The sequence below is a fragment of the Carnobacterium jeotgali MS3 genome (assembly GCF_000745125.1).
Classification (GTDB): domain Bacteria; phylum Bacillota; class Bacilli; order Lactobacillales; family Carnobacteriaceae; genus Carnobacterium_B; species Carnobacterium_B jeotgali.
This window is the reverse complement of record NZ_JQNF01000003.1, coordinates 57672-115342: the sequence shown is the minus strand read 5'-3', so window position 1 is coordinate 115342 and position 57671 is coordinate 57672. Positions and strand designations below refer to the sequence as shown.

At 35.1% G+C, this 57671-nt stretch carries 59 protein-coding genes, 1 tRNA gene, 1 pseudogene and 1 other annotated feature (2 of these 62 cut by a window edge); of the genes and pseudogenes, 51 read left to right on the top strand and 10 right to left on the bottom strand.

What is annotated here, in order from left to right:
• Together BP18_RS00735 and BP18_RS00730 are read left to right on the top strand one after the other, a co-directional pair.
• On the top strand, positions 1 to 1114 hold the 3' portion of the coding sequence (locus BP18_RS00735) for an aminotransferase class I/II-fold pyridoxal phosphate-dependent enzyme (RefSeq protein ID WP_007724208.1). The gene continues 146 nt to the left of window position 1, outside the view; 1114 of the gene's 1260 nt are visible here — the last part of the coding sequence; its start codon lies off the left edge, out of view; it ends in the stop codon at positions 1112 to 1114.
• 144 nt (positions 1115 to 1258) lie between these two features.
• The gene (locus tag BP18_RS00730) at positions 1259 to 1768 is read left to right on the top strand and encodes a YtxH domain-containing protein (protein WP_007724207.1); all 510 of its coding nucleotides are present in this window, start codon (positions 1259 to 1261) and stop codon (positions 1766 to 1768) included.
• 149 nt (positions 1769 to 1917) lie between these two features.
• On the opposite strand, the gene BP18_RS00725 is transcribed toward BP18_RS00730, so the two are convergent.
• Positions 1918 to 2352, bottom strand: a complete 435-nt coding sequence (locus BP18_RS00725) for a DUF2188 domain-containing protein (RefSeq protein WP_007724206.1) — start codon at positions 2350 to 2352, stop codon at positions 1918 to 1920.
• A gap of 219 nt (positions 2353 to 2571) precedes the next feature.
• On the opposite strand from BP18_RS00725, the gene BP18_RS00720 reads away from it, so the two are divergent.
• The 5 genes from BP18_RS00720 to BP18_RS00700 all read left to right on the top strand — a co-directional run bounded on the left by BP18_RS00720 (position 2572) and on the right by BP18_RS00700 (position 7438).
• Positions 2572 to 3420: a methyltransferase domain-containing protein gene (locus BP18_RS00720; RefSeq protein ID WP_029276439.1), complete on the top strand. Its 849-nt coding sequence runs from the start codon at positions 2572 to 2574 to the stop codon at positions 3418 to 3420.
• Positions 3421 to 3746: 326 nt separating this feature from the next.
• Positions 3747 to 4916 (top strand): tRNA epoxyqueuosine(34) reductase QueG, encoded by a 1170-nt coding sequence (queG, locus tag BP18_RS00715; protein WP_029276442.1) that lies wholly within the window; start codon positions 3747 to 3749, stop codon positions 4914 to 4916.
• 38 nt (positions 4917 to 4954) lie between these two features.
• The gene (trmL, locus tag BP18_RS00710; RefSeq protein WP_029276443.1) at positions 4955 to 5464 is read left to right on the top strand and encodes a tRNA (uridine(34)/cytosine(34)/5-carboxymethylaminomethyluridine(34)-2'-O)-methyltransferase TrmL; all 510 of its coding nucleotides are present in this window, start codon (positions 4955 to 4957) and stop codon (positions 5462 to 5464) included.
• A gap of 187 nt (positions 5465 to 5651) precedes the next feature.
• Entirely contained in the window at positions 5652 to 6908 is a 1257-nt protein-coding gene (locus BP18_RS00705; RefSeq protein WP_029276444.1) for a thiolase family protein, read from the top strand.
• The gene (locus BP18_RS00700; protein ID WP_007724195.1) at positions 6905 to 7438 is read left to right on the top strand and encodes an acyl-CoA thioesterase; all 534 of its coding nucleotides are present in this window, start codon (positions 6905 to 6907) and stop codon (positions 7436 to 7438) included. Before BP18_RS00705 ends, BP18_RS00700 begins: the two co-directional genes overlap by 4 nt.
• Positions 7439 to 7561: 123 nt before the next feature.
• Here BP18_RS00700 and argS read toward each other — a convergent pair whose 3' ends face one another.
• A complete protein-coding gene (argS, locus tag BP18_RS00695) occupies positions 7562 to 9256 on the bottom strand; it encodes an arginine--tRNA ligase (RefSeq protein WP_029276445.1) in 1695 nt (564 codons plus the stop codon).
• Between the two features lie 100 nt (positions 9257 to 9356).
• Positions 9357 to 9596, bottom strand: a binding site (T-box leader).
• Between the two features lie 171 nt (positions 9597 to 9767).
• Between argS and argR the strand changes: the two genes are divergently transcribed.
• The 3 genes from argR to BP18_RS00680 are packed head-to-tail and all read left to right on the top strand — an operon-like array spanning position 9768 to position 12707.
• Positions 9768 to 10223 (top strand): arginine repressor, encoded by a 456-nt coding sequence (gene argR, locus BP18_RS00690; RefSeq protein WP_007724192.1) that lies wholly within the window; start codon positions 9768 to 9770, stop codon positions 10221 to 10223.
• Positions 10224 to 10259: 36 nt separating this feature from the next.
• Entirely contained in the window at positions 10260 to 11786 is a 1527-nt protein-coding gene (locus tag BP18_RS00685) for a phosphohexomutase domain-containing protein (protein WP_029276447.1), read from the top strand.
• A 60-nt stretch (positions 11787 to 11846) separates the two neighbouring features.
• Positions 11847 to 12707, top strand: coding sequence for an aldo/keto reductase (locus tag BP18_RS00680; RefSeq protein WP_029276449.1), 861 nt, complete (start codon positions 11847 to 11849; stop codon positions 12705 to 12707).
• Positions 12708 to 12788: 81 nt separating this feature from the next.
• Here the strand turns inward: BP18_RS00680 and zwf are convergent, their stop codons facing one another.
• Positions 12789 to 14285, bottom strand: coding sequence for a glucose-6-phosphate dehydrogenase (zwf, locus tag BP18_RS00675; protein ID WP_029276452.1), 1497 nt, complete (start codon positions 14283 to 14285; stop codon positions 12789 to 12791).
• Between the two features lie 468 nt (positions 14286 to 14753).
• Here zwf and BP18_RS00670 point away from each other — a divergent pair.
• A pseudogene (locus tag BP18_RS00670) lies at positions 14754 to 15338 on the top strand (KUP/HAK/KT family potassium transporter); the annotation flags it as partial.
• Positions 15339 to 15509: 171 nt separating this feature from the next.
• Positions 15510 to 16859, top strand: coding sequence for a DEAD/DEAH box helicase (locus tag BP18_RS00665; protein WP_035050141.1), 1350 nt, complete (start codon positions 15510 to 15512; stop codon positions 16857 to 16859).
• A 44-nt stretch (positions 16860 to 16903) separates the two neighbouring features.
• On the opposite strand, the gene BP18_RS00660 is transcribed toward BP18_RS00665, so the two are convergent.
• Positions 16904 to 17734 (bottom strand): DUF1189 domain-containing protein, encoded by an 831-nt coding sequence (locus tag BP18_RS00660; RefSeq protein WP_051669210.1) that lies wholly within the window; start codon positions 17732 to 17734, stop codon positions 16904 to 16906.
• 175 nt (positions 17735 to 17909) lie between these two features.
• Here BP18_RS00660 and BP18_RS00655 point away from each other — a divergent pair, with 175 nt between their 5' ends.
• Together BP18_RS00655 and BP18_RS00650 are read left to right on the top strand one after the other, a co-directional pair.
• Positions 17910 to 18518: a superoxide dismutase gene (locus BP18_RS00655; protein WP_029276460.1), complete on the top strand. Its 609-nt coding sequence runs from the start codon at positions 17910 to 17912 to the stop codon at positions 18516 to 18518.
• 148 nt (positions 18519 to 18666) lie between these two features.
• On the top strand, positions 18667 to 19197 hold the full coding sequence (locus tag BP18_RS00650; protein WP_029276463.1) for a hypothetical protein: 531 nt from the start codon (positions 18667 to 18669) through the stop codon (positions 19195 to 19197).
• Between the two features lie 78 nt (positions 19198 to 19275).
• On the opposite strand, the gene BP18_RS00645 is transcribed toward BP18_RS00650, so the two are convergent.
• Positions 19276 to 19914 carry a pentapeptide repeat-containing protein gene (locus BP18_RS00645; RefSeq protein ID WP_029276394.1) on the bottom strand — a complete coding sequence of 213 codons (639 nt, stop codon included), beginning with the start codon at positions 19912 to 19914 and terminating at the stop codon, positions 19276 to 19278.
• Positions 19911 to 22685: a YfhO family protein gene (locus tag BP18_RS00640; protein WP_029276396.1), complete on the bottom strand. Its 2775-nt coding sequence runs from the start codon at positions 22683 to 22685 to the stop codon at positions 19911 to 19913. The genes BP18_RS00645 and BP18_RS00640 overlap by 4 nt, the downstream gene beginning before the upstream one ends.
• Positions 22686 to 22839: 154 nt before the next feature.
• Here BP18_RS00640 and BP18_RS00635 point away from each other — a divergent pair, with 154 nt between their 5' ends.
• The 10 genes from BP18_RS00635 to BP18_RS00590 all read left to right on the top strand — a co-directional run bounded on the left by BP18_RS00635 (position 22840) and on the right by BP18_RS00590 (position 31007).
• Positions 22840 to 24963 (top strand): peptidoglycan D,D-transpeptidase FtsI family protein, encoded by a 2124-nt coding sequence (locus tag BP18_RS00635; protein WP_029276398.1) that lies wholly within the window; start codon positions 22840 to 22842, stop codon positions 24961 to 24963.
• 188 nt (positions 24964 to 25151) lie between these two features.
• Positions 25152 to 25502: a hypothetical protein gene (locus BP18_RS00630; protein WP_007724167.1), complete on the top strand. Its 351-nt coding sequence runs from the start codon at positions 25152 to 25154 to the stop codon at positions 25500 to 25502.
• A gap of 24 nt (positions 25503 to 25526) precedes the next feature.
• A complete protein-coding gene (locus tag BP18_RS00625; protein WP_029276400.1) occupies positions 25527 to 26039 on the top strand; it encodes an MltG/YceG/YrrL family protein in 513 nt (170 codons plus the stop codon).
• A 157-nt stretch (positions 26040 to 26196) separates the two neighbouring features.
• Positions 26197 to 26346, top strand: coding sequence for a 50S ribosomal protein L33 (rpmG, locus tag BP18_RS00620; RefSeq protein WP_007724164.1), 150 nt, complete (start codon positions 26197 to 26199; stop codon positions 26344 to 26346).
• 166 nt (positions 26347 to 26512) lie between these two features.
• Positions 26513 to 26815: a hypothetical protein gene (locus BP18_RS00615; protein ID WP_029276402.1), complete on the top strand. Its 303-nt coding sequence runs from the start codon at positions 26513 to 26515 to the stop codon at positions 26813 to 26815.
• Between the two features lie 192 nt (positions 26816 to 27007).
• Positions 27008 to 27715 carry a rhomboid family intramembrane serine protease gene (locus BP18_RS00610; RefSeq protein ID WP_029276404.1) on the top strand — a complete coding sequence of 236 codons (708 nt, stop codon included), beginning with the start codon at positions 27008 to 27010 and terminating at the stop codon, positions 27713 to 27715.
• Between the two features lie 11 nt (positions 27716 to 27726).
• On the top strand, positions 27727 to 27933 hold the full coding sequence (locus BP18_RS00605) for a YqgQ family protein (protein WP_029276406.1): 207 nt from the start codon (positions 27727 to 27729) through the stop codon (positions 27931 to 27933).
• 25 nt (positions 27934 to 27958) lie between these two features.
• Entirely contained in the window at positions 27959 to 28933 is a 975-nt protein-coding gene (locus tag BP18_RS00600) for an ROK family glucokinase (RefSeq protein WP_029276408.1), read from the top strand.
• Positions 28934 to 29392: 459 nt separating this feature from the next.
• Positions 29393 to 30499, top strand: a complete 1107-nt coding sequence (locus tag BP18_RS00595) for a YqgU-like beta propeller domain-containing protein (protein ID WP_029276410.1) — start codon at positions 29393 to 29395, stop codon at positions 30497 to 30499.
• Between the two features lie 157 nt (positions 30500 to 30656).
• The gene (locus tag BP18_RS00590) at positions 30657 to 31007 is read left to right on the top strand and encodes a rhodanese-like domain-containing protein (RefSeq protein WP_407390367.1); all 351 of its coding nucleotides are present in this window, start codon (positions 30657 to 30659) and stop codon (positions 31005 to 31007) included.
• Positions 31008 to 31072: 65 nt separating this feature from the next.
• On the opposite strand, the gene BP18_RS12255 is transcribed toward BP18_RS00590, so the two are convergent.
• From BP18_RS12255 to BP18_RS00580, 3 genes are all read right to left on the bottom strand, one after another.
• On the bottom strand, positions 31073 to 31522 hold the full coding sequence (locus tag BP18_RS12255; RefSeq protein ID WP_007724143.1) for a DNA polymerase Y subunit UmuC family protein: 450 nt from the start codon (positions 31520 to 31522) through the stop codon (positions 31073 to 31075).
• A 45-nt stretch (positions 31523 to 31567) separates the two neighbouring features.
• The gene (locus BP18_RS12250; RefSeq protein ID WP_051669207.1) at positions 31568 to 31897 is read right to left on the bottom strand and encodes a Y-family DNA polymerase; all 330 of its coding nucleotides are present in this window, start codon (positions 31895 to 31897) and stop codon (positions 31568 to 31570) included.
• 135 nt (positions 31898 to 32032) lie between these two features.
• Positions 32033 to 32263: a helix-turn-helix domain-containing protein gene (locus BP18_RS00580; protein ID WP_007724141.1), complete on the bottom strand. Its 231-nt coding sequence runs from the start codon at positions 32261 to 32263 to the stop codon at positions 32033 to 32035.
• Between the two features lie 149 nt (positions 32264 to 32412).
• Between BP18_RS00580 and BP18_RS00575 the strand changes: the two genes are divergently transcribed.
• The 8 genes from BP18_RS00575 (at position 32413) to glnA (BP18_RS00540) (ending at position 40508) form a co-directional block, all read left to right on the top strand.
• A complete protein-coding gene (locus tag BP18_RS00575; protein ID WP_029276412.1) occupies positions 32413 to 33159 on the top strand; it encodes a glycerophosphodiester phosphodiesterase in 747 nt (248 codons plus the stop codon).
• 1 nt (position 33160) lies between these two features.
• On the top strand, positions 33161 to 34099 hold the full coding sequence (gene miaA / locus BP18_RS00570) for a tRNA (adenosine(37)-N6)-dimethylallyltransferase MiaA (protein ID WP_029276414.1): 939 nt from the start codon (positions 33161 to 33163) through the stop codon (positions 34097 to 34099).
• Positions 34100 to 34143: 44 nt separating this feature from the next.
• Complete coding sequence (hflX, locus tag BP18_RS00565) at positions 34144 to 35406, top strand: GTPase HflX (protein WP_007724138.1); 1263 nt, start codon at positions 34144 to 34146, stop codon at positions 35404 to 35406.
• The gene (locus BP18_RS00560; protein ID WP_029276416.1) at positions 35403 to 36656 is read left to right on the top strand and encodes a methionine gamma-lyase family protein; all 1254 of its coding nucleotides are present in this window, start codon (positions 35403 to 35405) and stop codon (positions 36654 to 36656) included. Before hflX ends, BP18_RS00560 begins: the two co-directional genes overlap by 4 nt.
• A 79-nt stretch (positions 36657 to 36735) precedes the next feature.
• Positions 36736 to 37101 carry a MerR family transcriptional regulator gene (locus BP18_RS00555; RefSeq protein WP_029276418.1) on the top strand — a complete coding sequence of 122 codons (366 nt, stop codon included), beginning with the start codon at positions 36736 to 36738 and terminating at the stop codon, positions 37099 to 37101.
• A gap of 64 nt (positions 37102 to 37165) precedes the next feature.
• Positions 37166 to 38500 carry a type I glutamate--ammonia ligase gene (glnA, locus tag BP18_RS00550; RefSeq protein WP_007724135.1) on the top strand — a complete coding sequence of 445 codons (1335 nt, stop codon included), beginning with the start codon at positions 37166 to 37168 and terminating at the stop codon, positions 38498 to 38500.
• 232 nt (positions 38501 to 38732) lie between these two features.
• Positions 38733 to 39125 carry a MerR family transcriptional regulator gene (locus BP18_RS00545; protein ID WP_029276420.1) on the top strand — a complete coding sequence of 131 codons (393 nt, stop codon included), beginning with the start codon at positions 38733 to 38735 and terminating at the stop codon, positions 39123 to 39125.
• A 42-nt stretch (positions 39126 to 39167) separates the two neighbouring features.
• Positions 39168 to 40508 (top strand): type I glutamate--ammonia ligase, encoded by a 1341-nt coding sequence (gene glnA, locus BP18_RS00540; protein ID WP_029276422.1) that lies wholly within the window; start codon positions 39168 to 39170, stop codon positions 40506 to 40508.
• Between the two features lie 217 nt (positions 40509 to 40725).
• Here glnA (BP18_RS00540) and BP18_RS00535 read toward each other — a convergent pair whose 3' ends face one another.
• Positions 40726 to 41103 carry a PH domain-containing protein gene (locus BP18_RS00535; RefSeq protein ID WP_029276424.1) on the bottom strand — a complete coding sequence of 126 codons (378 nt, stop codon included), beginning with the start codon at positions 41101 to 41103 and terminating at the stop codon, positions 40726 to 40728.
• Positions 41104 to 41262: 159 nt separating this feature from the next.
• Between BP18_RS00535 and BP18_RS00530 the strand changes: the two genes are divergently transcribed.
• The 19 genes from BP18_RS00530 to fabG all read left to right on the top strand — a co-directional run.
• Positions 41263 to 41336: transfer RNA gene (locus tag BP18_RS00530), tRNA-Arg, on the top strand.
• 476 nt (positions 41337 to 41812) lie between these two features.
• A complete protein-coding gene (gene nrdH, locus BP18_RS00525; RefSeq protein WP_029276426.1) occupies positions 41813 to 42046 on the top strand; it encodes a glutaredoxin-like protein NrdH in 234 nt (77 codons plus the stop codon).
• Positions 42043 to 42408 carry a class Ib ribonucleoside-diphosphate reductase assembly flavoprotein NrdI gene (nrdI, locus tag BP18_RS00520; RefSeq protein ID WP_029276428.1) on the top strand — a complete coding sequence of 122 codons (366 nt, stop codon included), beginning with the start codon at positions 42043 to 42045 and terminating at the stop codon, positions 42406 to 42408. Before nrdH ends, nrdI begins: the two co-directional genes overlap by 4 nt.
• The gene (gene nrdE, locus BP18_RS00515; RefSeq protein ID WP_051669208.1) at positions 42395 to 44578 is read left to right on the top strand and encodes a class 1b ribonucleoside-diphosphate reductase subunit alpha; all 2184 of its coding nucleotides are present in this window, start codon (positions 42395 to 42397) and stop codon (positions 44576 to 44578) included. Before nrdI ends, nrdE begins: the two co-directional genes overlap by 14 nt.
• Positions 44579 to 44593: 15 nt before the next feature.
• Positions 44594 to 45556 carry a class 1b ribonucleoside-diphosphate reductase subunit beta gene (gene nrdF, locus BP18_RS00510; RefSeq protein ID WP_007724695.1) on the top strand — a complete coding sequence of 321 codons (963 nt, stop codon included), beginning with the start codon at positions 44594 to 44596 and terminating at the stop codon, positions 45554 to 45556.
• A gap of 178 nt (positions 45557 to 45734) precedes the next feature.
• Complete coding sequence (locus tag BP18_RS00505; protein WP_035019579.1) at positions 45735 to 46643, top strand: DUF975 family protein; 909 nt, start codon at positions 45735 to 45737, stop codon at positions 46641 to 46643.
• A gap of 288 nt (positions 46644 to 46931) precedes the next feature.
• A complete protein-coding gene (locus tag BP18_RS00500; protein ID WP_007724698.1) occupies positions 46932 to 48089 on the top strand; it encodes a hypothetical protein in 1158 nt (385 codons plus the stop codon).
• Positions 48090 to 48147: 58 nt separating this feature from the next.
• Positions 48148 to 48816: a lipoprotein gene (locus BP18_RS00495; RefSeq protein ID WP_007724699.1), complete on the top strand. Its 669-nt coding sequence runs from the start codon at positions 48148 to 48150 to the stop codon at positions 48814 to 48816.
• Between the two features lie 172 nt (positions 48817 to 48988).
• Entirely contained in the window at positions 48989 to 49543 is a 555-nt protein-coding gene (locus tag BP18_RS00490; protein WP_007724701.1) for a CDP-alcohol phosphatidyltransferase family protein, read from the top strand.
• Between the two features lie 27 nt (positions 49544 to 49570).
• Positions 49571 to 50248: a CBS domain-containing protein gene (locus tag BP18_RS00485; RefSeq protein ID WP_007724702.1), complete on the top strand. Its 678-nt coding sequence runs from the start codon at positions 49571 to 49573 to the stop codon at positions 50246 to 50248.
• A 149-nt stretch (positions 50249 to 50397) separates the two neighbouring features.
• Positions 50398 to 50964 (top strand): NADPH-dependent FMN reductase, encoded by a 567-nt coding sequence (locus tag BP18_RS00480; protein WP_007724704.1) that lies wholly within the window; start codon positions 50398 to 50400, stop codon positions 50962 to 50964.
• A gap of 1359 nt (positions 50965 to 52323) precedes the next feature.
• Positions 52324 to 52761, top strand: a complete 438-nt coding sequence (locus tag BP18_RS00475) for a MarR family winged helix-turn-helix transcriptional regulator (RefSeq protein ID WP_007724707.1) — start codon at positions 52324 to 52326, stop codon at positions 52759 to 52761.
• Positions 52762 to 52914: 153 nt separating this feature from the next.
• Entirely contained in the window at positions 52915 to 53259 is a 345-nt protein-coding gene (locus BP18_RS00470; RefSeq protein ID WP_007724710.1) for a DUF2187 family protein, read from the top strand.
• Positions 53260 to 53554: 295 nt separating this feature from the next.
• Positions 53555 to 54004, top strand: a complete 450-nt coding sequence (fabT, locus tag BP18_RS00465; protein ID WP_007724711.1) for a fatty acid biosynthesis transcriptional regulator FabT — start codon at positions 53555 to 53557, stop codon at positions 54002 to 54004.
• A 17-nt stretch (positions 54005 to 54021) separates the two neighbouring features.
• Positions 54022 to 54996, top strand: coding sequence for a beta-ketoacyl-ACP synthase III (locus BP18_RS00460; RefSeq protein WP_035019576.1), 975 nt, complete (start codon positions 54022 to 54024; stop codon positions 54994 to 54996).
• A 79-nt stretch (positions 54997 to 55075) separates the two neighbouring features.
• Positions 55076 to 55306 carry an acyl carrier protein gene (locus BP18_RS00455; RefSeq protein WP_007724713.1) on the top strand — a complete coding sequence of 77 codons (231 nt, stop codon included), beginning with the start codon at positions 55076 to 55078 and terminating at the stop codon, positions 55304 to 55306.
• 26 nt (positions 55307 to 55332) lie between these two features.
• Positions 55333 to 56289 carry an enoyl-[acyl-carrier-protein] reductase FabK gene (gene fabK, locus BP18_RS00450; RefSeq protein ID WP_007724714.1) on the top strand — a complete coding sequence of 319 codons (957 nt, stop codon included), beginning with the start codon at positions 55333 to 55335 and terminating at the stop codon, positions 56287 to 56289.
• A gap of 155 nt (positions 56290 to 56444) precedes the next feature.
• Entirely contained in the window at positions 56445 to 57383 is a 939-nt protein-coding gene (gene fabD / locus BP18_RS00445; RefSeq protein ID WP_029275999.1) for an ACP S-malonyltransferase, read from the top strand.
• Positions 57384 to 57409: 26 nt separating this feature from the next.
• A protein-coding gene (fabG, locus tag BP18_RS00440; RefSeq protein ID WP_007724721.1) for a 3-oxoacyl-[acyl-carrier-protein] reductase crosses the window boundary here: on the top strand, positions 57410 to 57671 show its 5' end (the start). Its footprint extends 476 nt past the window's final position; the window shows 262 of its 738 coding nt (coding positions 1–262); its start codon is at positions 57410 to 57412; the stop codon falls past the right edge of the window.

Sequence of the window (57671 nt, the reverse complement as noted above, 5' to 3'; positions counted from 1 at the left end):
TTTACTTTCTACTCCGGAAGATTTTTTGAGTCAGGGTACGATCGACATTCGCAATTATGGGGAATTAACGGGTATTTACGAAGCTAAAAAGCTTTTTTCAGAACTTTTAGAAACTGAAATGGATGAAATTTTGATTGGTGGAAATTCTAGTCTGAGTTTGATGCACCTCGTTATCGTTTCTAAGTTATTGAACAGAAAGGCAGAGAGTTCTTCTAAGGAATCAATTAAATTTTTATGTCCAAGTCCAGGGTATGATCGACACTTTGCAATGACTGAGAATTTAGGCATTGAAATGATACCAATTGAATTAAACGAGACTGGTCCTGATATGGATGAAGTTAAAAAATTAGTAGCAAATGATTCTGCTATCAAAGGGATATGGTGTGTGCCAACGTATAGTAATCCAACAGGTATAACCTATTCAGATGATGTGGTCGATCAATTGGCTAGTATGGAAACAAAATCTGAGGACTTTATGATTCTTTGGGACAATGCTTATCTTGTCCATCATTTGGGTGAAGATAAACAAAGTGCAAAAAATTTGTTAACAGCTTGTAAAAAAGCTAAAAATCCTGATCGTGCTTTGATGTTTTGTTCAACATCAAAAATTACTTTTCCTGGAGCAGGTGTAGCCGCTTTAGGAGCGAGTAAGAAAAACATTGATTTAGTTGCAAAAGAACTTTCTTATCAAACAATTGGATTTGATAAACTAAATCAAATGCGTCATGTGAAGTTTTTAAAAGATAAGAATCAGGTTGCTCAGCATATGGAAAAACATGCAGAGATTTTGAAACCAAAATTTGAATTGATTCATCAGAAATTAACGGATTACTTTGCTGGTAAAGATGTAGTGGAATGGACAGAACCTAAAGGTGGATATTTTGTCCATTTGACTACGGAAAATGGATGTGCAACTGAAATTGTTGCAGCTTTAGCTAAAATAGGAGTTGCTGTGACAGAAGCGAGTGCGACTTACCCGTATGGCCATAATCCAAATGATAACAGCATTCGTTTAGCACCAACACCGGTTTCACTAGTTGATTTAGATGCTGCAATGGATGCTATTTGTTTGTGCATCGACTACATTAGTGTACAAAAACGCTTAACTTCATAAAAAATAAGGGATAACTTTTGTTATAATGGAGCAATACAGTGTAAAATAAGTATAGAAGTAACGTTAGCTTTAGAAATAACGAAGAATCACTAGGTGCTTACCATGGTTGATTCTACTATTTATTACAGAGAGGGCGATGTATCAATGTCAAAAGGAACATTTTTGTTAGGAGCAGCAATTGGTGGAGCAGCAGCTTATGTGGCAGCTTACTTATTTGCGCCTAAATCTGGTGAAGAGTACCAAAGAGAGTTAAAAGAAAAAACGGAAATGATGAAAGAAACATCTACCGACTACTTATCTATCGCTAAAGAACGTGGTGGAGATTTTAAAGCTATTGCAACAGATGCTGCAATCGGGCTGAAAACAGATATACAATTAGTTTCAAAACAATTAGCAGAACAAATTAAAATGGATTCTCAAATCTTGAAATCTGATTTAAAAGATGTCAAAGATGGTGTACCAGGCAGCAAAGAAAATTTGAAAGCAAACTTAAATGATGCTGTAAAGGAAGCAACTTACACAGCTGGAAGTTTAAAAGACCAAGTAAGTCAAACAGCTTCAGAAGCAAAAGATATCTCATTAGCTGTAGTTGATGAGGCAAAAATGGAAATGGATGAAGCGAAAGCTGTAAATCATCCAGTAAATAACTTTTAAACATTCATTAATCAAAAAAAGAGGCTGGGATAAAAATCCTAGCCTCTTTTTTATATATGACTGTTTATTCTAAAATATACTCCAAAAAACAGAACCAATGTCTATTTTATGAATAAGCGATTCTGTTCTAACCTTTTTTTGTTATTAATTTAGTTTTGCCGTGAACCGTCTTTTTTATAAATAATTACATTTGACTCTTTGTTAGCAGCAATTTCATGTGCACGTTTTACAGCAGCTATTTTTTTATCAAATGTGTCACTTGCCCGTTTAGCTTCTTTCGTTTTTACGACCCAGTGATTTTCTTCATAGAAAACTTCGACAGCATTATCTAATAATTTAGGATTTGAACTTGAAGTGTCATGTTGATCGGATTTTTTTGGGTTTTGTTCTTTTTCAAAAGATTTCTTTTCTTCTTTAGAAGCATCTTTCAGCCATTCTTTAGCTTGAGAGATAGCAATTGGAATAGCACGTTCATCTTCGTATCCATTTGCTAGAAGAGCATTTGCAATCTCAATCGTTTTCTTTCGTAAAAGCGGGTCGAAATTCTTTAATGAGTTAGGGTAATCATTGACATCCCATGGCATAATCATTGTCATCCTTTCTGAAAGCTATATTAACTTTGTTATACCATTTTTAATTTAATTAGACAAATAGAATGAATTTGGAGAGCATTTTAGCTGGAAACTATGAAATTATTTAGGAATAATGGTATATTGGTAAACGGGTAAATGAACGTTGTACATGATAGATAATGAATAATGAATAATGAACAATGAACTAAGTTGGATGAAAGAAGGTTGTTTATGAAAAAAATAGAAAAGGCCGCATTGTTTATGCAAGAGAATAGGGAATTGTTTCAATGTCCTATTTGTAAAGATACGTTTGATCAATTAGAAGGCAATAGTTTGAGTTGTCTAAACGGGCATCTTTTTGATATCTCAAAAAAAGGGACTCTTTATTTCTTATTAAAGGGGACAAAAAACGAATACGATAAAGAAATGTTGTCTTCTAGATTCAATATTGCAACTGCCGGATTATTTCATCCTTTATTAGACGAGCTTTATAAATGTATTATTGAAAAAGAAGACGGTCATACATTAGATGTCGGCTGTGGTGAAGGTTCTCAACTGGATTATTTAACAACACTAGGGTTGAAGGGTCAAAAAATTGGTTTTGATATTTCAAAAGATGCGATTCAATTAGCCGCAAATCATTTTTCAACGGCATTTTGGTGTGTAGCTGATTTAGCTCAGTCTCCTTTTGCTTCACAGCAGTATGATACGATTTTGAATATTTTTTCGCCTTCAAATTATAAAGAGTTTGATCGTCTACTAAAAAAAGGCGGTCAAGTGATAAAAGTTGTTCCTGAAAAAGATTATTTAATCGAATTGAGAAAATTATTTTATCGTGATCAAGCAGAAAAACAGACTTACTCAAATGAAGTTGTGATTGAAAAATTTAAAGAGCACTTTCCCTCAATGGAAATGAAACGTGTAAATTATTCATTCGAACTGACTCAATCATTATTTGAAGACTTAATGAAGATGACACCGCTAAGTTGGGGTGCTAGTCCTGCTTCGAAAGAATACGCTTTGGCTCATCCTCTGCAAAGTGTAACAATTGATGTTTGTGTATTGGTTGGACAAAAATAAGCAGATGTGTGAACGAATTGTGAACTGTTTTTCTAATATATACCGGTTTCATTGAAAATATCAGCCCAATAACCTTGCAACAATACCACAGCGATGTTATATTACCTATAAGTTCTTAAACGTCATTCGTTTTTATCAGGAATCCATCAGATTTTGATAAAAGTTAGTGAATTGTAATAGGCTTAATAACGTATTGTTTCGCAGTGCTGGACACCGAAGCGATGCGTTTTTTTTGTGCTTATTTTAATACTTTACTAATTTTTTTGTTTTTAGGGCTAATTTGCGATAGAATAATAGTGAAGAGTTATCTTATGGGAGTGAAGCTTATGGTCAAAGAAGCAACTTCATTAAAGGAAAAAATCATTATAGAAAGTAAGCGTATTGGGATAGATAAAATTGGCTTTACAACGGCAGAGCCATTTACTGAACTAGAAGATAAACTAAGAGCGCAGCAAGAACTAGGGCATCATTCTGGCTTTGAGCATAAAGTGATCGAAGAACGTATTTATCCCGAATTGATATTTCAAAGCCCACGTTCAATCATTTCAATTGCTTTGGCTTATCCAACTAAAATTGCTGATCCGCCGCCTAGGGTAAAAGGGGAGCGCCGTGGTGAATTTGCACGGGCATCTTGGGGAACGGATTATCATGATATTTTAAGAGATAAAATGAATCGATTGATTGAGTACATTCGTCATGAAGCTGGCGAATCAGTGACATACAAGCCAATGGTAGACACTGGAGAACTGGTTGATGTTGCAGTAGCACAGCGTGCAGGATTGGGCTTCATTGGAAGAAATGGCTTGCTGATTACCGAAGAATTTGGTTCATATGTTTATTTAGCAGAAATTATTACTAATCTTGATTTTGCAACAGACCCGTCCGTCCCTTTTGGGTGTGGCGAATGTACTCGTTGTGTCGACGCTTGTCCAACCGGTGCTTTACTGGGAGACGGACGAATTAATGCCAAACAGTGCTTGTCTTATCAAACTCAAACTAAAGGAATGATGGCAGAACCATTTAGACGGAAAATGGGACACGTTATTTACGGATGTGACATTTGTCAAATCGTCTGTCCATACAACAAAGGGAAAAATGCCCATTTTCATCCTGAGATGGAGCCTGAACCTGAAAGTATCATGCCAAAGTTAAGACCCATGCTGACCATCAGTAACCGAGACTTTAAAGAACAATTCGGTCATATGTCGGGATCTTGGCGTGGTAAGAAACCTTTGCAGCGCAATGCCATTATTGCTTTAGGCAACTACCGTGATAAATCGGTTTTGCCAGATTTGTTGCGTTGTATTGAAGAAGATGTCAGGCCGGTTATCAGAGGGACGGCTGCGTGGTCTATCGCAAAAATCGTTTCTGCTAGAGATGAAATGGTTATTGATTTTTTAACTGAGGCTTTGGCAAAAGAAGAAGACCCAGAAGCTTACCGAGAAATCGATCAAGCAATCGAAGCAATCAAGAACAAAAGAGAGAAAAAAAGATAGTTCATTGATTGAATTATTTTAGGAGGAACTTAGTTAACATGACAAATCATATTGCTTTATTTGAACCACAAATCCCTGCCAATACAGGAAACATAGCACGCACGTGTGCAGCAACGAATACACATTTGCATTTAATTGAACCATTAGGCTTTCAAACAGATGACAAACATTTGAAAAGAGCAGGTTTGGATTACTGGAATGAAGTTCATATCACGTATCACAAAAGTTTAGCTGCTTTTATGGAAGTTGCAAAAAATGGACAATTGCATTTGATTACTAAATTTGGTAACCGTGTTTATAGTGATGTTGACTATGCAGCAATTGAAGAAGATCATTATTTTCTTTTTGGGAAAGAAACGACTGGGTTGCCAGAGGAGTTCATGCGCGAACATGAAGAAGATTGCTTGCGTATCCCTATGAATGACGAACACGTGCGTTCATTAAATTTATCAAATACGGCAGCTATTTTAATTTTTGAAGCTCTTCGTCAACAAAATTTTAAAGAATTAGAATTAACGCACCACTATGAAAATGATAAATTAGATTGAGTTTAAAAATAAACTAGCGTGTGCCTAACGTTGGTTTATTTTTTTGCTAAATAAATGACGGTTATTATCTTAAAAGTAAAGCTTTTCTTAAAATTGCTTAAACGGGTAAATGTGATTTGATATTCTTATTTACAAGAATTATAATAAACAAGAATGCATTCCTATAAATTAAGGAGAGGTTTAGTATATGCCAAGATTAAGAACTGATGATCCAATTGTTATTGTTGGTGCAGCTCGTACACCGATTGGAGCTTATTTAGGAGGATTAAAAACCGTTCCTACAGGAGAGCTAGGTGCTATCGCGTTAAAAGAGGCCGTCAAGCGGGCTGGTTTAACGACTGAAGAGATAGAAGAAGTCATTGTAGGTCAAGCTATGGGAACGCAAGAGGAAAGCAATATTGGCCGTATCATTGGATTAAAAGCCGGATTAAAACAACAATCTACTGGGATGACTATTAACCGGGTATGTGGTTCTGGAATTCAATCAGCTATCACAGCTGTGCAAGAATTGTTGACGATGGATATGGACTTTGTTGCAGCTGGTGGAGTTGAAAGTTTGTCTCGTTCAGAATATTATTTGCCATTAGAATCGAGATGGGAAGGGTTTAAATCAGGAAATTTCCAAGTCATTGATGCAAATTTAGCATTACATATACATGCTCAACCGACTGAGGAATATCCTGAAATCCACCATATGGGAGATACAGCAGAGAAAGTTGCTGAAAGATATAAGATTACTAGAGAAGAACAAGATGCATTTGCTGTAGATAGTCAGCGAAAAGCCGCTCAAGCAATCGAAAGTGGCCGACTTGCTCAAGAAATCGTCCCGGTTGAAGTGAAAGGTCGTAAAGGCAGTCTAACGCTAGTTGAAGCAGACGAACACCCTAGACCTGGAACAGATATGGCTGGTTTGGCAAGACTAAAACCTGCATTTCGTAAAGACGGAAAAGGAACGATTACTGCTGGAAACGCTTCTGGATTAAACGATGGGGCAGCTTTTGAAATTTTCACTAAAGCTTCTGTTGCAAAAGAGCGGGGATTAACTGTCATGGCTAAAATTGTTGACTTTGCTGTAGCAGGTTGTGATCCAAATGTCATGGGGTTAGGTCCTGTCTATGCAATCAATAAAGTATTGGTACAAAATGATTTAAAACTTGAAGACATTGCTATTTTAGAAATTAATGAAGCTTTTGCAGCTCAAACATTAGGTTGCATGAGAGAATTAGGGATTGAACCCGGTTCAGATTTGTACAATCGATTGAATCCAAATGGTGGAGCAATTGCGTTAGGACATCCTTTAGGAATGTCTGGAGCACGTATTATTACTTCGCTATGTTATGAATTTAAAAATCACCCAGAGAAAAAATACGCCATTGCATCCGCATGTATTGGCGGCGGTCAAGGGATCGCTTTACTATTAGAGAATGGATCTGTTAAAGAATGAATGAAAAAAGACTTATAAAAAAATGTCGTGAATCATTAGTGATTCAAACTCATGTTATTTTTCCAAATCAATTAAATAATCACGGAACATTATTCGGTGGAGAGCTAATGAGTATGTTGGATGTAGCAGCTTCAATAGCTGTCACGAGACATGCTCGGACACAATCAGTCACAGCTTCAACGGACTCAGTTGATTTTTTACACCCGATACAACGAAATGATGCAATCACTATTGAAACGTATGTTTCAGGTGTCGGAAGTTCTTCTGTAGAAGTATTTTGTAAAGGCATTGGTGAAAACCTATTGACGGGAGAGCAATATTTAGCTGTCACAGCCTTTTTAACATTTGTTGCATTTAATGAAGATAAAAGTAAAGCTATTGTTCCAATGATTGAACCTGAGACAGAAGAAGAACATTTTGTCTGCAGTGGGTTTGAAGAACGTAAAAAGAACCGTTTTATCAAGCGAGAATTCAATAAACAATTTGCTCGAAAAATTACGTTAACGAATTCTTGGATGGATGAAGATTGATCAAAAAAAGAAGGCTTAGTTAAAAGTCTCAAATCTTTTTAGACATCTTCATTTAATGAATAATACCGTTAGAAACAAAAAAACCTTCAACAGAAATTAATCTGTCGGAGGTTTTTTGTTTGCTTACATTTGGTCTGGAGCTTGGACACCTAGTAATCTTAAATCTTCTTTTAAAATAGTCGCAACAGATTGAACTAATGCTAAACGAGCAGGTCTTTGAGCATCATCTGCAAGGACTTTACTGTTTGCGTAGTATTTGTTGAAAGCTTGAGCTAAGTGAATCGCATGTTTAGCGATAACAGAAGGTTCGAATTTTTCATAAGCACGTTGAACATCAGCAGGGTAGTTTTGCAATAATTTGATAATTTCCCAGCTGTAAGCATCATCTAAAGGATAATTGACCGTTGTGTCAATACCAGCTAAACCAGATTTTCTTATGATACTCATTGCACGAGCTCTTGTGTATTGAACGTAAGGACCGGTTTCTCCTTCAAAACGAACAACTTCTTCAATAGTAAAGTCAAAGTTATTTAACCGATCATTTTTCAAATCGTGGAAGATAACGGCGCCAATACCAACTTGATCAGCGATAATTTCCTTATTAGGTAACTCACTATTTTTTTCTTCAATTTGTTCCAGTGCAGAAGCAACTGCATCATCTAAAACTTCTTCAAGTAAAACAATTTTCCCTTTACGAGTAGACAGTTTTTTACCACCTTGTGTGATTAAACCGAATGGAACGTGGTACATATCGTCAGCCCAGTCGAAGCCCATTTCTTTTAATACGGCTTTCAATTGTTTAAAGTGATTGCTTTGTTCATTTCCTACAGCGTATAAAGATAGAGCAAAATCATACGTGCGTTTACGATAGATGGCTGCTGCTAAATCACGCGTAATGTAGAGAGTAGCACCATCAGTTTTTTTGATCAGTGCAGGGTTTAGATTGTATTTTTCTAAATCTACCAGTGTAGCTCCATCATTTACAGTCAAAACATTTTTTTCTTCTAGTAAATCAACAACTTCTTGCATTTTATCGTTATAGAAAGCTTCTCCATTGAAAGAATCAAATGTAATGTTTAAACGATCGTATACATGATTAAATTCTTTCAAAGATTCTTCACGAAACCATTTCCAAAGATTTTGAGCTTCTTCATCGCCGTCTTCTAATTTCTTAAACCACTCACGAGCGTTATCATCTAACTCAGGTTTTTCTTCTGCTTCTTCATGGAATTTAACATAAAGACGTAAAAGTTCGCCAATTGGATTTTCTTTTACAGCTTCTTCACTGCCCCAAAGTTTATAGCCCACAATCAATTTACCAAATTGTGTTCCCCAGTCGCCAAGATGATTGATTTTAATTGGATTAAAGCCAACTTTTGTTAAAATATTTGCTAAAGCATTTCCGATGACTGTTGAACGCAAGTGGCCCATTGAAATCGGTTTTGCAATATTGGGAGAAGACATATCAATAGGAACATTTCTGTTTTTACCGATATTAGAGTCTCCGTAGTGAGCGCCTTGTTCTAAAACTTCTTTTAAGACAGCAGCACTTACTTCTTGTTTGTTTAAAAAGAAGTTAAGGTAAGGTCCAACAACTTCTATTTTTTCTACAATAGGAGAGTTAACCGTTTCTCCAAGTTCGATTGCAATTTGTTGTGGCGCTTTACGGTAAGTCTTTGCTAGAGCGAATGCTGGAAAAGCGATATCTCCGTGTTCAACTGATTTTGGTTTTTCCAATAAGTTAACGATTTGGTCTATCGATAAAGCGTCACCGATTTGCTCGTTTAAAGCCTGAGCAACTGTTAATTTGTAATCCATTATTTTTCCTCCTATATAAACGTCTTTTGACGCTTAATTTTTAATTTTTTTATAATTTGGGCATAAAAAAAACGCCCATTTTTGATTCTATGCTAATCAAAAAAGAGACGAGGTTTTCCCGCGGTACCACTCTTGTTGTTTTGTCAATTGACGAAACCACTTGTTTTTAGATAACGGCAAACAAAACCGAATAAGCTAGCGTCCACTAAATTTAGATAAACGATAATCATAGCTTAAATCTCTCCGAAGTGCGGTTCCTGAAAGTATCCATTGTTGGCTTACACCATTCCAACTCGCTAAAAATGTTTCCTATCAGTACTCTCTTCATCATAGAGTCAATATAATTGAACTTTAGTCATTATAGCAAATTGCCTAAGAGAATACCAATGTTTTTTAAGAATAGAATTATTATTCACACTTTTGTAAAAATATTGCAAAATATAAGCGTATACATCAATTGTTTGGTATACTAAAAAGGAATAATCGTTTAATTAGAAGGAGGCCTTGCAGTATGAAAAAATCAAACCGACAATTGGCAATCAAACAAATTATTACAAATCATGATATTGCTACACAAGAAGAGTTGTTGCATCATCTCAAGCAAGAAGGGGTTGAGGCTACACAAGCAACCATTTCAAGAGATATCAAAGAGATGCATTTAGTGAAAACAACTTCATCTAATGGCAATGTCAAGTATACGATATTCCAAAATAATCGTATGACTAATGAAGAAAAATTACAGTCTACATTAGGCGATGTTGTGATTCGGCTGACGCAAGTACAGTTTACAAACGTATTGATGACTATACCAGGTAATGCTCATGTTGTGGCTGCATTGTTAGATGCCATTGATTTCCCGGAAATGGTTGGTACTGTGGGCGGGAATGATACTTGTTTAATTATTTCGAAAGACGAAGAAGATGCAAAAAAAATGCACGATTACCTAAAAAAATGGATTGAATTATAAACTTTTAACTGTTTAAAAGGAGGGAATAAGACTGTTATGCCTGAATTTAAATTAGCATCGTTACAAAATGGATCTGATATTCGTGGGATAGCCATTGAAACGGCAGAACACAAACTAACGTTGACAGATGAAAGAATCGAAAACATTGCTTATGGATTTGCTGCCTGGTTGAAAGAAGTAAAACAACTTGGTGTGGAAAATGAAAATAAACCGTTAACGGTTTCGGTGGGACATGATAGCCGATTGTCAGCTGAGCGCATAAAGACTGCTTTCATCAAAGGGTTAACGAATGCAGGTATAGATGTGATAGATGTCGGCCTTTCGACTACTCCAGCTATGTTTATGTCTACTAAATACGATGCTTACAAATGTGATGGTGCTGTTATGGTGACAGCTAGTCATTTGCCTTTTGAATACAATGGCTTAAAGTTTTTCACAAAAGACGGTGGAGCAGAACATGAAGATATTGATTATATTTTAAATCACGCAAGTTGGGAAACGATTACGTGGGACAATAATCAAGGAAAAATTACTACTGGTTCACTATTGGATGAATATGCAAAAGATCTTGTAACTAAAATCCGGGTTGGTATCAATGACAAAGACTATTATGAACAGCCTTTAGCAAGTCGGCATATTGTTGTTGATGCCGGCAATGGTGCAGGAGGTTTTTTTGCTGAGAAAGTACTGCTTCCATTAGGTGCTAACATTAGTGGAAGCCAGTTTTTAGAACCAGATGGCAATTTTCCTAACCATATTCCAAATCCTGACAATAAAGAAGCTATGAAGAGTATTCAAGAAGCTGTCTTGATGAATAAAGCGGATATGGGGGTTATTTTTGATACAGATGTGGATCGTTCCGCATTAGTAGATAGAAAAGGAGACACGCTAAATCGAAACAATCTAATTGCGGTTATCTCGGCTATTTTGATTAAAGAAAATCCAGGTACCACGATCGTTACGAGTTCAGCAACTTCAGAACATTTGAAAACCTTCATTACATCTTTAGGGGGCAAGCAAGACCGCTACATTACAGGCTATCGCAATGTAATTAACCGTGGTATCCAATTAAATAATGAAGGCATTCTTACCAGTTTAGCTATCGAAACAAGTGGTCACGCAGCTCTAGAGGAAAATTACTTTTTAGATGATGGAGCTTATTTAGTAGCAAAAATACTTATGGCCGATGCTACCTTACAAAAAGCTGGAAAAGATTTTTCAGATTTGATTACTTCTTTAAAACAACCCATTGAAACAGATGAAGTCCGGTTTAAAATCTTGTCAGAGGACACTCGTGCAACTGGCGCTAAAGTGATGGAAGCTTTCACATTATTTATCGAGAAAACGAGCGATCTTTCTATTGAGCCGGCTAATTTAGAAGGTGTCCGCGTAAATACTACTGGTCATTATGGTACAGGCTGGATGTTGTTGCGAATGAGTTTACATGAACCGTTACTTGTGTTGAACTTAGAGAGCGATCAAGCAGGCTCAATCCAATTATTAAGAGAGACAATCAAAGATTTTTTTTACAATCAAGTTGATTTAGATTCGTCTCGCTTGTAAAAACCAAATCAAATGGTTTAGACTAGTAGGTGTTAAAATGAATTAAAGGAAGTGTCTTAAATGGGTGAACCATTAGTAGAAAGTATTGAATTGTATAATGGAGTTAAGATTCCTAAATTAGGTCTTGGCGTATTTTTGATGAAAGATGAAGCTGAACTGGTTAATGCAGTTAAGTACGCAGTTGAAGTAGGCTATCGTCATTTTGATACAGCTAAGATATATGGGAATGAAGAATACCTAGCTCGTGGTTTAAAGGAAGCTGGAATCAACAGAGAAGACGTATTTATCACGTCTAAAGTCTGGAATTATGACCAAGGGTATGAACAAACGAAGATTGCGTTTCAAGAGAGTTTAGATCGTTTAAACACAGATTACTTAGATTTATATCTAATTCATTGGGCTGCTCCTAAATATATTGAAACATGGAAAGCCATTGTAGAATTATATGAAGAAGGAAAAATTAAAGCTATTGGGGTTTCTAACTTCCAAATTCATCATCTTGAAGAGCTTAAAAATCAAGAATTGATGCAACCTATGATTAATCAAATTGAAACACATCCTGAATTTCCACAAAATGAATTGCATGACTATATGAAACAAAATGGGATTATTCATGAAGCATGGGGTCCTTTAGGACAAGGGAAATCTGAGCTATTGAACCACCCTGTATTAATGGAAATTGGGCAAAAGTACTTTAAAACTCCTGCACAAGTCATTATCCGTTGGCATTTAGAAAGAGGAGAAGTGGTTATTCCTAAATCAGTTCATGAGAATCGTATTTTAGAAAATAGCGATGTTTTCAATTTTTCTTTAACTGAGGAAGAAATCAAACAAATTGATTCCTTAGAAACAGGAACAAGATATGGTAGCCATCCTGATGATCAAGAAAGACTAGCAGAAACATCTATTAGACCCGTTTAAACTAGTTTAACTAATCAAACGAGCTTAAATAGACAAAACAAAAAGAGGAAAAGCATTTTTATGCTTTTCCTCTTTTTGTTTTTAGTTTTCTTCGTCAGGATTAATTGGGTTCCAGTGCCATTTGAAACCATCTTTTGCTAACAAATTATCGCTTTCTGCAGGTCCCATAGAACCGCTTTGATAGCTAGGAAGTTCTGAATGATCTTGGTCCCAAGCTTGACGGATAACGTCAACGAATTTCCAAGAAGAGGCTACTTCATCCCAATGCGTAAAGTTTGTTGCATCGCCATTTAAACAGTCAAAAATCAATTTTTCATAAGCTTCTGGACTATTAGCGACTGTTTCAGCGGAATGCTTATGTTTAAGATTTAGTGTATCTGTTTCTAAACCAATACCAGCTTTTTTTGTATTTAACTGTAAAGAGAAGCCTTCAGTCGGTTGAATGTAAATACTCAATACATTTGGTGGCAAGTCTTCGTCTACATCTTCACTAAATAGATTTAAGGGAACATTTTTAAAGACAACGTTAATTTGTGTGCCTTTCTCTGCTAGGCGTTTACCTGTACGAATATAGAAGGGTACACCTTTCCAACGGAATGTATCAATTAGTATTTTACCTGCCACAAACGTTTCTGTTTGAGAATCTTCGGCAACGTTCATTTCATTTTGGTAGTTATTTAGTTGATTACCTTTGCTAGAATCTACGCCATATTGTGCACGCACAAAATTATCTTTCACTTCTTCAGGTTTATACAAACGTACAGCGCGTAAAGCTTTGATTTTTTCGTTTCGAATATCTTTATCTTTTAATTTTGTTGGGGGTTCCATTGCCAAAAGAGAAACGATTTGCAGAATATGATTTTGAACCATATCTCTTAACGCACCACTTTTGTCATAATAACCGCCACGTTCTTCGACGCCAAGAGATTCGCTTAAAGTAATTTGGATATTATCAATGTAGCGATTGTTCCACATTGATTCGATCATGTTATTGGCGAAACGTACAGTAGAAATATTTTGTACCATTTCTTTACCAAGGTAATGATCAATACGAAAAATTTGGCTTTCATCAAATACTTCTCGGATTTGTTCGTTTAAAATAGAGGCACTTTCGTAATCGTGGCCAAATGGTTTTTCAATAATCAAACGATTAAAGCCATTATCCGATACTAAACCTTGTTCATTTAATTGCTGAGTGATCGTGCCAAAAAAGTTAGGGGACATGGCTAAATAAAATAAACGATTGCCATTGATGTGATAGCGAACATCTAATTTTTCAGCGAGTTCTTTTAAGTTAACATAATGTTCTGAATCGTTTACGTTATGTGATTGATAGTAGAAATGACTGGCAAATTCAGCAGCATGTTCTTCTGAAAGGGTCAAATCTTTGATTGTCTCCTTTACTATTTCACGATAATAATCGTCCGTCCATTCTCTTCTAGCAGTTCCAATTACAGCAAATTGTTCTTTAAGAAGTCCTTTTTTATATAAGCGATAAAGAGATGGATACAATTTTCTCTTTGCCAAATCTCCGGTTCCACCAAAGATTGTAAATAAAACATTCTGTTCAGTTGTCATCTATCTTAATACCCCTTTTCTAGAACAAAGACGTTCATCTTTTCTAAAACTATTGTACTGGTTTATGCATATAGAATCAATCTTTCAGTGCTTCTTTCTTTTAAAAAGTAAGAATCTTGACTGTATATTCTTCGTCTAATCACTAAATAGTAGCCAATTAGACGGCATTAGATTAAAGACTTTAAACAGATAAAATAACGCTGATTCTGTTTGCTTAAATAAAGGTATTAACAATGGTTTTTTAATTATTATAATAAAGAAGGTTCATCAACCGGAAAAATTAAATAAGCCTTCTAAATAGTGGAGTAGCTAACATGTTTCATGTGTTTAAATCAACTAATAAGTGTTAATGTAACACTGGTTTAAACTTAGAAAGCAAGACCTATGTATAATGGATAAAATTATGCATAGGTCTTGCTTTTTTCCGTTTTATGAGAGGGATACAAGATACACGAGAGGAGCTTTCACTTGGAAAATAAGTTGACGCAAAAGCAAAAAAAGAGTATTTCAGTTGCTGGACTATTAGTAACATTAGGCGTTGTTTACGGAGATATCGGAACTTCTCCACTATATGTCATGAAAGCTTTGATAGAAGGAAATGGGGGGTTAGCTTCTGTTACAAATGAATTTATTTACGGAGCTCTTTCTTTAGTAAACTGGACACTCACATTATTGACATCAATCAAGTATGTATTGATTGCTTTAAGAGCAGACAATCACGGAGAAGGCGGTATTTTTTCTCTATATGCCTTAATTAGAAAAAAAGCAGGTTGGCTCATTATTCCAGCAATAATCGGAGGAGCCGCTCTATTAGCGGATGGGATATTGACTCCCGCGGTTACAGTTACGACCGCAGTTGAGGGATTAAGGACCCTTCCTTCGTATGTTTCCGTCTTCGGAACTGGACAAGGAACGGTTATTCTAATCACTCTTGTGATCATTTCTCTTTTGTTTTTAATTCAAAGATTTGGAACAGAAGTAATTGGGAAGTTCTTCGGCCCGTTAATGTTCCTTTGGATCTTAATGATTGGATGGATTGGATTAGCAAATGTATGGGAAGTGTTTTCCTAGCAACTACCGGAGAATTTGTTTTCTTCGGTGCTCTTCCTTGTGATGCCATTTTAAAGTGTTTTAAAGATGGAATATATTTAAGTAACGAATCGCTCTGTTTTGTGTTATAATACAAAAGATGCAAAAGAGTATCAAGAGAAATGAGGCGATAAAATGGAACAGACATTTGAAAAGTTTGGGTTACAACCTTTTTTAATTGACGCAATAACAGAAATTGGGTTTACACAACCAACTGAAGTTCAACAAAAACTTATACCAGCTATCCAAAATGGGAAAAGTGTTATTGGTCAATCACAAACGGGTTCAGGAAAAACTCATACATTTTTACTTCCATTAGTAAATAAAATTGATCCATCACGCAAAGAAGTGCAAGTGGTGATCACTACTCCAAGTAGAGAACTAGCAGAACAAATTTATCAAGCAGCACTTCAACTAGTCGAAAAAGCACCTACAAAGATTATTGTACAAAATTTCGTAGGTGGAACAGATAAAAAACGACAAATGACTAAATTGTCAGGTACACAACCGCATATTGTTATTGGAACGCCTGGAAGAATTTTAGATTTAGTCACTGAAAAATCTTTATTGATTCATACATCTCCTGTATTGGTTATTGATGAAGCTGATATGACTTTAGACATGGGATTTTTAACGGATGTTGATCAAATTGCAAGCAAGTTGCCGGAAAAATTACAAATGTTGGTATTCTCAGCTACTATACCGATCAAGTTACAACCGTTCTTGAAAAAGTATATGTCTAATCCATTATTTGAACAAATTCAGCCTAAAGCGATTATTTCTCCAACGATTGAAAACTGGCTTATTTCTACAAAAGGGAAAGACAGAATTGATGTTATTTATGAGCTATTAACAATTGGTCAACCTTATTTAGTCATGATCTTTGCGAATACTAAATCTAAAGTTGATGAATTAGCTGATGGTCTTAAATCTAGAGGACTTAAAGTAGCTAAAATTCATGGAGATATTCCTCCACGTGAAAGAAAACGTGTGATGAAACAAGTACAAAATCTTGAATATCAATTTGTCGTGGCAACTGATTTAGCTGCACGCGGGATTGACATTGAAGGTGTGTCACATGTTATCAATGCTGAAATTCCAAGAGACCTTAGTTTCTTTATTCACCGTGTTGGTAGAACCGGAAGAAACAATCTTAAAGGAACAGCTATTACCCTTTATGCGCCAAGCGATGAAAATCTAATTATCGACATTGAAAAGTTAGGCATTACTTTTGATCCAAAAACAATTCAAAAAGGTGAAATAGTAGATACGTATGACCGTAAACGCCGTAAAACTCGTGAAAACACGTCTACTGATACCGTTGATCCTAGACTGAAAAGTATGATCAGTCAAACAAAGAAAAAAGTAAAACCAGGCTACAAGAAAAAAATGTCACGTGCGATCAAAGAAAGTAGCGACAAAAAACGTCGTGTTGAACGTCGTAGTCAAGCTAACGCAATCAAAAAAGCAAATAAGAAAAAATAAATAAAAAAGAGTGGAGAAATTAAATTTCTCCACTCTTTTTTATTTTATTTCTTCCCTTTAGGAATGGCTCGAATGGCTAGATAATAAATGAATAAGGTTACCATTGTTTTAATCTCTATTTGGAAAGTGGGAACAAGGCCAACACTATTTAGAAAAGCAATAAAGAGAGTTGGCAAAGTGGAAGCAACTAAAACAATTTTAAAGTTTTCACCAATTTTCAACTGCTTTCCTGTAATCATAGAGAGAACATTTGCAAATAAAGTCGATAATAAAGTATAGATAAACGTAAGAATTAAACTAATCAAAAAAACCATGCCAAAGGTTAGAATCTGTAGAGTGCTACCAAATGATTGAACACTCAGTATAAGGTCGATGAATGAAGTACTTGTTAAACCGTTTAGCTGAGTATATGGGAAATGAATAGGATAACCAGGAATACTAAAATAAAGGCCATTTTCTAAAAATGCAATACCTACTAGGTCTCCAATCAGATCTTGTTTCACATCTTCAATCGTTCTTTCGCCATTTGGGTCAAAGGTAAAAATAATTGAATCCGTTTGATAAATATAACTTTTTACCGGTTCATTTGTAACAAGCTGATTATTTTCTATCTTAAATGATGGAATACTTTTAGAAATAATTTGTCCATCACGACTAAAATCATCAATTGTGTTGTTACTTTGTATCCAAAGCGGGATAGTCGCGATAAAAGCGATAAATAGAAAATAGAGAAATGTTTTGCCTTTTTTCAAAGTAATCGCTTGAACGAGTTTTTCTGGATGAAGCAGCGAGTTTTTAAATATATTTATTAATTGGATAGTGATCTCTCCTGACTTTATAAAACAAAAATATTTTTTTAAATGAACGATAAGCATAGGTTGCTTTGTTTTATTGTAGCGGTTAAATTTAATAAACTCAATAGGTTAAAATAAACGTAAAAACAAATGTGTTATTTTTCAACCATAAAGATAACCTAATGCTTTGTATTTTTTAGTGAAAGGTGTTACATTTATTATGTGAAACTTAAAAAATTATCTGGAGGAATTAATTATGACCTACGAATTACCAAAATTACCTTATGCATATGATGCATTAGAACCACATATTGATCAAGCAACTATGGAGTTTCATCATGACAAACATCACGCAACATATGTTGAAAAAACAAATGCTGCTCTTGAAAAACACCCTGAGCTAGCTGCAAAATCAATTGAAGAATTAGTAGCTGATTTAAAATCAGTTCCTGAAGAAATTCGTACAGCTATTCGTAACAATGGTGGCGGACATGCTAACCATAGCTTCTTCTGGGAAATTCTTTCACCAAATGGTGGCGGAGAACCAACTGGAGCTTTAAAAGAAGATATTGATGCAACTTTTGGTAGCTTTGATAAATTAAAAGAAGCTATTGAAACTGCTGGAGCTGGACAATTTGGTTCAGGTTGGGCTTGGTTAGTTCTTAACAACGGTAAATTAGAAGTAACTGCAACAGCAAATCAAGATTCTCCATTAACTGATGGAAAAACACCTCTTTTTGGAGTAGATGTTTGGGAACATGCTTACTACTTGAACTACCAAAACAAACGTCCTGCTTATTTGAAAGCAGTATGGAATGTTGTTAATTGGGAAGAAGTAGCTAAACATTACGAAGCAGCTAAATAAATTATAATCAAGAAAGCAATCCTTTTAGGATTGTTTTTTTTGTATGTAATCGTAGGGTACCACTATTTTGTAAACGTTTTCTTTTTGTGGTAAAATTAGCTTATGGATGGAAAGTAATGTATAGGTTGATCAGTTGGGAGTGGGTAGAATGGATAAACAATTCGAAGGTGTCATTCAATCAATGGATTCATTGATAGGAAAAGTAACGCATTTGCTAGAAAGCGGTCAAACGGTTGACCAAATAACACTAGTAACCAATGAAGACAAAGAAGACGTTAAGCATGAGTACAAAACGGCTATTGCACATTATGAAAAAGACCCCATCCTTTTGGAAAAAATAACTTGGATGATTCAACATGCTGAATCCGATGATATTTTTTCTTTGGAAAAATACGGATTAACAAAAGAAACTGAAAAAGACCAGTATAATCAAGCTATGTTTGACTTAAACTATGTTTTGTTTTTAGGTGAATCGTCAGATAATGATTATTGGTACCCAAAGAAAAGGTTGGGTAGACCCCTGACAGATCTTGAAGGAAATAAAGAATTTAATCATCAATCAGATTTTATCAACTCCGGCTCAGCTAATAGCGATATTAGCAGTCCGAGGTTTAATGGAAGTTACAACAATCAAGCTTGGATGGAGCCTAATTCGGATAGGAATACAACTAGACGATAAAAAAAGAACGTATAGAGCATTAATTGCTCTATACGTTCTTTTTATGTGAGAAATTAGTTATGAGAGACTGAATCAACTTTAGACAATAACAATACCTAGCATATTCGCAATAATTAGAGCCTGGCCCGCGTTTAATTTACATCCTTTTACCAAGTCAGTGGATACTGCTAGACTTTCAAATTCAGAGTCACTTAAATTTAAGCCATTGAGATTCGTTTGCATGATAGACATGCGATTCAATTGACATGTAACAAAATCTAACTTTTTCCATTTGACTTCAAAAAATTCACTTTCAAGAAGGGAACAATTCTGGAAACGGATTTGTTTCATAGAAGCATAATTGAAAGAACTATAATTTAAAATACAATGATCAAAATGAACGTCAACGATTGAAGCTTCTGCGAAATTGGTACCTAACATTTTCGTGTCTTTAAAAGAAGTCCGATGAAAAGTTGATCCAATCCATTCGCTATTGCTGATATTGCATCCTTCAAAGGTAACATCTAAACATTCAAAACGAGTAAACTGGCATTGTTCGAATGTGACGTTAACAAAAGAAACGTGTTGAAAACAAACATTTTCTAGCTGCCTATTGGAAAGGGTGCAATCTTTAAATTGACAATTGGTATAAAAAGATTCATGGCCAATGTCATCAAAGTTAGCGGTACTTAATTGGTTGGGTATTCTCGGTTGAGCAATTTTTATTAACGAATTCATAAATATCCACCTTTAATGGGTTTTTTTAGAAAAAAAGTTGTTACTAAAAGGAGCAATGCCGATATAACGGTCAGAACTACTCCTTCAAAAAATAGTGGTGCTGTATAGTCTAATTCAATAACGTGTTTTCCTTCGGTGATTGGAACGACTAATAAACTTTCTAATGCTTGTTTCGTTTGGACAGGAACACCATCAATCTTGACTGCCCATCCTTCACTATAAGGAATGGTTGTCATTAAGACTTTTTGCCCTTTCTGGATGTCTACAGTGCCTTTAAATGAGTTGCTGTCGTATTCTTCAATCGTCATACCGCCAGTCTTCAAAGAATGAATAGCTTGATCAAATGCGGTTGAATCTAAGCGGTACAAATTGAACTCTTTTAAACGGATCGTTGATTCTTTTAAATTGATTTTAAAAGTGATGGTATTGCCTTTATTCTGACTGGCAATATTTAAAACTAACTGGTCACGATACGTTTCGTACTGAGTAAAGGGCTCTCCGTTTAAAAACAATTCAACATCTTCATCTTTAATATTTGGACTAAGTGTTAAATAAAATGAATCGTTTGTTTCCGGTGTAAATTGAAAACTCACTGAAGCATCATTATTTAGAACTTGTTTTTGATAGATTGTCTCATTAAGCGTATCAGAGGTGGTCACGTTTTGGTATACGGTACTATCAAAATCAGTTGGAATAAAGAATCTTTCTACTGGTTGATTACCGGTTAAAGCTCGCAAGATGTTTTCTTGCAATTGGATAGGTTTATCTTCTAGTAAAGAAACAGCTAAAATAGCATCTGAGCTGCTAAAAGCAAGAGGTAGAGCATTTGGATTTTCATAAATAAACGTTTTATCAGTTTCGGCAATTTTTGTATAAGAACGCAAATCAGGTTTTGTCTGCATGGCATTCAATTCAAAGGTGGCTTTTTTTTCATCTGAAACAGGTGGAGTCAATAGCGATTCCATCAATGAAGCCGATTGGGTAGTTTGGTTAAGAGCTTTTTTTAGTGGTGCATTTTCAGTTCCTGAAAAATCGGCATCATCTGTAAAATAAAGGGGTTCTTTTTCACTCATGTAGTATTGAATATCAAATAAAGCATCCGTTAACAAGGTTCCGTTAGAATAGGCAAGAAAACCATCCCCAACTGGAAAACCAAGACTACCGAATAAAGCAGGAATCGTCCGTTCAAAAGTAGAACTGAAATGAGTTATACTTGGGTAATTCGCTTGAAAGCTATCATTTTTTGTCCGTAAAAAGGTTTTTTCGATTCGGTAAAAATTGTCATCCGCTTCTTGGATAGCATCAATGCTATCATCTAGTCCAGTTTGGTAAACAGTAAAACTATCTTGGTCGACATAACTTAAACGGGATAAATCAATCTGGGCATTTAGCCCCATTTCTACTGTAGTGAGAATGAAAAAAGCAACAGGTAACCAAGTATATTTTTGTGGTTTGATAATGAGTAAAAAGATAACAATACACGTGAATAATACTGTTAAAATAATTTGTTCGATGTAAATAAATTCAAAATCACCCTGGTAAACATAAACACTCACCAAAGCTGTTACCAGCATGCTGACAAAAGTGCTGACAGGTCTCATACCCTCATAATGCATGAAACTCCGGAAACCATTCACGAGCATGAAGAAACAGACTACAAAAGAAAAACGATACGGATACCAAATAGGGTACTGCATAGCGTGCCAGATTTTATTAAAAGCTTCAAGATTCATTGAAACAACAAATAGAATCATGATGGCTAAGGCTGTTAGTCGTTCTCTTTTTGAAAAAAATCGGTTAAAGAAATAACATAAGAATGAGACCAGCGCTAAACTGCCAATAAATAAGTTAGGATAACCAGAAGGCATTTGATCAAAGTTAAAAGCACCAATAAATAATTTTGATAATATTTCTAAGAAAGGATAGGCTAACTTCCAATCTAGTTCGAATTCTGTATAGCTAGCTTTACTTTCCATAAGAGAATGAAATGTGGGAAGCAGTAAGATTCCTGCCAGACCTGCACCTAATAAAGAATGCCAAATGAATAAACCAATTGTACTAAGCGTTTTTCTTGCTTTTATCCGCCACAGAGTTCCTTTTGGATAAGAAACACCGATTAAGCGAAAAATAAAATAACAAATTAAAAATAAACAAATCATATACGCCATGTAATAGTTTGAGAATAGCATAATGCCCAGAAAAACAGAGTATCCTAAGCCGGATTTTTTATCGACTAAGCGCTCAAGACCTAATACAATGAGCGGTAGAAAGATAAGGGCATCTAACCACATAATATTTAATTGGTTGACAATCGTATACCCCATTAAAGCATAACTGATGGAAAAGGCGGCTAAAATAAAACCTGTTCCATTGAAAGCTTTTTTTAATAAGTAACCAAAGCTCAGTCCTGCTAGGCTAATTTTTAATAAGGTCAAGCAGGTTACTGCTAAAACGATTTGAGTATGCGGAAACAGCAAAAAGAGTAAATTAAAAGGACTAGTCAAGTAATAAGCCCATAATCCCACCATATCTCCGCCAATAGCTTTAGAAAAAGAATAAAAGAAAGTGGTTGGATCTTCAAAAAAAGTTTGTCTATAATACGCATAAAAATCAACATACTGTTGACCCAAATCAACTGTTAAAAGAGAATCATTCCCAAAAGGGTAAACTCCTTGGAAAATATAAATGAGTGACATCGTAAGGAATGGGACGAAAAAAGCTAACAATAAGGGCCATTGTTTTTGAATAAAGGTCTGCATTGTTTTTTGCATAAGGTTCAACTCCATTAACAAACTTGTAATTCTTACAAGTATTAGAATAGCATAGAATGGAACGAAATAATTAAAGTTTTCTTTAATCAGTAGTTAATTCAAATCAAATTTGATACAATGAGACAAGTTAATTTGAACAGGAAGGTGTCGTTTTTTGAAAACAAATAATAAAAATCATAATAAGAAGAAAAAATCACATATTCCATTTCGGCTGAATTTTTTATTCTTTACTGTCTTTCTATTATTCGCTATGTTAATCGTTAGATTAGGCTATCTGCAAATTGTAAAAGGTGAAGAATTTGAAACAGAGGTTCAACGAACAGAAACGACTTTAGCAACAGGAACCGTGCCTAGAGGTGAAATTTACGACAAACTACAGCGTAAATTAGTTGGAAATGATGCACTTCAAGCAATCACATATACAAGAGGTACCGGCGTTTCTAGTAAAGATATGGCAAAGATTGCTGTTGATTTGGCGAAATATATCAAGATGCCAAATATTACTGAGCTTGAGCAAGAGAGCGATTTTGATTTATCCAGAAGAGACTTAAAAGATTTTTGGATTGCTTTGAATGAAGACAAAGTAAATAAACGGATCTCGGATAAACAAAAAGAGACATTAGACGGATCAAAACTTTATCAACTACAAGTGGATAAAGTTACTGATGAGGATATCCAGTTCGATGAAGAAGAACAAGAAGCAGCAGCTATTTTTAAACGAATGAATGGTGCCTATTCTCTATCCACCATCAATATCAAAAGTGAAGATGTAACCAATGACGAAATCGCAAAGGTCAGTGAAAATCTTTTAACCTTACCAGGAGTGGATACCGGGACGGACTGGGTCAGAACGTATCCAGAAGGCGATATGCTTAAAAGTATCCTTGGAAATGTTACCAGCGAGTCTGAAGGATTACCAGAGAATAAAGCAGCTACTTACCTCGCACGAGGATATGCACGTAATGACCGTGTGGGAAAAAGTGACTTAGAATTACAATATGAACAAGTTTTAAGTGGATCGAAGTCAAAATCAGAAACTGAAACCAATCAAAATGGTGATATTGTTAATACAATCCAAAGTTATGCCGGTGAAAAAGGCAATAATCTTGTTTTAACCATTGATATGGATTTCCAAAAGATTGTTCAAGATATTGCTAAAAATTCCGTAGCTACTGAAAGCGAAGGGCTGAACGATAGTGCTTATGTTATTGCAGCTAATCCTAATAACGGTAAAATTTTAGCAATGACTGGTCAAAAAAGAAATGCGAAAACGGGTGAGATTGAAGATGACACACTAGGTCTCCTCAACAATACTTATCAAATGGGTTCCGTGGTCAAACCAGCAACTGTATTAGCTGGGTATATGGATGGTGCCATCACACTAGCGGATAATACATTAGCGGATGAACCATTATTATTTGTTGATGGGACTAAGATTAGTTCTGTTTTCAACCGTTCGGGAAGAGTTACAGTGAATGATATTACGGCTTTAGAACGCTCTTCCAATGTGTATATGTCCAAAATTGCCATGCGTATGGGTGGGGAATACGATTATTATAACAAAATGGCTTTAAATATTGATTATAAAAATGTCATTAAAAAATTAAGAAGCTATTATGCTCAATTTGGGCTGGGTGTGAAAACGGGAATTGATTTACCCGGTGAAGGCTCTGGTTTTATAGGAACAGCTGAAAATCCCGGTTTAGCATTGACTTTTGCATTTGGACAGTACGATACTTATACACCGATTCAAATGCTGCAATATGTTTCAACGATTGCAAATGGTGGGAAACGGATTGCTCCTCGTCTTGTTGACGAAATTCGTGCAACAGATGCTAAAGGGAATTTAGGTGCTGTTCAAACACAAATAGAATCAGACGTGTTGAATATCGTTGATGTTGGAGAAACTGAGATGGACCGCGTTCAACAAGGAATGTACCAAGTAGCTAATGGAGCTAATGGATCTGCTAGAAGTGCCTTTGTGGGCGCTGATTATACCGTGGCCGGTAAAACAGGAACTGCTGAAGCTTTTTATGATGGGGTCAACAAAAATAGAAAAGGCGAAAGTGTAACCAACCGGACCTTTGTAGGATATGCTCCGTATGATAATCCTGAGATTGCGGTCTTTGTCATTATTCCTTATTTGCCAAATACAAATACGAATCATGAAAATACAGGTATTGCTCGTAAAGTTCTTGATGCTTATTTCCAAGTTGGCGATTACGCTGATCTTTCAAAAGATATTGCTGAAGAAAATAAACCAACAACTGAAGAGTAACAATAGAGAAAAAAGATTTTGCCACAGAGTGGGCAAAATCTTTTTTTTATGCATTACAAATTAATGTAATAGGTTGTTTCAAACTTTTTTAAAGCTAGATTAAATTATTAAATTTATTTTACAAAGTACTTTTTTAAACGGAGGTATGTTAAACTGAGCTTTGAGAATAAAAAGAAGAGGTGAATTTAATGGACTTATGGATAATTGTCATTATCTTATTAGTCATTGCAATTGCATTGATTGGCTGGTCATTTTATAGAAAAGACAATGGCGAAAAAATTAAAGAAGAATTTGAAGAGTTATCTTTGCAACTGTTACAAGACATTTATAGTTTGAAAAAACGTGTTTCAGTTTTAGAAGAAGAATTAAATATACAAACAAAGGAAACACCTACCTCAGCTAAGATTCATAATGTTTTAAAGAAACATGTGGTTAGTTTGTATACACAAGGTGTTGCAATCGAAGATATTGTGATGCAAACCCGTTTATCTGAGGCAACTGTAAAAGTTGTTATCGATGAGTATGTGAAAAATAATTAATCCCTGGTAAAGGAGAATGACAGAATGAGTAAACCCGCTTTACGTTATTTAGCATTAGGATTTCTAGTATCTGCTATTGTTCTTGCAGGCTATCGACTGTTCTTCTATGATGTTCAAACTATAGCCTCTGAAGATACAGTGGTTGAAGAATCAGCATTAACGAAAGAAGAAGTATCTTACAAAGAAAAATATGAAGCTTTACTAGCTGAAACAGAAATCGCTAATTTAGAAAAAGAAACGGCAACAAGTGAGTCAGAAGCGGTTAAAGAAGAAGCGACAAGTGAGTCAACGGAAAGTGCTGAAGCTGAATCTTCTGAACCTAGTGAGAAAAAAATTACTGTTACCATCAATGATGGGGATCCGAGTAGTGTTGCTAGCCAACAATTACAAGCGCAAGGATTGATTGAAGATGCTTTTGATTTTGATGGATTTTTAGAAAATAATAATTATGCTGCGCTAATTCGCCCAGGTTCATATGAAGTATCTAGTGAGATGGATTATGAACAGTTGGCTAATGTGTTGATGGGGAATAATTAGACTGAAAGTGAAACGAAACATGAGCGTAAAGTAAAAAAACTTTACAACCTCTAAAAAAATACTAGCATGTTTATACAAAAAGTGATATGATATTTAAGTCAGAAGACAACGAAATATGTCTTCAAATAAATACTGTTTAATGCTTGGAGGGAAAATCATGCGTGTAAATATCACATTGGAATGTACAGAATGTAAAGAACGTAATTACATCTCAAAGAAAAATAAACGTAACAGTCCGGACCGTGTTGAATTTAAAAAATACTGCCCGCGCGAACGCGTTGTAACTTTACATCGTGAAACAAAATAACATTTTTGTTATTTCAATTCGCAAATAGAATCGTTTTATAGATTAAGCTGGAAGATTTTCTTTCAGCTTTTTTATATGGGAAAAAATAAGTTAAAAGGCATAGAATTAGGTTCAATGATTTGTATTTGCTATACTAATAGTACTAAAACAGAAGGTGGTTTTGAAAATGGATAAATGTGAAATAGCGTTAAGCAATGGAAAATCATTGGTAGTAACTAGTTCCATTGAACAAGTACTAAATAAAGCAACAGATGAAGATGGTGAATTGTTAGAAAATTTTATTTTACTAGAAGATGAATCTGGAGCTTCCTATTATTTAAATCCGAATCAAATTGTAACCGTTTCAATTTTTAGAACGGATGCAAAAGAAGATACAGACAAAACTGAAGTTGATTTTGAAGGGAAACACACAAAAGGAAACTTAGACGCTGTAAAGAATTTAAGTAAAGACATTGAAAATATGGAATAGAAGGTCGAACGTCTGTTAATGATAAGAGAAATGCTGCTGAAATTTGAATCAACAATCTAAATTTCAGCAGTATTTTTATGCGAAATTTTAAAGCAGGAACAGTAGGCTTTGTGCTATAATAACTAGTGAAGATTGTTTGATAAGTAAGAACGGTTAAATAAATAGTTTAGTAAATAGAATGGAGTTGACAGTTTGGAGTATGGAACTCAAATGAAAATAAAACGATTTCTTAGAAAACCAGTCGTAACCTACCTGTTTTTAGCCATTCAGATTCTAGCGTTTATCCTAATGACTTTAGATGGTGGAAGTACGAATATGGTTACCTTGCTAAAGTATGGGGCTAAATTTAATCCGTATATTGTTTTGGGAGAATGGTGGAGATTGATTACACCAATGTTCTTGCATATTGGATTTATTCATTTATTGATGAATTCGGTCATTCTTTATTATTTAGGAGAACAATTGGAGGGTATGTTTGGCCATTTGCGGTTTGCCGGTATCTACTTACTCAGCGGTATAGCGGGAAATCTTGCGAGTTTTGCATTTAGTGACAGTCTATCTGCAGGAGCTAGTACAGCTTTATTTGGATTATTCGGATCAACCATTATGCTTGGCCAGACTTTTAAACATAATCCAGCCATTCAACAGATGGCTAAAAGCTTTGGAACATTGATCATTATTAATATTGTTTTTGGCGTATTTAGTTCGTCAATTGATATGGCAGGACATTTAGGAGGCTTACTTGGAGGTTTCTTAATTGCGACAGCGATTAGTGTGCCTAATCCAGTAAAACAATGGCGCAATAAGCGATTGATCTATGGGGGCCTTTTTGCTATCCTGGTTGTCGTATTAGCCTATCTAGGATACCTTAATACACCTATTTCGTCTTTTAGACTTTAGGGAGTGAAGCCATGATAAATTTGTATGATGTACAACAGTTGCTAAAAAGATTTGGTATTTACGTTTATCTTGGAAAACGGTCTTGGGATATTGAATTAATGATGATTGAGTTAAAGAAACTACATGAGAATGGTTTAATTGAAAGAACTGAATACTTGCCTGCTTTACTCGTTTTAAAACAAGAGCATCGAAAAGAAGAAGAAAAATTAGAAGAGTAACAATGCTGAATTTGGAGGAATTGTCATGTCAAAAAAAATTATTGGAATTGATTTAGGTGGAACAACTATAAAATTTGCTATTTTAACAAGTGAAGGAGAAATTCAACAAAAATGGAGTGTTGTAACGGATATAACAGATAAAGGCTCGCATATCGTTCCCTCTATAGTTGAATCTATCAATGAACATCTTGAAAGATATCAATTATCACCTAGTGACTTTATTGGTATTGGAATGGGGTCTCCTGGTACAGTTAATCGCAAAGAAGGAACGGTTGTGGGTGCCTACAATTTAAATTGGACAATGATTCAACCAGTCAAACAATTAATTGAAGAAGGTACAGGCATTGCTTTTGCAATTGATAATGATGCAAACGTAGCGGCTCTTGGTGAACGATGGAGAGGTGCTGGAGAAAATGAAGAAGATGTTGTGTTTGTTACTTTAGGCACGGGTGTTGGCGGCGGAATTATTGCTGGTGGGCGTTTGATTCACGGTGTTGCCGGTGCTGCTGGTGAGTTAGGACATATCACCGTTAATCCAGAAGGGTACGATTGTACATGTGGCAAAAAGGGCTGTCTTGAAACGGTTGCAAGTGCTACAGGAGTAGTACGTTTAGCGAGAGATTTTTCTGAAGAATATGCTGGTGATTCAAATTTAAAAACCATCATTGATGACGGTCAATTGATAACAGCTAAAGATGTTTTTGATTTGGCGAAAGAAAATGATGAATTAGCGGTTAAAGTTGTCGATAAAGTTTCTTATTACTTAGGCTTGGCTTGTGGAAGTGTTGCAAATGTTTTAAATCCATCAACAATTGTGATTGGTGGAGGAGTTTCTCATGCAGGAGAATTTTTAATAGATCAAATCAAAGCATATTTTGACAAGTTTACCTACCCAACTATTCGTGAAACAACAAAGATTCGATTAGCTCAATTAGGAAATAATGCCGGCGTAATCGGCGCAAGTTCATTAATCAAAGAACACATCAATGGTACATTATAAAATAAATCGTTTATTTTAAAAATGGTTGTTTAACAACTGGTGTGGATGCTTCAAAAAACTCTTATGGAATAAATGAATATGCTTGTAAGAGCCCTGAGACTGTCTGAATCCTAGAACATTCAAAACTTTCAAGCCACAATTGGGTCATAAGCAATCCTATTCCTTCAGAATTTGGGTAATCGAATTAAATCGTCTATCAACATTAAAAATGAGATAACCTAAAAAAATAATCCTCTTATGTTATTCCTAAAAGATGATTTCGGCAGTTTACCGAAATCATCTTTTTTTATTTCATTTGGTATTGCAATGGAAATCGTCTTATGGATTCGTTAGCTATAAAACAGACTAATAAAGTGTGAAATGGCGCTGTATATGTTATAGTTTAATGAGAAAGATTTTGCAAAGGAGAATCCCATTATAAAACCGCGTAAACAAATCAAAAAAAATAAGGTGATTAGAATGGAAAGTAAAAAGAAAAAAGTGAAAATCCTCAACTTAGTTATTTTACTTTTTTCCGCGACCTTATTTTTAATAAGTTGCACTAAAAAACAACCAACGGAAGTTCCTGAGCCAGAAAAAAAGGCATTATCTTATAAAGAAATTCCGATTGACTATGAAAGTTTTAGAAAAGTAATCGGTTGGATGTCTGATGAAGAAGTTTTGGTGCATACTGGTGAGATAAATAATGATAATTTATCTTTGTTTAACATTTTTACTGGGGAAATCACGCCTATTTATGAAGCAGAATCGATTATTTTAACAGCTATTATTTCAGAAGATAAACAACAAGTATTGATTCAAGTTGTCGGTGAAAACGGCGGAGAATTAAGAATAATTGATAAAAGCGGGTCCGTTATGCAAATGTTGCCATTAGAAACAAAAGGTTTCGTTAATGTGAATTGGAATCCGGCGAATAAAAATCATATTTTTATTTCTTATTATCAATCAGATACAGAAATAGTTGTTGGCAATTGGAATCTTGAAACCAATGAAGTCGTATCTATACCTTCAGCTTCGTTGACTCCTATGTGGTATTCAGCTAATTTGTATTTGTATGTAGACAATAATGATGACTTTTCCCTTGAAACTGGCGACCTTTATATGGGAGATATCCGTACAAATGATTCGCTGAGATTAAAAAGCCAAGTGTCAGATTTTTTTGTACATGAAGATACATTTATAACCTATACTCCTTCTGATTTTGCAGATGATGAATTGTTATTAAATTACCAATACCCTTTCATGGTTGATCAATCGTTTATGGCTATACCTAAAGTAACGATGAATGATCGGTTAGTTTTTCCTTACTTAAGTCAAGCTGCAAGAAACACACCGGTTTATGGTGTTTTTGCAAAAGAAGCGGTGCAGTTAGAACTTAAAACGGGAGATTTTGAATTTGGCAAGTTGAATTTTGATCATAAAACGATTGAACCTATTTTGGACCTACCAGATAATGCGCCTATTTCGATAGCGAAGAATGGCAAATACAGTTTGTATGGTTGGCGCTATGAAAGTATCATAGATATCGAACAACAAACAATTTATTCATTGATCGATATGCCATAGTAAGTATAGTTGTAAGATTGGAAAAAACGGTAGTAATAAAAAAAGCTAGTAAAACAGCTCATTCTTGTGTACAATTATCCCTGTAGAACGAGTTGAAAGGGGTATACAAGAATTGAATACAGGTCAGATTATTAATACAGTTTTATGGATTATCATCATAGTGTGGGCAGGTTATGAAGTCTACAGTTATTTCAAACGCAAAAATGCTTCTATTGAATTAACAGAAGAAGAATTTAAAAAAGAGATGCGTAAAGTTCAGTTAATTGATGTCCGCGAGAAAAAAGATTTTGATGCGGGGCATATATTAGGAGCTAGAAACATTCCTTATTCTACTTTGAAAACACGTAGTGGTGAAATCAGAAAAGATCAACCAGTTTATTTGTATGATCACAACAAAGCGGTAAGTTTACGATCAGCAGTTCGCTTACGTAAAGAAGGCCACACGGATATTCATCATCTTAAAGGCGGCTACCGTGATTGGACTGGAAAAACAAAAGTTTCTAATTAATTAATTAATTAATTAATTAATTGAATAGGCTAAAAATGTTTCTAATAAAAAGACACGTCACTAAATTAAATTGTGATGTGTCTTTTTTTATCCTTGATGCCATCTACTAGCCCACTTCGTTTTATAGCTACTTGGTCAGCCATCTCCCGAATAACAACCTCAATCTCATATTGATCTATGTAATCCCTATCTAATATTTGGCTTTTGCTAAAGGAATTTGATAGAGGAATATAATTTTGAGCAATAATGCTTTGGTCAATCCCGTGAGCATAATAAAATAGTTGCTCTCCAATAATCCTATGAGTCCGTTTTAAGGATTGGGCAGAATTCGTTGATAAGCTGTAGACCGAATCAATTCCTAAACGGTAAATATTCGCTGCGGTTCGTTGTCCGATACCCCACATTTCGTTGATAGGATGGATATTCCAAATGGTTTCTGATACCATTTCATAATGACATTCTGCTATGCCATTGGGTGTTTTTTTAGCAGCGTTATCCAAAGCTAGTTTTTCCATAAGTGGGTTATCGCCGATGCCAATTGTTACAACTAAACGAAGCCGTTACCAAATGGTCGCTTGTATTTTCAATGCAATTTCTTTTGTGGATCCATAAAGAGTGTTTGAAGCTGTTACATCTAAAAAAGATTCATCAATACTGTAAAGGTGCAAATCGTTTTCCGATACAAATTCAAGAAAAATAGCATTGATGATTTCATTGATGCGCAAATATAAGGTCATTCGCGGTTCAACAATTTGAATAAACGAATGACGAGGAATTTCATATCGTCTGGAGCCTGTTTTAATGCCATATTCTTTTTTCACTCTAGTAGAAGCTGCTAAAACTAAGCAACCATCTTGGTTAGGTTCATTTGAATAATCCATCTTAATCATCAATCGGTCCCTTTCTTATAGTAGCTAGTTCTATTGCAAGAACGTATGTTCGATAAGTGAAGGGGAACAGTAGGAATGAGAATAACATAAGCATAATGAAACGGACCTGACAGTCTACTTCATTATGCTCATATGTTAATCTTCATCTTTTATATCAATGTCTTCTGGGATAGGTTCGTTTAAATACTCTTGTACTTCTCTTTTGTACTTCTCAATTTCGCGTAAATATAAATTGAATTGCTCTTTATAAATTAAAATAGTTTCTCCATCTGATAAAGTACGAATTTGTTTTTCACGAATCAGACGCATAATATCAGTTGTAGAAATTTCTAAATAAAGGGCTGTTTCTTCGATTGTTAAATACATATGCCTTCCTCCTTAATACATGTTCTATTGTACGTTACTTTGGAGAAAAAAACGATTGTTTCCTGTTATGGAAAAAAAGCAATCTATAGGGCAAAGAATAGAAATATGCTATAATTATTAAGAACGTAAGCAATGGAGGGACAACGGTCATGAATCAAACAAAAATTATTGCTCACCGAGGAAGTAAAGGAACGCATCCGGAGAATACCATAGAAGCAATCACAGAAGCTGTTCGAGTGGGAAGCGATGGTATTGAGATAGATGTTCATTTAAGTTTAGATCAAGAATTGATCGTTATCCATGATGAAACAATTGATCGTACCACAAATGGAAAAGGCCGTGTTCAAAACTTAACGTTAAACCAATTAAAACAATTCGATGCCGGAAGCTGGTATTCTTCTGAGTACAGCACTTCTCGTATTCCAACGTTACAAGAAGTTTTCTATTTGTTAGACGCAGCTGACTATCAAGGATTAGTCAATATCGAGCTAAAAACAGATAAAGTTTTGTATCCAGGAATCGAGGAAAAAGTAGTTGCTTTTGCAGCTGAAAAGAATTGGCCGTTCACTATTGAATATTCCAGTTTTAATTACCAAACTTTGATTGAGCTAAAAAGACTTGATGCTACTTGTAAAATTGCCTTATTATTTAAAAAAACTGGCAAAAATGTTCATTTTTTAACGCCAGACATTCCAGTCAACATGTGGCATCCAAAATTGAGTTGGTTCAGAAGTGTTAGTCTTTTTCGAATACCGGAAATGCCAGTACGGGTCTGGACTGTTAATAAAAGTAATGATCTTCAATTTTGTTTTCGTAAAAATTTAGCGGGTATCATTACGGATTATCCCCAGAAAGCTCTTGAAATAAGAAATAAGTGGCAGGGTGAAGGAGAATAGTGTGAAAAAGAAAAAAATTATTATTATTGTAGGCCCCACTGCTGTTGGGAAAACCAGTTTAAGTTTGTCGTTAGCTAAGGCGGTTGATGGAGAAATTATTAGTGGCGACTCTATGCAAATTTACCGCAATCTCAACATTGGAACAGCTAAAGTGTCCAAAGAGGAGCAAAAAGAAATCCCACATTATTTGATTGATGAAGTAGATGTCACAACGAGTTATGCGGTATCTGATTTCCAAAAGCGAGCGCGCTTTTTAATTGAAGATATATCAGCTAGGGGGAAAGTACCCATCATTGTAGGAGGTACAGGGCTGTATATCGAATCCTTACTGTATGATGTGACTTTTGGTGGCAGCGGTGAAAATGATCTGGCTTTTCGAGAAGCCCAAGAAGCAATTGCTAACGAAAAAGGGAATCTCTATTTATGGGAACAATTAACGAACGTCGATCCTGTCGCTGCTGAAAAAATTCATTTTAACAATCGCAGACGGATTATTCGAGCGCTTGAAGTGTACCACGTAACGGGACAACCTTTTTCCAGTTATCAAAGTGAGCGCAAAGAAAATGAGCTTCTTTATGAAGCTAAAATTATCGGCTTAACGACTGAACGTGAAGAACTTTATCAGCGTATCAATTTACGTGTAGAGCAGATGTTTAAAGTAGGATTGATAGAGGAAGCTGAGTGGTTGTATCAACAACAGTTACCCGATGCACAAGCCTCAAGAGGAATTGGCTACAAAGAATTGTTTCCTTACTTTGAAAAAAAAGTGACGTTGCAAGAAGCTAAAGAAGCCATCCAACAAAACTCAAGAAGATATGCCAAGCGTCAATTGACGTGGTTTAAAAATCGTTTAGAACACGTTGAGTGGTGGGATTTAGTAGCCTTTCCTGAAGACGGAAAAAAAGTAGAAATTGAAGTGGAAAGATTTCTAAAGGAATAAACTTTCCTGTTGTATTTAAAATATTAGAATAGAAGGTGAACGGAATGGAAACAAAAGAAACTGCTGAAACAGCTGAACGCGTTATCCTTGTAGGTGTACAAACAAGAGAAAGCAATCAAGATTTCCAATATTCATTGACAGAGTTGGCACAATTAACCGAAACAGCTCTTGGAGAAGTAGTGGGCGAACTGACTCAAAAAAGAGATCGAGTAGATTCTCGTACTTTTTTAGGTAAAGGAAAAATGGAAGAATTGGTTTCTTTAGTGGATGAACTAGAAGTAGATACGGTTATCTTCAATCAAGGATTGACACCGGGTCAAACGAGAAATATCCAAAAGGTTTTACTAGACGAAGTAAAGGTCATTGATCGGATTCAATTGATTTTAGACATTTTTGCAATGCGAGCTAAAAGCAAAGAAGGTAAATTACAAGTTGAGTTGGCACAATTACAATATTTGTTGCCTCGATTAGCTGGACAAGGTATTAATTTGTCTCGATTAGGCGGAGGAATTGGAACACGTGGACCAGGGGAAACAAAACTAGAAACAGATCGCCGACACATTCGTGACCAAATTACCGATATCAAGCGTGATTTAGCAGAAACGGAAAAACACCGCAGTCGTACTCGGGAGCAACGCAAAGAAAGTGGAACCTTTCAAATTGGTTTGATGGGGTATACGAATGCGGGTAAATCAACGTTGCTAAATAAGTTGACTCAAGCAGATACGTATGAAGAAAATCAATTGTTTGCGACATTAGATCCTTTGACACGTCAATTGATGTTGCCAAGTGGAATGAATGTCACACTTACCGATACGGTTGGGTTTATTCAAGATTTGCCGACACAGTTAATTGAGTCTTTTAAATCAACTTTAGAAGAAACCAAAGGTGTAGATTTGCTGTTGCATGTAGTAGATGCTTCTGCTGAAAATATGGCCGGACATGAACAAACCGTTGTTCAGTTATTAAAAGAACTTGGTATGGAAAAAATACCGATGATTACGGTTTATAATAAAAAGGATTTAGTCGAAGATTCATTTTATCCATCCCTTTTCCCGAATGTATTTATTTCAGCTAATGATCCAGAAGATATCGAGCAATTGCTAACAGCTATAATGCAAAAAATGCAAGAGTTGATGGTCCCTTACCGGATCGAAATAGCCGTTAGTCAAGGAGATAAGTTAGTCCGTTTAAAAAGAGAAACGCTAGTTATTTCAGAAGAATACGATGAAGAAAAAAATGTATACGTCATTAAGGGGTATGCGAAAGCAGCGTCGAAATGGAATGGAGAGAATCAAATATCATGAGTTGGAACGATCACTATGCACCTGAATTAATTGTAAAAATTAAAGAAGTAGAAGAAAAAATCAAACCGGTCCATGACTACATTCATGAAGTAGCTTTATTTAATCAAAATAAAGTTTTGCAAAGTTTTAGAAACAAAAAAGTTACGGAACAGCATTTTAATCCAACGACCGGTTATGGGTACGATGATTTTGGAAGAGATACATTAGAAGAGGTTTATGCTGAAGTTTTCGGAGCTGAAGCAGGTTTAGTTCGACCACAAATCATTTCTGGCACACATGCTATTTCGACCGCTTTGTTTGGTGTTATGCGCCCTGGAGATGACTTGTTGTACATTTCTGGATCTCCTTATGACACCTTACTTGAGATTGTCGGTGTTACAGGAAATGGGATTGGATCCTTCAAGGAATACCAAATGGGCTTTGATCAAGTAGATTTGTTGCCGGATGGACAAATAGATTTTGAAACAGTAAAAGAAAAAATGACGTCAAAAACAAAAATGGTCGCTATTCAACGTTCTAGAGGGTATGCCAGCCGACCTTCGTTCACGATAAAGCAAATTGAAGAAATGATTCGATTTGTCAAAGGGATCGACCCTGAAGTGATTGTTTTTGTTGATAATTGTTATGGAGAATTTGTTGAAGAAAGAGAGCCAATCGAAGTGGGAGCAGATTTGATGGCTGGATCTTTAATCAAGAATCCTGGTGGTGGATTAGCTAAAACTGGCGGATACATTGTGGGTAAAACAGAGCTAATTGAAGCGTGCGGTTACCGTTTAACTACTCCTGGTATAGGAAGAGAAGCGGGTGCTTCTTTATACAGTCTGCAAGAAATGTACCAAGGTTTTTTCATGTCTCCTCATACTGTTGGAGAAGCAGTAAAAGGCGCTGTTTATACAGCTGCACTTTTAGATGCTTGTGGAATTGAAAGTACACCAAAATGGGATGAACCACGAACAGATCTGATTCAAATGATTTCCTTAAACAATAAAGAAAAAATGATTAGATTTGCACAGACAATCCAAAAATATTCTCCTGTAAACGCGCACGTCTCTCCTATTGGAGCTTACATGCCGGGTTATGAAGATGATGTCATTATGGCAGCAGGAACATTTATCCAAGGTTCCAGTATGGAATTAACAGCAGATGGTCCAATTCGTCCGCCTTATACACTTTATGTCCAAGGTGGCTTGACGTATGAACATGTTAAATTAGCCGTCAGCTCAGCTGTAGAAGAATTGTTTTTTCGGTAATAAAGATTATTTCACGTAAAATTTTTGACAATTTAAAAAGACATTGTTACTGTAGTAATAAGCTAGATGGGAGGACCTCATGAACGAGAAAGAGCTTAGGCGTTCCATGTCTGTATTTCCAATTGGGACTGTAATGACGCTGACCGATTTATCCGCGCGTCAAATTCGTTATTACGAAGAACAAGAGTTGATTTGTCCTAAACGCAGCGAAGGAAATAGACGGATGTATTCTTTGAATGATATAGATGTACTTCTTGAGATAAAGGATTACTTGGCAGATGGAATCAACATGGCGGGTATCAAGCGTATCTATGAATTGAAAGAAAAAGAAGTGGAAAATGAAGAAAAGTCCATTTTAACGGATGAAGATGTTCGCCGAATTTTGCAAGATGAATTTCTAGCTTTGCGAGGTATGGATCCAAAAAGGACTTCACGGTTCTTTTAGAGTAGATAAGATTGAAGATCATTGGCTATAAAATATTTAATAAAAGGGAGAAAATACAACTAAAATGAAGAATTTTACAAAAGAAGAAATCGAAATGAGTGTAAAAGAACAAAATGTTCGTTATTTAAGATTAATGTTTACCGATATAGATGGAACAATAAAAAATGTTGAGGTGCCAATCAGTCAATTAGAAAAAGTAATGGAAAATAAAATGATGTTTGACGGCTCATCTATTGATGGATTCGTTAGGATTGAAGAAAGTGACATGATTTTGCGCCCCGATTTATCAACTTGGTTAGTATTCCCTTGGGAAGAAGTAAATGGAAAAGTTGCACGTTTAATTTGTGATATTTATAATCCAGATGGAACCCCTTTTTCTGGAGACCCTAGAACGAATTTGAAACGTGTTCTAACTGAAATGAAAAAAGAAGGCTATACAGAATTCAACTTAGGACCTGAGCCAGAATTTTTCTTGTTTAAATTAGATGAAAATGGAAAACCAACAACTGAATTAAATGATAATGGTGGCTATTTTGATTTTGCGCCCACTGACTTAGGCGAAAACTGTCGTCGTGATATTGTGTTGCAACTTGAAGAATTAGGCTTTGAGATTGAAGCTAGTCATCATGAAACAGCACCAGGACAACATGAAATTGATTGGAAGTATGCCGGTGCAGTAGAAGCATGTGATAACATTCAAACCTTTAAACTGATTGTTAAAACAGTTGCTCGTAAGCATGGGTTGCATGCGACCTTTATGCCTAAACCGTTATACGGAGTTAGCGGCTCTGGTATGCACTTTAATATGTCGTTATTCAACAAAGATGGAAACGTATTGTATGATGAAGAAAATGAGCTTGGTTTGAGTAAGACAGCTTATCATTTCTTAGCTGGTATATTGGATCATGCTTTAGGGTACACAGCGATTTGTAATCCAACGGTAAATTCTTATAAACGATTGATTCCGGGCTATGAAGCGCCTGTTTATATTGCATGGAGTGCACGTAACCGTTCTCCTTTGGTACGCATCCCTAGTTCGAGAGGAATATCTACAAGAATAGAATTACGTAGTGTTGATCCTAGTGCAAATCCTTATTTAGCAGTTGCAGTATTGTTGCAATCTGGATTAGACGGAGTGAAAAAGGAAAGTATCGCTCCTAAACCGATTGATCGTAATATTTACCGCATGTCTTCAGAAGAAAGATACAAAAAAGGAATTAAGGATCTTCCTTCTACGTTGCACAATGCTGTTAAATACTTGCAACAAGATAAAGTTGTACAAGATGCTTTAGGAAACCATATTTATAAAAGTTTTGTAAGTGCCAAACAGATTGAATGGGCAGCTTACCGCGAACAAGTCTCTGAGTGGGAAAAAGAAAAGTATTTAACGTTGTATTAAAAGAGTAAGTAGGAACTAAAAGAACCAGTGGGAAAAATATCCACTGGTTCTTTTTTTTGATTTTTTAAAATTGGTATAGTTCAATTTAGTGTTTATAATCGGAACAGTTAACCAATAGAAACTAGTAATGTTCATTTTGTTATGTTAGATTTCCTTACATTCGATGCATTTTTTTGTTGACAATGGAAAAAAAGACTGATATTCTATAAAAGTAATCGAATGGGGGACTTAAATGAGTGAAAAAGAGCTTAGACGTTCTAAATCGGTATTTCCGATTGGTACAGTTATGAAGTTGACTGATTTATCTGCTCGACAGATTCGCTATTACGAAGAACAAGATTTGATCAATCCAATGCGCAATGAAGGAAATCGGCGAATGTATTCTTTAAATGATATTGATATTCTGCTTGAGATTAAAGATTATTTATCTGATGGAATAAATATGGCTGGTATAAAACGGATTTATGAGTTGCAAGAAAACAAAGAAAAAGATTACGAACAAGAAATGGCTAAAATAATGACCGACGATGATGTGCGCAAAATACTCCACGATGAATTTTTAACCGTGAGTGGATTGAGTGCTAAAACGACCCATTCATTTCTTGATCAAAATCGCATAGAATAAAAATAGATAGCAAAAATGCTAATCAAAGGGGAGAAAAAATGCATGGCTAAGTTTACGAGAAAAGAAATAGAAGCAACATCAAAAAAAGAGAATGTCCGTTTTTTGAGACTAATGTTTACTGATATCTTAGGAGTCATTAAAAATGTTGAGGTACCTATTAGTCAGTTGGAAAAAGTATTGGATAATGAGATGATGTTTGACGGATCTTCTATTGAAGGATTTGTTCGGATTGAAGAAAGTGATATGTATTTAAGACCTGATTTGGATACTTGGTTAATTTTCCCATGGGAAACCAATGAAGGATCTGGCAAAGTCGCTCGATTGATCTGTGATGTTTACAATCCGGATGGTACTCCTTTTGCTGGAGATCCTCGTTCTAATTTGAAGCGTGCATTAAAAGAAATGACAGAATTTGGTTTTACTGATTTTAACTTAGGACCTGAACCTGAATTCTTTCTTTTTAAACTGGATGAAAGAAATGAACCAACATTAGAATTGAACGATGACGGTGGTTATTTTGACTTAGCGCCCACAGATTTAGGTGAAAATTGCCGTCGCGATATCGTATTGCAATTAGAGGATCTTGGGTTTGAAATTGAAGCCAGTCATCATGAAGTTGCACCAGGGCAACATGAGATCGATTGGAAATACGCTAGTGCACTAGAAGCATGTGACAATATTCAAACCTTTAAACTAATCGTTAAAACAGTGGCTCGTAAACATGGCTTGCATGCTACGTTTATGCCTAAACCGTTATATGGTGTAAATGGATCGGGTATGCATTTTAATCTATCTTTATTTACTAAAGATGGAAATGCGTTTTATGATAAGGATGGGGATATGGAATTAAGTGATACTGCACGTCACTTCTTAGCTGGAATTTTGGATCATGCTAAAGCTTTTACAGCCATTGTGAATCCTACAGTAAATTCATACAAACGTCTGGTACCTGGTTACGAAGCGCCAGTATATATTGCTTGGAGCGGCCGCAACCGTTCACCACTGATTCGCGTTCCGCAATCAAGAGGGATGTCTACACGTGTGGAATTACGCAGTGTAGATCCTAGTGCAAATCCTTATTTAGCTATGGCTGTTCTATTAAAAGCTGGTTTAGATGGTATTAAGAATGAAATGAAAGCACCAGAACCAATCAATCGTAATATCTATGCGATGAGCGAAAAAGATCGTCATGAGAATGGCATTTATGATTTGCCAGGAACATTGCATGATGCCTTAAAATATCTAGCAGAAGATAGCACAATCAAGAATGGGTTAGGGGAACACATTTATGAAAACTTTGCCAATGCTAAGAGAATTGAATGGGCTGCGTTCCGTGAACAAGTTACGGAGTGGGAAAGAGACCAATATTTAAAAATGTATTAAAAATAAAGAAATAGGAAAAATTTTCAACAATTAAAAAAATGGACAGAGAAGTGAAAAAATTCTCTGTCCATTTTTTTAAACTGCTTTTTAGCAGATGTTGCAGTTATTTACAGAGCATAGGTCTCGTACCTCTCTTTTACAGAAACTAAAAGGTCCTATTGCTTTGCCCGAACAAAGGCTAGAGAGAGTATAAAATGTCTCTAACCTTCTTAGTTTATTAAAGAACAGCTAAGGCCAATGCTTGTTGAATGGCAGTGATGTGCTTATCATTCGTGAATTGTAAAGTGATAGCTGGTTCGGTAGCGCTAGAAATGAATAGTTGCAATTCAGCATCTAAATCGAAGTGTCCAGTTGTTTCAACTAAAAAGCGGCTGATCGATTTATAGGGTAGAGAGTGATAGGTTGTTTTTTTGCCAGTAACTCCTTGTTTATCGATTACGATTAATCGTTTGTCAGTGAAGATAATTAAATCACGGACTAACTTGAATGCTAAATCAATTGTTTCGGTTTCTAAAATAACGCCCACTAATTTTTTTCGAGCTTCGTTCTCGCTGATATTCCCAGCGTTTCCTAAAAGACCACCAATTAATCCCATTTTAAAACCTCCTTAAATTCTTTAATCGTTATTGTAAAGGGTATAGTTACTAAATACAACTGATTAAAATAACGTTCTTTCTTAAATTTGAAATTTATTAACAAAAAGTGTTGACTTTTTATTCATTATTGCATATAATTAATTTTGTTGCTAGGACATGTCTCAGTAGCTCAGTTGGATAGAGCATCCGCCTTCTAAGCGGACGGTCGGGAGTTCGAATCTCTCCTGAGACATCAATTAAAAAGTTAGGAAAGCTGGATATAAAGCTTTCCTAACTTTTTTTCGTTAACTGTTTAAATTTAAAAAAAAAAGAATAAAAATAAAATTAAATAAGTCCTTCTGTAACTAGCTTGAAAATAGTGTAAAGATTTATTCAAAAAAATGTAAAAATATTCTATTATTTTACATAATGATTTATTTATGGATTTAAAAAAAATAATAAAAAGAAAAAACTAATTTTTTTTTTTTTGAAATGTGAAAAATACACTAAGGCGATTTTGAATACAAATACTCGTCGCATTTCTCTACGTATATTTGTTCACAATCTTTTGTTGGCAACACTATATATAGAAGGAAATGAATATGTCAATAGGTAAACCACTATATATAGTGGTTTATTTATTTGCCAGTAAGGAAGAATGAGTGTAGAATAACAGATAGAGAAATAGAAGCAAGATGATTAAAAAAGATGCACAGAGGAGAATGTAGAATGGCTCAAAAAACGATTATTGTTTACTCTAAACCAAATTGTATGCAATGTAACTTCACTAAAAGGTATTTAGAAGACAAAGGTGTCTCTTATGAAGTAAAAGATATCTTTGAATCAGAAGAAGCATTAAATGAAGTGAAGGACCTTGGTTTCAGTTCTGTTCCGGTTATTTCAGTTGAAGGACAAGAAGCATTTAATGGCTTTCGCCCAGATCTCCTTGATCAATTAGTATGAAAATTGTTTACATCAGCTTGACAGGCCAAACAAGAAAGTTTGTCAAAAAATTAGATATGGATTCGCTGGAATTGACGCCAACGAATCCATATCTTGCTTTAAATGAACCTTTTATCATCATCACCCCTACCTATGATAAAGAAGCAACGGACCTATTAAATGATTTTATTGAAACGGCTGATAATAAAACGTATTTTAAAGGAGTCGCAGGTGGTGGGAATTTAAATTTTGGTAAGCTTTTCGCTTTTACAGCCAAAGATCTAGCACGTGATTATCAAGTTCCATTGCTACATACCTTTGAATTCCAAGGAAACGAAGAAGACGTGGCACAATTAAAGAAAGCGGTGAATGAAATTGGATAAACCTAAATTAGCATCAAAGCCAAAAGAAGTTACGTATTTTAAGTTAAACAATGAACTGAATAGACCTGTAGATGGAAAAATTCCTTTGAACAAGGATCGCGAAGCTGTACGAGCTTATTTCTTAGAACATGTAAATCCGAATACAGTTTTCTTCTATACACTAGATGAAAAATTGAATTATTTAATTGAAGAAGATTATATCGAAGAAGAATTTTTATTAAAGTACGATAGAGAATTTGTGCGTGCTTTATTTGATGATATCTATAGCCGTAAATTTAGATTCCGTTCATTTATGTCTGCTTTTAAATTTTATACTCAATATGCCTTGAAAACGAATGATGGACAACGTTTCTTAGAGCGCTATGAAGATCGGATTGTTTTTAATGCATTATATTTAGCAGATGGAGATACTGAATTGGCAAGTAGACTTGCCGATGAAATCGTGAATCAACGTTATCAGCCCGCTACACCAACGTTTTTAAATGCTGGACGCAAAAGACGAGGAGAATTGGTTTCTTGTTTCTTGATCCAAGCAACGGATGATATGAACAGCATTGGGCGTGTGGTAAACAGTGCCCTACAATTGTCTCGTATTGGTGGAGGAGTTGGTGTGAATTTGTCTAATTTACGTGCATCTGGAGATCCCATCAAAAAAATCGACAATGCGTCAAGCGGAGTTGTACCTGTGATGAAATTGTTAGAAGATAGCTTCAGTTATTCTAACCAACTTGGACAACGTAATGGAGCCGGGGCAGTTTATTTAAATGTGTTCCATCCAGATATTGTCTCATTTCTTTCAACAAAGAAAGAGAACGCGGATGAAAAAATTCGTGTAAAAACACTTTCTCTAGGTTTAGTGGTGCCAGATAAGTTTTATGAATTGGCTGCTCATGATGAACAAATGTATTTATTTAGTCCTTATGATGTTGAACGTATTTACGGAGAACCATTTGCGTACATCGATATCACTAAAGAATACGACAACATGGTAAACAACGAAGATATACGGAAATCAAAAATCAGTGCTCGCGAATTAGAAAATGAAATTTCTAAATTGCAACAAGAGTCTGGTTATCCCTATATTATTAACGTTGATACAGCTAATCGTGAAAATCCGGTTTATGGGACGATTACAATGAGCAACTTGTGTAGTGAAATTTTACAAGTTCAAGAACCTTCTTTAATTAATAATGACCAAACTTATGAACATTTAGGAACGGATATTAGCTGTAATCTTGGTTCAACTAATATTGTGAATTTAATGAAATCTCCTAACTTTGGTCAATCGATTGATACAATGGTTCGTGCATTAACAATGGTTACCGATCAATCAAGTATTGATGCCGTTCCATCGATTAAAAACGGAAATGACAGATACCACACAATTGGATTAGGCGCTATGGGTTTGCATACTTTCTTAGCCTTGAATCAAATCCATTACGGTTCGCCAGAATCTGTTGAATTTACAGATGTATATTTTAAGTTGTTAAATTATTATACGTTAGTTTCTAGTAACGAAGTCGCTCGTGAAAGAAAAACGACTTTTTATAACTTTGAAAAATCCACTTATGCTACGGGAACCTATTTTGATAAATACATTAATGAAGCTTCTGCCTTCAGCAGCGAGAAAGTTCAACAATTATTTGAGGGAATCCATGTGCCTACTCAAGAAGATTGGACTGTTTTAAGAGAGGCCATTATGAAGGATGGATTGTACCATCAAAATCGTTTAGCGGTGGCTCCGACAGGTTCAATTAGCTATGTAAATGAAACGTCATCTAGTTTGCATCCAATCACCCGTTTAATAGAAGAACGTCAAGAGAAGAAAACAGGGAAAACCTATTATCCTGCACCTTTCTTGTCCAATGAAACAATGGCTTACTATACATCTGCTTATGATATGGATATGCGCAAAGTCATTGATGTGTATGCAGCAGCTCAAAAACATATCGATCAAGGCATGAGTTTAACGCTCTTCTTACGTTCTGAAATTCCTGAAGGTTTATATGAATGGAAAAATGGACGCACGACCAAACAAACAACACGTGACTTAAATATTTTACGTCATTACGCTTGGAAAAAAGGTGTGAAGTCAATTTATTACGTTCGTACGTTTACGGAAAATTCAGAAGAAATTGGTTCAAATGCTTGCGAAAGCTGCACCATTTAAAAGGAGAGAACAAGAATGACAACGAACTATAAAGCTATTAACTGGAATAACATTGAAGATATGATTGACAAGCTGACATGGGAAAAATTAGTTGAACAATTTTGGACAGATACACGTATTCCGGTATCGAATGATCTAGATGATTGGGCACGTCTGCCAAAAGCGGAAAAAGATATGGTCGGAAAAGTTTTTGGAGGCTTAACGCTATTAGATACGCTTCAATCACAAGATGGTGTCCAAGCTTTGAAACCTTTTATTCGCACACAACATGAAGAAGCCGTGTACAATAATATCCAATTTATGGAATCTATGCATGCAAAAAGTTACAGTGCGATTTTCAGTACGTTAAATAGCAAAGTTGAAATTGATGAAATTTTTCAATGGACAAATACAAATGACTTGTTGCAAATAAAAGCCTCAACAATCAATGACATTTACCAAAATGGAACTGAATTGCAACGAAAAGTGGCTAGTGTCATGCTAGAATCTTTTTTATTTTACTCAGGATTTTTTGCTCCATTGCACTATTTAGGAAACAATAAACTGCCAAACGTAGCTGAAATTATTAAATTGATTTTACGCGATGAATCCGTTCATGGCACATACATTGGATATAAATTTCAAATTGCTTATAACCAATTGCCTGATAATGAAAAAGAAGAAATGAAGAATTGGACGTACGAATTGCTTTTTAAATTGTATCAAAATGAAGTGAAATACGCAGAATATTTATATGATGAAATTGGTTGGACTGAAAGGGTTAAAGTTTTTCTTAGATACAATGCAAATAAAGCTTTGCAAAATCTAGGGTTTGATCCTTTATTTCCAGATACAGCCAATGATGTAGACCCTGTTATTATGAACGGTATTTCTACCGGTACATCTAATCATGACTTTTTCTCACAAGTAGGAAATGGCTATTTACTGGGAATGGTTGAATCTATGGAAACAGATGATTATGAAAAATGGACCGTTTAAACGGTTAAAAAAGAGTGATTGGCTAAATGCCGATCACTCTTTTTTTTGTGACTCGTTAGTTGCGAAATGAAAACGACTATAAATATAAATGGAAAAATCGATTAGCAGGGGGATTATAATTGTGCGGCGTTTTGGTTTCAGTTATGATAAGATTAAGTTAAAAAAGGAGATGAACCAAATGGAAAGACGCGAAATAAAGCGTACGGCAAAAAAAATGTTAAAAGGAAATTGGAAAGTAGCTATTTTAAATTTAATTATTATTTCTGTTTTAACTGGGTCAATCAGTCAGATCATACTAACTATTTTAGGAACAGGTAGCTCTCTTACGATGTTCGAATCCGTTATACAAGGAAATATGAATGAGACTGCAATTGTGACTGAACCATCCGTTACAGCTAGCATACAGACTTCGCTCGTCAGCATCCTTGTAGGATTTATTTCAAGCCTATTGTATGCAGGATATGCTTGGAATATGTTAGATATGATAGATGGTGCTAAGTTGTCTATCGAAGGCATGTTTCAAACATTTAAGCGAGACCGCATCTTTAAAACAACGGGATTGATTATTGTGAAGTCTATTTTAATTACACTATGGTCTCTATTATTGATTATACCAGGTATTATTAAAAGCTATAGTTACAGCCAAGCATTGAACTTAATGAAAGATGACCCTTCAATCAGTATTATGGATGCATTAGACCAAAGCCGCAAACTGATGAAAGGAAACAAATGGAAGTATTTCCTACTGCAACTTTCATTTGTTTGGTGGTATATCATACCTTTTATTATTTTTTCTTTGATTCTGCTAGGAAGCATGCGGACCATTGATGCCAGTGTAAAAGCTGGTCCAACTGAAAGTATCGCTCTTATTATAGGCTTTCTTTTATTATTTTTAGCAATCGTGTTGTTCGTCATTGTGATTTCTTTTTACATTGAACCTTATCGTACGACAGCACAACAAATTTTCTATCGTACGCTAACGGATGGGGATACTTATGATCCTACCCATCCAACGGATTACGCTGAAAGTAACAATCCTTATAACGATGAGTATGAAGGCAATCAGTTAAATGATACTGACTTTTAAAAATAACCAGTAATAAAAAAAGAGCTAGAACATAACAAATGTGGTTAACACGTTTAGGATGTTTTAGCTCTTTTTTTAGTCGAAAGATTAAATAACGATTTGTAGTGTATATCTTTTTGTTATTACTGTGTTATGCGCTACAATTAATCTAAGTACAAAACAGTACAAAGATTTACTTATAAAAGTATCGTTATTCGTTTTAAAATCTATCATGAATGGAGGGTAAGTTTCTTTAGAAAAAGATTATTTCTTACTGCTAAGAGTGGCTTAAGAAGGGAGTAGAGAAATATGAAAAAGTTGGGATTTCTACTCATTTTTGTGTTTTTACTAGCCGGGTGTGATATTGGAGGTTTATCAGACAAACTAACTAAAGAACTTTTATCGTCGTCTACTAGCGAAGAAACGAGTAAACGTTCAACTGATTCTAGTGGAGAAGAGTCAGTTGAGAGTGAAAGCGTTATTGAGAACAACGAACTGTTTTCATCAACACAAAAAGCATCTGATAATGAAAATCTTGAAGAGTTGCTGTTAGTTCCGCAAGCCGATGAAATAAAAAAAGGTTTGACCGTTGAAACAGACGAAACGTTAGCGTTGTTGGAAAGGTATGTCAAACAGAATCCTGATATGGGTTATGAGAATGATGTGACGATTGTTTACACCGGAGAAACCTATGGTGAAACTCCAAATCTTGCAGGAATATTTTTTATTATTAACCGAACAGATACTGCAATGGAAGATATTCAATTTACTTATACATTCGGAAAATCAGATAGTGAATTGATTTTTGATAAACAATCTTTTAAATTAGCCGCAGATAGTTTTGGTGTATTAGAGCCAAATACAGTCATGCCTTTGTACTTATTGGTCGATCCGTCTAAAGAACCTCTTTTAGAAGAAATAAATATAAATCAAGTAGTGGAAAAGATTGAAAGCTTTGATTATACGACTGCTACTAGTTTAGAACAACCAGATTCGACTAATGAATCAGCAACAGAACCCAATGAAGCGAATTTGTCGCTTGTTATTCCTAAACAAAATGCCGATAAAGGACAAACATTCGATAACAACCCTCTAATGGCTCAATTTAAGCAACTAGTCTTAGACAGTCCGTATATGGGATTCGATAATGATGTTACAGTGATGTACTCTGGGTTATATGATGAGAATGATACAAATACACTTGCTTACTTTTTTGTGATTAATAAAACGGATATCGCAATGAAGAATATTCAGTATAAATTGAGTTACGGCAATAAAAATGGTGAAATGGTATGGGATCAGAAGTATTCTATTTTGGAAGAAGAAGTATTTGGTCCATTAGAACCCAATGCAGTTCTTCCTCTTACGATGACGGTTCCAAAGGAAAAAACAGATCTGTTCTTTTCTATTATGAAAGATGATGCAGCTATCCGGCTTGATGAATTTAAATATGAAAAGCTAAACTAAATGGAAAATGCTCAGAATAAGGGTTTGTGTTTAGAAAAAAAGGGGAAGGGTGATTAAAATGAAAAAAATATTAACGCTTTTAGGAGCAGTTGTTGTGTTGGCAGGTTGTGATTTAATTGGAGGAGGAGAAGAAAAAACATCTTCTAATGAATCAAGTTCGACAGTTGTATCAAGTGAGACAATGATGAGTTCAGAAATGAGCTCAAAAATGTCTTCTGAATCTAGTATGTTTGGTACAGAAGAGTCCATGACAAGTTCAGATAAGACAAGTGAAACCACAACAGATATGGCCATTCCTCTTGTACCTCAAAAGATGGAATTAGATCAAGGTTTAACGTTAGAAAGTGATTCAGTATTACAAGAAATAGAAATGAGAATGTCTGAAACAGCTGAACTTGGAATAGAAAATGATGTAGCCATTCACTTTACTGGAATGTATTTAGGTGAAACAGGCGCTATGCAAGCTATTTTTATTATCGTGAATAGAATGGATATGGCGATGACGAATATTGACATTACAATTAGTTTTAGCACAGTCAATGGCGATGTAATTTTAGATAAATCAAAGTATAGTTTAACAGAAGACTCTTTTGGCGTGTTGGAACCAGACACAGCAATGCCAATTTATCTGGACATTCCACCTGAAAATGAAGAAGCTTTCTTCAGTACTTCAAATATGGAAGATTTAATTTATACTATTGATGAATTTGATTTTGATGAAAGATAAGAACCCAATTGTCATTTAAACTAGAAGGAAAAACCATTGAATGCAGAGATACAGCATTCAATGGTTTTTTTTGTTAAAAAAATGGGTTGAAAAAAGGCTTAATGGAATCAAAAATACACTAAAAATGGTAGGATTAGTTTAAGAAGTCAATTTATTTGAGAGGTGATGCACATTGAAGATTACCGCAAGAGATTTTTTTACTGTTCCAAATAGTCTATCTTACATTCGTCTGCTTCTAATTCCAGTTTTTATGATTCAATACCTTACAGCAGTAGAAACCAAAGATTATTATTTAGCAGGCATAATCATTGTTTTTTCAGGGCTCACAGATTTATTAGATGGTATAATTGCGCGTAAGTTAAATCAAATAACCGAGTTAGGCAAATTACTCGACCCTGTCGCTGACAAGCTTACTCAAGTGGCCGTTATCATTTGTTTGATGTCCCGATACGAAATGATGTGGCTCATTGTTTTATTATTTATAGCTAAAGAACTATTCATGGCAATAAACGATATTATACTCTATCGACAAGGGAAAAAACTCGATGGAGCTAAGTGGTTTGGTAAAATAGCTACTGCTGTCTTTTATGCATGTATGACCTTTTTGGTAGCTTTTCCATCTATTCAAACAACTACTGCAGCTAGTCTAATGATTATTACGGGCTTTTTCTTGACATTGTCTTTTGTATTGTATGGACGTGAATTTTTTAAGATGTATCAAAAATAAACTAAGCTATTCTGGAAGGGGAATTTAATGACTAATGCAGAACGCTTTATTGCCAGTTTCAATCGAATTCAAAATTATTTAAGCTTTTTAGAAAATGAACAGGAGCATAAGAAACCCTTTTATCGGTTATTAGATGATAATGAACATCGAAATACTGCAGTAAAAAAATATAAAAATGATTTGCAAATTTTTGCAGATCTCAGAAATGTTATGGTACACAAAAAATTAGTTCCTACTACTTACATTGCTCAGCCGACAGATGAAGTAGTCAAACACATTGAACAAATTGAAGAAGAAATAAAAAGTCCAGCGAAGGTTTATCCTTTATTTAAACGAGACGTGGTTCGATTCAATTTTGATGCTCAATTTACAGACGTATTAAAAACGATTAACGAAAAAAGATTCACTCATTTTCCTATTTATAAAGATAAAGAACTGATTGGATTATTAACCGAAAAAGGAATCACATTGTGGTTAGCACAGCAGCTGCAAGATGAAACCATTTTTTTAAAAGAAACTCTGGTAGAAGAGATTGTCTTAGAAGATAAAAATAAAAATAATTATCTATTTATAAAAAAAAATATGTCTATTGAGGTTGCCGCAGATTTATTGAAAAAGGATCGCCGATTGGATGCTTTATTGATAACAGAAAACGGAAAAGTCTCAGAACCACCACTAGGCATTATTACTCCATCAGATGTGTAAGGTTAACTGAATAGATTTAAGCAATGGCTATTAGTTGCTACTTAAAAATTAATGCGTTATAGTTACTTTAAGTTAGCGGATGAAGCGGATTCATTAGCTGCTTAACCAATTTTTCAGCTAATAGCTGAATCACAAGGAGGAAGAAGTAAATGACAAAAATCGGAATTATTACAGGTAGTACACGTCCAGGACGTAACAGCTTGCAAGTAGCACAATGGGTAAAAGGATTAGCGGACCAGCGCGGAGATGCAGAATACGAAATTGTAGATATTGCAGAGTTTAATCTGCCTTTATACAATGAACCAATTTCAGCAGCTTATAGTCAAAACTATGTTACACCAGAAGCTATTCCATGGTCAAAAAAAATAGCTGAGTTAGATGGCTATGTCTTTATAACTCCTGAATACAATCATGGTATTACATCCGCTTTAAAAAATGCAATCGATTATCTATATCCTGAATGGAACAATAAAGCAGCAGGAATTATTAGTTATGGTTCGTCTGGTGGAGTTAGAGCTGCAGAAGCTTTGCGAGTTGTTCTTGCTGAATTACAAATTGCCAGCGTGCGGACTCATCCTGCAATGTCTTTATTTACAGATTTTGTAAATATGAATGAATTCAAACCTGCAGACTTACATGCAGCTTCAGTAACAACTTTATTAGATCAAGTTGTTGCATGGTCAACAGTACTAAAACCGTTAAGAAATAATGGGTAACTTTAAATCAAAATCTACAGCTTTTAACTAATGAAGTTCCAATCGTTAAATTGGAAATGATAACGCTTTATTGTTATAATAAACATGTAAAGAAGGACAAGGTAAAATGTCTTCTTTATGAAAGTCAAAACTTCATAGAGTGGCTAAGTTTCTAAAATAGAATCAGTCGAGTTTGAAGTATCCAAAGCCCATACGATGAAGAAAATCATGGGCAAAATTAAAGTAATCTAGCAGAGCAAGAACAAGATGTGAGCTGTTAGAATAGAGTTGAAAAATAGAAACTAGCTACAAAATGAAAAAGAGAGTCTCTGTTAAGATAAGAGACTCTTTTTTTGTCTCGAATTATTTGGATGCATAAAAGCACTATACTTTTTAATGTTGATAGATGAATTTAGATAATGCTTAACACTTTAGCGGTTAAGCGGTGTTTGAGGCTTGAAAAATCTTAAGACTTTAGGCTTAAGACGGTACCCGGGCTCTTACAAGCAAATCCGTCTATTCCGAAAGAATTTTTAGAAGCAGCTACACTATTTGACGAAGATCCTGCATAAAGGAGTCCAATCCATAATGTCATTAAGCAGTCAGGTAAGTTATTAATTGTTTCCCTAAAGATAAGCTTATCTTTTGACTTGTTTGCGCTTACATGGTATATTGTATCTATAAAGAGAGACATGCACACGGTAAGAGAGCATGACGCTCTTTAGTGGAAGCTAGTGAAAGTAGCTTCTAAGACAAGTAGCCGAGTAAAGCTATATTGTCTAAGCTCAATCATTTAGTTGATTGCAATGCTGTCCCCATTCTAAATGAAGATCAATCAGAAAGACTAAATGTTTGAGCACATATATACTAGCATGTAGCTCTAGTTATCAAAATGATCAGCCTATGTAGATGTTGATATCAAAGATTGATTAGAGCCATGCTATTTGTTTTAAAAGAAAGACGTTCTGATTTCTAGAGTGTCTTTCTTTTTTTGAAATTGTCTAAAATAGCGGCTCTATACTTTTTAGTGTTGATAGATGAATGTAGTACATGCTTAACATTCTGGAGGAATAGGATTGCTTGTAGCCCTGTGAAGTATTCAATGCGAATTATACAGCATTAGCGCTTTAGCGATTAAGCGGTGTTTGAGACTTAAGAACTTACCAGGGCTCTTACAAGCAAATCCGTCTATTCCGAAAGAATTTTTAGAAGCAGCCACACTATTTGACGAAGATCCAAAATAGCCCAACGATTATAAACACCTGTATAGCAGAACAGTTGACAGTCAACTAGTCTTAATGGTATATTTATCTCGAAATGAAGATGTTTTTTTTTGAAGTAATTTATTAATTATGCAAAATCAGAAGGGTGAATAAGTAGATGAATGATACAGAAAAAGCGCTAAAAACATTAACAGTATTGCTAAAATCTTCTTCAAGTGTACAAGATGTTGTAAAAAAAGATATGACTAAATATGGCGTAAACCCTACCGAATTTTCAGTTTTAGAACTTCTTTATAATAAAGGAGATCAACCTATTCAATATATTGGCAAAAAAATATTATTAGCCAGCAGCAGCATTACTTATGTAGTAGATAAATTAGAAAAGAAAGAATTCATTAAGCGTACGCCCTCAGCTACAGATCGCCGCGTGACAAATATTTCAATCTCTGAAAAAGGAACAGCTTTTATGCAAGCTACTTTTCCACAACATGAAAAATTGATTTCAAATTTATTTCATGTCCTTAGTGAAGAAGAAAAAACAACCTTAATAGCATTGTTAAAAAAAGTTGGGTATCATGCGAGCACATTTAAGTAAAAAATAGCTGGTTAAGAACGTTAAAAGCAAGAGTATTGCCCATCCTTCATTTCTTGTGCTTCATTTTATTGCTAAAATATGGTATAATGGTTTCTATTAAGAGAATTTACTGAAATACGCTCAAATAAGAACCAAAGAAATGAGGGGATTTACATGGGGAAAATTATTACCGAAGAAATTCAGTCTTTAGTTGAGGTTGAACTTCGCAAAGGTGCTAGCAAATCAAGAATTGCGACCCTTTTAGGCGTACCATATGATGAAGCAATCGTTATTATTGATGAAATTAAAGCTTCTTTTAGACCTGATGTAGGAGATAGAATTATTTTTTCTTTCAGAGACGAAAAAATGGCTGGAACAATTATCAAATTATTGAATAATAGTGCCGTTGTTGAAATTTATTGGGACAAGTCTTCTGATAAAATGAAAGATATAATGGAAAGTAAAACTATTGTTAACTTTAAAGATATAGAAGAGTTTGTATCTGTTGAAGCGGAATAATAAAAAAAAGAGTTGAGACAATTTTGTCTCAACTCTTTTTTTCGTAAAGAATAATCAATGAAATGGAGTGCTTTTTTGAAATTTAAAAAGTTTATTTCAGGAAAAGTACTTTGATAGTCAAAATATTTATTTAATGATTTATCCTTGATACTAAAGAGTTTCATTATTTTTTTTAAAAATAATGAGTTTTTTTTCTTGACACTTCTACCAAAAAATAATATAGTTTGATGGTCAAACAATTTGATGTTCAAAGTAATTAACTTGTTTGCTAATTTGAAAGAACGGAGGAGTTGATGTGGACGAATTAATTCCTGAAATTAATTCTTACTTAGTAACGATTTTTAACGAAATTATGACTATTGAAGAAGGTGCTCTGCAAAGCAGCACATTTAAAGATATTTCAATAAAAGAAATGCATACTATTGAAGCTATTGGAATGTATGGTATTCATACAACAACAGAGGTTTCAAAAAAATTAGCCATCACTGTCGGGACATTAACTGTTTCCGTTAACAACTTAGTGAAAAAAGGATACGTTGAACGTATTCGAAACGATAATGATCGACGAGTTGTGAAGTTAGGGTTAACAAAAAAAGGCCGACTCTTATATCGTCTTCATGATAAGTTTCATCGAGATATGGTTAAAGAAACGCTTGAAGGTTTAAATCAAGAAGAGGCAGAAATGCTAATTAAAGGCTTAAAAAATCTTCATGTTTTCTTATACCGTACAAAAAATAATCTATAAGAACAGGGTTGAATGCAATGAAGGCAAAAATTATGGGTGCTGGAAGTTATACTCCGCAAAAAAAAGTTTCCAACGCTATGCTAGAAGAAATAATGGATACCAACGATGAATGGATCAAAAGTCGTACAGGTATAGAAAACCGTCACATTAGTGAGGGTGAAGATACCTCAATTCTTTGTGGCAAAGCTGCATTGGATATTCTTGGGAAGACAGGCATTTCTGCTAAAGAAATTGATTTTATTATTGTTGCGACAATGACTCCAGATGGATCAAGTCCTTCAACTGCTTGTTTAGTACAAGATTTTATCGGAGCAAAACCTGTAATGGCTTTTGATGTAAATGCAGCATGTTCTGGTTTTATTTATGCCTTATCAATTGCTGAGAAGTTAATTCAAAGCGGTGCTTATCAGTATGGTTTGGTTCTTGGCGGAGAAGTCATGTCAAAAATCATTGATTGGCAAGATCGCAGTACAGCAGTATTGTTCGGCGATGGAGCAGGTGGGGTTTTGTTAGGTGCATCGGAAACAGAAAACAGTTTCTTAGGAGAAGATATTCATTCTGATGGCAGCCGTGGAGATTCTCTTACAGCTGGCAAACGCGCAGTTTCAAATTTCCAACTGGAACAAGCTACAGAAAATGGTTTTCTTAAAATGGAAGGAAGAGCCATATTTGATTTTGCTATCCGTAGTGTACCTGAAAGTATACGAACGGTTGTTGAAGCATCAAATAGCACTCTTGAAGACATTGACTGTATTGTTGCTCATCAAGCGAACTACCGTATTTTAAAAGCTATTGCAAAGAAACTGAAAATTCCAGTTGAAAAATTTGCAACGAATATTGCTGAATATGGAAACACTTCTGCTGCTAGTATACCTATTTTGTTAGATGAACTCTTGACAAATGGCGATCTCGTATTAGGCAGCAAGAAAAAAATTGTGCTAACCGGATTTGGTGGAGGACTCACATGGGGCTCCATGCTCATTCAACTTTAAAGTGGTTACAACAGCCCGCTTAGGCTTAAAAAAATAAGCAAAAAAAAACTATAAAACAACTATAATGGAGGAATTACAAATGACATTCGAAAAAATACAAGCAATTATCGTGGACCAATTAGACAAAGAGGAATCAGAAGTACAATTAGAAACTAACTTCCGTGAAGATTTAGAAGCAGACAGCTTAGACTTATTCCAAATCATCAACGATATTGAAGATGAATTTGATATTAAAATTGAATCTGAAGAAGGTTTAATCACCGTTCAAAATATTGTAACGTTTGTTGAAGCTGAATTAGCTAAAAAATAATTTTTTATAAGAGAGCAGGTTTCCATATGCAGTCTGAATTAATCGAAAAACTGGGAATTAAATACCCGATTATACAAGGCGCAATGTCTTGGGTTGCTAATCCTAGTTTAGTGAGTGCAGTTTCGAATGCTGGTGGTCTAGGAATATTAGCTTGTGGACATGCTTCGGGCGAAATTGTACGAGAACTGATTAAAGAAACAAAAAGATTAACAGACAAGCCTTTTGGGATCAACGTTTTATTAACATCGCAACATGTTGAAGAAGTTGTGAAAATTGTCTGTGAAGAAAAAGTAAAAGTAGTAACAACTGGTGCAGGTAGTCCAGGAAGATTCATGAATCAATTTAAAAGTGTCGGTACAGTCGTTATTCCAGTTGTTGCTTCAGTAGCATTAGCTCGAAGAATGGAAAATGAAGGCGCCGATGCGATTATTTGTGAAGGTATGGAAGCAGGCGGACACATCGGAAAAACAACTACTATGAATTTAGTGCCACAAGTTGTCGATGCTGTATCTGTTCCAGTGATTGCAGCAGGAGGTATCGCTGATGGACGCGGTGTTGCAGCTGTATTTATGTTAGGCGCTTCAGCTGCTCAATTAGGGACACGTTTTGTTGTTGCTCACGAAAGTACAGTTCACCAAAATTTTAAAGATGCTATTTTAAAAGCAAAAGATATCGACACCGTTATTACTGGTCAAATTACTGGTCATCCAGTACGTGTCCTTCGTAATAAATTAACACGTCAATACTTAAAAATTGAAAAAGACATCACAAGTGATGAAAAACCAGACTTTAATCGTTTAGAAGAACTTGGTAATGGTGCTTTAAAACGCGCTGTTATAGATGGCGATAAAGATACTGGGTCATTTATGTCTGGCCAGAGTGCTGGTTTAGTTTTTAAAGAACAAAGTTGTCATGAGATCATCCAAGAATTAATGCATGAATATCAAGAAGTAATAAAAGAACAAGCTAACCTCATTTTATAATAAGGTGAACTTAAATGAAAAAACTAGAAAGCTAAAAGGAGTTCTTTTTGCTTCAAATAGTTTTCTAGTTTTTTTAATTATTTCTCTAATTGATATGTATAAATGGATGGTTTTTTTTATAGGCAAATTACCGTTATAGAGGAGACAAGAGCTACATGAAAATTGCCTTTGTATACAGTGGACAAGGAGCTCAATACTTTGGTATGGGTCAAGAATTGTATGAAAAGTACAGTGTGGTCCGAGACGTTTTTGATCAAGCCAGTGAATTTTTAGATTTGGACATGGCAAAACTATGTTTTGAAGAAAATGACTCTCTTAATCAAACAACGTACACTCAACCTGCAATCCTTACAGTAAGTTTAGCTATTGATGCATTGCTAGAAGAAAAAGGGATTAAACCAGCTGTTGTAGCGGGTTTAAGTCTAGGAGAGTACAGTGCTTTCGTTAAAGCCAATGTTCTTTCTTTTAAAGAAGCTGTCCAATTGGTGAAAAAAAGAGGCCAATACATGACAGATGCTGTTCCACTAGGTAAAGGCGCAATGAGTGCCATCATGGGACTTGATCGTCAAACCATTAAAGATGCGTGTGAAGAAGCGAGTATACTAGGTGTTGTTTCTCCAGCTAATTACAATATGCCTGGCCAAATCGCCATTGCAGGTATCAAAGAAGCTGTTGAAAAAGCAGGAGAAATTTTACTTGAAAAAGGCGCTAAACGCGTTGTTCCTTTGCAAGTAAGTGGACCTTTTCATACACAATTGTTGGAACCTGCTTCAATCCAGTTAAAAGAAGCCATCACGGCCATTTCAGTTCATGAGCCTACTCTTCCTGTTGTCAGTAATACAATTGCTGAAGTCTTTAAGGATAAAGAGAAAATCAAAGACATGATGGTTAAACAAGTGATGTCTCCCGTCTATTGGGAAGATAGTGTCAGAACAATGATTGATTTAGGTGTGGACACATTTATTGAAGTTGGTCCCGGAAAAACATTGAGTAGTTTTATCAAAAAAATTGATAAAACAGTTACCATTTTAAATGTTGAAAATGAAAAAACGTTAGAAAAGACAATGAAAAAACTGGCAGAGCTAGAAGCTTAGCCTAATACATTAAAAGGAATGAGCACATGACTTTAAAAAATCAAACGGTTATTGTCACAGGGAGTTCAAGAGGTATTGGAAAAGCGGTTGCTGTAGCATTTGCAAAAGCTGGTGCAAATATCGTTTTAAATGCGCGTAAACCTTTTTCTGAGGAGCTTATTAGCGAATTAGAAGGTTATGGCGTTAAAACGCACACGATTTTAGGTGACGTTAGTGATTTTGACTTTGCTAAACAATTAATTGAAGAATCAAAAGAAGTTTTTGGAAGTGTCGATGTTTTAGTAAATA

What these genes read in the sequence shown, in the direction of transcription:
- BP18_RS00555 (WP_029276418.1), top strand. Translation starts at nt 36,736, where the DNA reads ATGAACGAGAAAGAGCTTAGGCGTTCCATGTCTGTATTTCCAATTGGG.
- BP18_RS00640 (WP_029276396.1), bottom strand. Translation starts at nt 22,685, where the DNA reads ATGCAAAAAACAATGCAGACCTTTATTCAAAAACAATGGCCCTTATTG.
- hflX (WP_007724138.1), top strand. Translation starts at nt 34,144, where the DNA reads ATGGAAACAAAAGAAACTGCTGAAACAGCTGAACGCGTTATCCTTGTA.
- BP18_RS00480 (WP_007724704.1), top strand. Translation starts at nt 50,398, where the DNA reads ATGACAAAAATCGGAATTATTACAGGTAGTACACGTCCAGGACGTAAC.
- glnA (WP_029276422.1), top strand. Translation starts at nt 39,168, where the DNA reads ATGGCTAAGTTTACGAGAAAAGAAATAGAAGCAACATCAAAAAAAGAG.
- BP18_RS00580 (WP_007724141.1), bottom strand. Translation starts at nt 32,263, where the DNA reads ATGTATTTAACAATCGAAGAAACAGCCCTTTATTTAGAAATTTCTACA.
- BP18_RS00650 (WP_029276463.1), top strand. Translation starts at nt 18,667, where the DNA reads ATGGATAAACAATTCGAAGGTGTCATTCAATCAATGGATTCATTGATA.
- BP18_RS00655 (WP_029276460.1), top strand. Translation starts at nt 17,910, where the DNA reads ATGACCTACGAATTACCAAAATTACCTTATGCATATGATGCATTAGAA.
- trmL (WP_029276443.1), top strand. Translation starts at nt 4,955, where the DNA reads ATGACAAATCATATTGCTTTATTTGAACCACAAATCCCTGCCAATACA.
- BP18_RS00595 (WP_029276410.1), top strand. Translation starts at nt 29,393, where the DNA reads ATGGAAAGTAAAAAGAAAAAAGTGAAAATCCTCAACTTAGTTATTTTA.
- argS (WP_029276445.1), bottom strand. Translation starts at nt 9,256, where the DNA reads ATGGATTACAAATTAACAGTTGCTCAGGCTTTAAACGAGCAAATCGGT.
- BP18_RS00475 (WP_007724707.1), top strand. Translation starts at nt 52,324, where the DNA reads ATGAATGATACAGAAAAAGCGCTAAAAACATTAACAGTATTGCTAAAA.
- BP18_RS00730 (WP_007724207.1), top strand. Translation starts at nt 1,259, where the DNA reads ATGTCAAAAGGAACATTTTTGTTAGGAGCAGCAATTGGTGGAGCAGCA.
- nrdE (WP_051669208.1), top strand. Translation starts at nt 42,395, where the DNA reads ATGAAATTGGATAAACCTAAATTAGCATCAAAGCCAAAAGAAGTTACG.
- BP18_RS00700 (WP_007724195.1), top strand. Translation starts at nt 6,905, where the DNA reads ATGAATGAAAAAAGACTTATAAAAAAATGTCGTGAATCATTAGTGATT.
- glnA (WP_007724135.1), top strand. Translation starts at nt 37,166, where the DNA reads ATGAAGAATTTTACAAAAGAAGAAATCGAAATGAGTGTAAAAGAACAA.
- BP18_RS00535 (WP_029276424.1), bottom strand. Translation starts at nt 41,103, where the DNA reads ATGGGATTAATTGGTGGTCTTTTAGGAAACGCTGGGAATATCAGCGAG.
- BP18_RS00495 (WP_007724699.1), top strand. Translation starts at nt 48,148, where the DNA reads ATGAAAAAAATATTAACGCTTTTAGGAGCAGTTGTTGTGTTGGCAGGT.
- BP18_RS00575 (WP_029276412.1), top strand. Translation starts at nt 32,413, where the DNA reads ATGAATCAAACAAAAATTATTGCTCACCGAGGAAGTAAAGGAACGCAT.
- BP18_RS00660 (WP_051669210.1), bottom strand. Translation starts at nt 17,734, where the DNA reads ATGCTTATCGTTCATTTAAAAAAATATTTTTGTTTTATAAAGTCAGGA.
- nrdF (WP_007724695.1), top strand. Translation starts at nt 44,594, where the DNA reads ATGACAACGAACTATAAAGCTATTAACTGGAATAACATTGAAGATATG.
- BP18_RS00560 (WP_029276416.1), top strand. Translation starts at nt 35,403, where the DNA reads ATGAGTTGGAACGATCACTATGCACCTGAATTAATTGTAAAAATTAAA.
- BP18_RS00505 (WP_035019579.1), top strand. Translation starts at nt 45,735, where the DNA reads ATGGAAAGACGCGAAATAAAGCGTACGGCAAAAAAAATGTTAAAAGGA.
- BP18_RS00615 (WP_029276402.1), top strand. Translation starts at nt 26,513, where the DNA reads ATGGATAAATGTGAAATAGCGTTAAGCAATGGAAAATCATTGGTAGTA.
- BP18_RS12255 (WP_007724143.1), bottom strand. Translation starts at nt 31,522, where the DNA reads ATGGAAAAACTAGCTTTGGATAACGCTGCTAAAAAAACACCCAATGGC.
- BP18_RS00645 (WP_029276394.1), bottom strand. Translation starts at nt 19,914, where the DNA reads ATGAATTCGTTAATAAAAATTGCTCAACCGAGAATACCCAACCAATTA.
- BP18_RS00500 (WP_007724698.1), top strand. Translation starts at nt 46,932, where the DNA reads ATGAAAAAGTTGGGATTTCTACTCATTTTTGTGTTTTTACTAGCCGGG.
- BP18_RS00545 (WP_029276420.1), top strand. Translation starts at nt 38,733, where the DNA reads ATGAGTGAAAAAGAGCTTAGACGTTCTAAATCGGTATTTCCGATTGGT.
- BP18_RS12250 (WP_051669207.1), bottom strand. Translation starts at nt 31,897, where the DNA reads ATGATTAAGATGGATTATTCAAATGAACCTAACCAAGATGGTTGCTTA.
- queG (WP_029276442.1), top strand. Translation starts at nt 3,747, where the DNA reads ATGGTCAAAGAAGCAACTTCATTAAAGGAAAAAATCATTATAGAAAGT.
- rpmG (WP_007724164.1), top strand. Translation starts at nt 26,197, where the DNA reads ATGCGTGTAAATATCACATTGGAATGTACAGAATGTAAAGAACGTAAT.
- BP18_RS00600 (WP_029276408.1), top strand. Translation starts at nt 27,959, where the DNA reads ATGTCAAAAAAAATTATTGGAATTGATTTAGGTGGAACAACTATAAAA.
- nrdH (WP_029276426.1), top strand. Translation starts at nt 41,813, where the DNA reads ATGGCTCAAAAAACGATTATTGTTTACTCTAAACCAAATTGTATGCAA.
- BP18_RS00485 (WP_007724702.1), top strand. Translation starts at nt 49,571, where the DNA reads ATGACTAATGCAGAACGCTTTATTGCCAGTTTCAATCGAATTCAAAAT.
- zwf (WP_029276452.1), bottom strand. Translation starts at nt 14,285, where the DNA reads ATGACAACTGAACAGAATGTTTTATTTACAATCTTTGGTGGAACCGGA.
- BP18_RS00680 (WP_029276449.1), top strand. Translation starts at nt 11,847, where the DNA reads ATGGGTGAACCATTAGTAGAAAGTATTGAATTGTATAATGGAGTTAAG.
- BP18_RS00455 (WP_007724713.1), top strand. Translation starts at nt 55,076, where the DNA reads ATGACATTCGAAAAAATACAAGCAATTATCGTGGACCAATTAGACAAA.
- BP18_RS00630 (WP_007724167.1), top strand. Translation starts at nt 25,152, where the DNA reads ATGGACTTATGGATAATTGTCATTATCTTATTAGTCATTGCAATTGCA.
- BP18_RS00705 (WP_029276444.1), top strand. Translation starts at nt 5,652, where the DNA reads ATGCCAAGATTAAGAACTGATGATCCAATTGTTATTGTTGGTGCAGCT.
- BP18_RS00685 (WP_029276447.1), top strand. Translation starts at nt 10,260, where the DNA reads ATGCCTGAATTTAAATTAGCATCGTTACAAAATGGATCTGATATTCGT.
- argR (WP_007724192.1), top strand. Translation starts at nt 9,768, where the DNA reads ATGAAAAAATCAAACCGACAATTGGCAATCAAACAAATTATTACAAAT.
- nrdI (WP_029276428.1), top strand. Translation starts at nt 42,043, where the DNA reads ATGAAAATTGTTTACATCAGCTTGACAGGCCAAACAAGAAAGTTTGTC.
- BP18_RS00605 (WP_029276406.1), top strand. Translation starts at nt 27,727, where the DNA reads ATGATAAATTTGTATGATGTACAACAGTTGCTAAAAAGATTTGGTATT.
- BP18_RS00665 (WP_035050141.1), top strand. Translation starts at nt 15,510, where the DNA reads ATGGAACAGACATTTGAAAAGTTTGGGTTACAACCTTTTTTAATTGAC.
- BP18_RS00460 (WP_035019576.1), top strand. Translation starts at nt 54,022, where the DNA reads ATGAAGGCAAAAATTATGGGTGCTGGAAGTTATACTCCGCAAAAAAAA.
- BP18_RS00720 (WP_029276439.1), top strand. Translation starts at nt 2,572, where the DNA reads ATGAAAAAAATAGAAAAGGCCGCATTGTTTATGCAAGAGAATAGGGAA.
- BP18_RS00625 (WP_029276400.1), top strand. Translation starts at nt 25,527, where the DNA reads ATGAGTAAACCCGCTTTACGTTATTTAGCATTAGGATTTCTAGTATCT.
- BP18_RS00725 (WP_007724206.1), bottom strand. Translation starts at nt 2,352, where the DNA reads ATGCCATGGGATGTCAATGATTACCCTAACTCATTAAAGAATTTCGAC.
- fabD (WP_029275999.1), top strand. Translation starts at nt 56,445, where the DNA reads ATGAAAATTGCCTTTGTATACAGTGGACAAGGAGCTCAATACTTTGGT.
- BP18_RS00470 (WP_007724710.1), top strand. Translation starts at nt 52,915, where the DNA reads ATGGGGAAAATTATTACCGAAGAAATTCAGTCTTTAGTTGAGGTTGAA.
- fabK (WP_007724714.1), top strand. Translation starts at nt 55,333, where the DNA reads ATGCAGTCTGAATTAATCGAAAAACTGGGAATTAAATACCCGATTATA.